The organism is Prauserella isguenensis, from assembly GCF_014191605.1.
GTDB classification, from domain to species: Bacteria; Actinomycetota; Actinomycetes; order Mycobacteriales; family Pseudonocardiaceae; genus Prauserella; species Prauserella isguenensis.
This window is the reverse complement of record NZ_JACHWU010000008.1, coordinates 57672-113028: the sequence shown is the minus strand read 5'-3', so window position 1 is coordinate 113028 and position 55357 is coordinate 57672. Positions and strand designations below refer to the sequence as shown.

Annotated in this window: 58 protein-coding genes and 4 tRNA genes (2 of these 62 only partly in view); 49 read left to right on the top strand and 13 right to left on the bottom strand. The window is 69.9% G+C overall.

Translation table 11 applies throughout. The features are described from left to right. Position 1 carries a 1-nt sliver of a DUF1707 domain-containing protein gene (locus tag FHS23_RS21450; RefSeq protein ID WP_183658974.1) on the bottom strand. The gene continues 500 nt to the left of window position 1, outside the view, so a 1-nt sliver of its 501-nt coding sequence is all that appears in the window; the start codon is cut by the window's left edge — 1 of its three bases falls inside, at position 1; its stop codon lies beyond the left edge, outside the window. 126 nt (positions 2-127) lie between these two features. Between FHS23_RS21450 and xerD the strand changes: the two genes are divergently transcribed. The 6 genes from xerD to FHS23_RS21420 all read left to right on the top strand — a co-directional run bounded on the left by xerD (position 128) and on the right by FHS23_RS21420 (position 5474). Further along, positions 128-1060 carry a site-specific tyrosine recombinase XerD gene (gene xerD, locus FHS23_RS21445; RefSeq protein ID WP_183658972.1) on the top strand — a complete coding sequence of 311 codons (933 nt, stop codon included), beginning with the start codon at positions 128-130 and terminating at the stop codon, positions 1058-1060. A gap of 219 nt (positions 1061-1279) precedes the next feature. Beyond that, on the top strand, positions 1280-2290 hold the full coding sequence (locus tag FHS23_RS21440; RefSeq protein WP_183658970.1) for a ParA family protein: 1011 nt from the start codon (positions 1280-1282) through the stop codon (positions 2288-2290). Then, a complete protein-coding gene (locus tag FHS23_RS21435) occupies positions 2287-2838 on the top strand; it encodes a cobyrinic acid a,c-diamide synthase (protein ID WP_183658968.1) in 552 nt (183 codons plus the stop codon). Before FHS23_RS21440 ends, FHS23_RS21435 begins: the two co-directional genes overlap by 4 nt. Further along, on the top strand, positions 2838-3887 hold the full coding sequence (locus FHS23_RS21430) for a segregation and condensation protein A (RefSeq protein ID WP_246382553.1): 1050 nt from the start codon (positions 2838-2840) through the stop codon (positions 3885-3887). The genes FHS23_RS21435 and FHS23_RS21430 overlap by 1 nt, the downstream gene beginning before the upstream one ends. After that, positions 3884-4744 carry an SMC-Scp complex subunit ScpB gene (scpB, locus tag FHS23_RS23850; RefSeq protein WP_343054156.1) on the top strand — a complete coding sequence of 287 codons (861 nt, stop codon included), beginning with the start codon at positions 3884-3886 and terminating at the stop codon, positions 4742-4744. Before FHS23_RS21430 ends, scpB begins: the two co-directional genes overlap by 4 nt. Next, positions 4734-5474: a pseudouridine synthase gene (locus FHS23_RS21420; protein WP_183658966.1), complete on the top strand. Its 741-nt coding sequence runs from the start codon at positions 4734-4736 to the stop codon at positions 5472-5474. Before scpB ends, FHS23_RS21420 begins: the two co-directional genes overlap by 11 nt. An 86-nt stretch (positions 5475-5560) precedes the next feature. Here the strand turns inward: FHS23_RS21420 and FHS23_RS21415 are convergent, their stop codons facing one another. The 3 genes from FHS23_RS21415 to FHS23_RS21405 all read right to left on the bottom strand — a co-directional run bounded on the left by FHS23_RS21415 (position 5561) and on the right by FHS23_RS21405 (position 7755). Next, complete coding sequence (locus FHS23_RS21415) at positions 5561-5989, bottom strand: organic hydroperoxide resistance protein (protein ID WP_183658964.1); 429 nt, start codon at positions 5987-5989, stop codon at positions 5561-5563. 95 nt (positions 5990-6084) lie between these two features. Then, complete coding sequence (locus tag FHS23_RS21410) at positions 6085-7263, bottom strand: cation:proton antiporter domain-containing protein (RefSeq protein WP_183658962.1); 1179 nt, start codon at positions 7261-7263, stop codon at positions 6085-6087. Between the two features lie 9 nt (positions 7264-7272). Beyond that, positions 7273-7755, bottom strand: coding sequence for a cation:proton antiporter regulatory subunit (locus FHS23_RS21405; protein WP_183658960.1), 483 nt, complete (start codon positions 7753-7755; stop codon positions 7273-7275). Between the two features lie 145 nt (positions 7756-7900). On the opposite strand from FHS23_RS21405, the gene mbhE reads away from it, so the two are divergent. The 11 genes from mbhE to FHS23_RS21350 all read left to right on the top strand — a co-directional run bounded on the left by mbhE (position 7901) and on the right by FHS23_RS21350 (position 18362). Then, positions 7901-10267, top strand: a complete 2367-nt coding sequence (mbhE, locus tag FHS23_RS21400; RefSeq protein ID WP_183658958.1) for a hydrogen gas-evolving membrane-bound hydrogenase subunit E — start codon at positions 7901-7903, stop codon at positions 10265-10267. Beyond that, positions 10264-10833 carry an MnhB domain-containing protein gene (locus tag FHS23_RS21395; protein ID WP_343054155.1) on the top strand — a complete coding sequence of 190 codons (570 nt, stop codon included), beginning with the start codon at positions 10264-10266 and terminating at the stop codon, positions 10831-10833. Before mbhE ends, FHS23_RS21395 begins: the two co-directional genes overlap by 4 nt. Positions 10834-10840: 7 nt before the next feature. After that, positions 10841-11314: a Na(+)/H(+) antiporter subunit C gene (locus FHS23_RS21390; RefSeq protein ID WP_183658956.1), complete on the top strand. Its 474-nt coding sequence runs from the start codon at positions 10841-10843 to the stop codon at positions 11312-11314. Further along, the gene (locus FHS23_RS21385) at positions 11311-12843 is read left to right on the top strand and encodes a Na+/H+ antiporter subunit D (RefSeq protein WP_183658954.1); all 1533 of its coding nucleotides are present in this window, start codon (positions 11311-11313) and stop codon (positions 12841-12843) included. The genes FHS23_RS21390 and FHS23_RS21385 overlap by 4 nt, the downstream gene beginning before the upstream one ends. Next, positions 12843-13583: a Na+/H+ antiporter subunit E gene (locus FHS23_RS21380; protein WP_183658952.1), complete on the top strand. Its 741-nt coding sequence runs from the start codon at positions 12843-12845 to the stop codon at positions 13581-13583. Before FHS23_RS21385 ends, FHS23_RS21380 begins: the two co-directional genes overlap by 1 nt. Further along, the gene (locus FHS23_RS21375) at positions 13580-13846 is read left to right on the top strand and encodes an MrpF/PhaF family protein (protein ID WP_183658950.1); all 267 of its coding nucleotides are present in this window, start codon (positions 13580-13582) and stop codon (positions 13844-13846) included. The genes FHS23_RS21380 and FHS23_RS21375 overlap by 4 nt, the downstream gene beginning before the upstream one ends. After that, a complete protein-coding gene (gene mnhG, locus FHS23_RS21370) occupies positions 13843-14184 on the top strand; it encodes a monovalent cation/H(+) antiporter subunit G (RefSeq protein ID WP_183658948.1) in 342 nt (113 codons plus the stop codon). The genes FHS23_RS21375 and mnhG overlap by 4 nt, the downstream gene beginning before the upstream one ends. Before the next feature lie 326 nt (positions 14185-14510). Next, positions 14511-15215 carry a (d)CMP kinase gene (gene cmk, locus FHS23_RS23430; RefSeq protein ID WP_183659017.1) on the top strand — a complete coding sequence of 235 codons (705 nt, stop codon included), beginning with the start codon at positions 14511-14513 and terminating at the stop codon, positions 15213-15215. Beyond that, positions 15212-15895, top strand: coding sequence for a lysophospholipid acyltransferase family protein (locus FHS23_RS21360; protein WP_425501162.1), 684 nt, complete (start codon positions 15212-15214; stop codon positions 15893-15895). Before cmk ends, FHS23_RS21360 begins: the two co-directional genes overlap by 4 nt. Positions 15896-15897: 2 nt before the next feature. Next, on the top strand, positions 15898-17343 hold the full coding sequence (gene der, locus FHS23_RS21355) for a ribosome biogenesis GTPase Der (protein WP_183658944.1): 1446 nt from the start codon (positions 15898-15900) through the stop codon (positions 17341-17343). Positions 17344-17459: 116 nt separating this feature from the next. Continuing rightward, complete coding sequence (locus tag FHS23_RS21350; RefSeq protein WP_183658942.1) at positions 17460-18362, top strand: proteasome assembly chaperone family protein; 903 nt, start codon at positions 17460-17462, stop codon at positions 18360-18362. 71 nt (positions 18363-18433) lie between these two features. Here the strand turns inward: FHS23_RS21350 and FHS23_RS21345 are convergent, their stop codons facing one another. Beyond that, complete coding sequence (locus FHS23_RS21345; protein ID WP_183658940.1) at positions 18434-19729, bottom strand: benzoate/H(+) symporter BenE family transporter; 1296 nt, start codon at positions 19727-19729, stop codon at positions 18434-18436. Between the two features lie 178 nt (positions 19730-19907). Continuing rightward, the gene (aztA, locus tag FHS23_RS21340) at positions 19908-20714 is read right to left on the bottom strand and encodes a zinc ABC transporter ATP-binding protein AztA (protein WP_183658938.1); all 807 of its coding nucleotides are present in this window, start codon (positions 20712-20714) and stop codon (positions 19908-19910) included. Between the two features lie 66 nt (positions 20715-20780). Here aztA and aztB point away from each other — a divergent pair, with 66 nt between their 5' ends. The 18 genes from aztB (at position 20781) to FHS23_RS21250 (ending at position 39436) form a co-directional block, all read left to right on the top strand. Continuing rightward, positions 20781-21647 carry a zinc ABC transporter permease AztB gene (gene aztB / locus FHS23_RS21335; RefSeq protein WP_183658936.1) on the top strand — a complete coding sequence of 289 codons (867 nt, stop codon included), beginning with the start codon at positions 20781-20783 and terminating at the stop codon, positions 21645-21647. 8 nt (positions 21648-21655) lie between these two features. Next, the gene (locus tag FHS23_RS21330; protein WP_221219908.1) at positions 21656-22828 is read left to right on the top strand and encodes a hypothetical protein; all 1173 of its coding nucleotides are present in this window, start codon (positions 21656-21658) and stop codon (positions 22826-22828) included. Next, positions 22825-23760, top strand: coding sequence for a zinc ABC transporter substrate-binding protein AztC (aztC, locus tag FHS23_RS21325; RefSeq protein WP_183658934.1), 936 nt, complete (start codon positions 22825-22827; stop codon positions 23758-23760). Before FHS23_RS21330 ends, aztC begins: the two co-directional genes overlap by 4 nt. A gap of 63 nt (positions 23761-23823) precedes the next feature. Next, the gene (gene aztD / locus FHS23_RS21320) at positions 23824-25017 is read left to right on the top strand and encodes a zinc metallochaperone AztD (protein ID WP_183658932.1); all 1194 of its coding nucleotides are present in this window, start codon (positions 23824-23826) and stop codon (positions 25015-25017) included. A gap of 173 nt (positions 25018-25190) precedes the next feature. Further along, positions 25191-27146 (top strand): molecular chaperone HtpG, encoded by a 1956-nt coding sequence (gene htpG / locus FHS23_RS21315; protein ID WP_183658931.1) that lies wholly within the window; start codon positions 25191-25193, stop codon positions 27144-27146. A 748-nt stretch (positions 27147-27894) separates the two neighbouring features. Beyond that, positions 27895-28716 carry an ABC transporter substrate-binding protein gene (locus FHS23_RS21310; RefSeq protein WP_183658929.1) on the top strand — a complete coding sequence of 274 codons (822 nt, stop codon included), beginning with the start codon at positions 27895-27897 and terminating at the stop codon, positions 28714-28716. 88 nt (positions 28717-28804) lie between these two features. After that, positions 28805-29755, top strand: coding sequence for an iron chelate uptake ABC transporter family permease subunit (locus FHS23_RS21305; protein WP_221219907.1), 951 nt, complete (start codon positions 28805-28807; stop codon positions 29753-29755). 1 nt (position 29756) lies between these two features. Further along, positions 29757-30824 carry a FecCD family ABC transporter permease gene (locus tag FHS23_RS21300; protein WP_183658925.1) on the top strand — a complete coding sequence of 356 codons (1068 nt, stop codon included), beginning with the start codon at positions 29757-29759 and terminating at the stop codon, positions 30822-30824. A gap of 66 nt (positions 30825-30890) precedes the next feature. Next, positions 30891-31685 (top strand): ATP-binding cassette domain-containing protein, encoded by a 795-nt coding sequence (locus FHS23_RS21295; RefSeq protein WP_183658923.1) that lies wholly within the window; start codon positions 30891-30893, stop codon positions 31683-31685. 16 nt (positions 31686-31701) lie between these two features. Continuing rightward, a complete protein-coding gene (locus FHS23_RS21290; protein ID WP_183658921.1) occupies positions 31702-31860 on the top strand; it encodes a hypothetical protein in 159 nt (52 codons plus the stop codon). 233 nt (positions 31861-32093) lie between these two features. Continuing rightward, complete coding sequence (locus FHS23_RS21285; protein ID WP_183658919.1) at positions 32094-32537, top strand: hypothetical protein; 444 nt, start codon at positions 32094-32096, stop codon at positions 32535-32537. Further along, the gene (locus FHS23_RS21280) at positions 32537-34132 is read left to right on the top strand and encodes a putative T7SS-secreted protein (protein ID WP_183658917.1); all 1596 of its coding nucleotides are present in this window, start codon (positions 32537-32539) and stop codon (positions 34130-34132) included. Before FHS23_RS21285 ends, FHS23_RS21280 begins: the two co-directional genes overlap by 1 nt. A 39-nt stretch (positions 34133-34171) precedes the next feature. Further along, complete coding sequence (locus FHS23_RS21275) at positions 34172-34702, top strand: hypothetical protein (protein WP_183658915.1); 531 nt, start codon at positions 34172-34174, stop codon at positions 34700-34702. Next, complete coding sequence (locus FHS23_RS21270; protein WP_183658913.1) at positions 34699-35199, top strand: YbaB/EbfC family nucleoid-associated protein; 501 nt, start codon at positions 34699-34701, stop codon at positions 35197-35199. Before FHS23_RS21275 ends, FHS23_RS21270 begins: the two co-directional genes overlap by 4 nt. Before the next feature lie 83 nt (positions 35200-35282). Beyond that, positions 35283-35993 carry a hypothetical protein gene (locus tag FHS23_RS21265; protein WP_183658911.1) on the top strand — a complete coding sequence of 237 codons (711 nt, stop codon included), beginning with the start codon at positions 35283-35285 and terminating at the stop codon, positions 35991-35993. Positions 35994-36169: 176 nt separating this feature from the next. After that, positions 36170-37180, top strand: a complete 1011-nt coding sequence (locus FHS23_RS21260; RefSeq protein WP_343054152.1) for a YdcF family protein — start codon at positions 36170-36172, stop codon at positions 37178-37180. A gap of 246 nt (positions 37181-37426) precedes the next feature. Then, complete coding sequence (gdhA, locus tag FHS23_RS21255) at positions 37427-38770, top strand: NADP-specific glutamate dehydrogenase (RefSeq protein WP_183658909.1); 1344 nt, start codon at positions 37427-37429, stop codon at positions 38768-38770. A 60-nt stretch (positions 38771-38830) separates the two neighbouring features. After that, a complete protein-coding gene (locus FHS23_RS21250; protein ID WP_183658907.1) occupies positions 38831-39436 on the top strand; it encodes a class I SAM-dependent methyltransferase in 606 nt (201 codons plus the stop codon). A gap of 203 nt (positions 39437-39639) precedes the next feature. Here the strand turns inward: FHS23_RS21250 and FHS23_RS21245 are convergent. The 4 genes from FHS23_RS21245 to FHS23_RS21230 form a co-directional block, all read right to left on the bottom strand. After that, a tRNA-Val gene (locus tag FHS23_RS21245) sits at positions 39640-39714 on the bottom strand. A gap of 1 nt (position 39715) precedes the next feature. Continuing rightward, positions 39716-39787: transfer RNA gene (locus tag FHS23_RS21240), tRNA-Cys, on the bottom strand. 54 nt (positions 39788-39841) lie between these two features. Continuing rightward, positions 39842-39914: transfer RNA gene (locus FHS23_RS21235), tRNA-Gly, on the bottom strand. Between the two features lie 153 nt (positions 39915-40067). Then, positions 40068-40493, bottom strand: a complete 426-nt coding sequence (locus FHS23_RS21230) for an SsgA family sporulation/cell division regulator (protein ID WP_183658905.1) — start codon at positions 40491-40493, stop codon at positions 40068-40070. 417 nt (positions 40494-40910) lie between these two features. Between FHS23_RS21230 and FHS23_RS21225 the strand changes: the two genes are divergently transcribed. From FHS23_RS21225 to FHS23_RS21210, 4 genes are all read left to right on the top strand, one after another. Then, positions 40911-40982 (top strand) — tRNA-Val (locus tag FHS23_RS21225). Between the two features lie 261 nt (positions 40983-41243). Next, complete coding sequence (locus tag FHS23_RS21220) at positions 41244-41846, top strand: malonic semialdehyde reductase (protein ID WP_183658903.1); 603 nt, start codon at positions 41244-41246, stop codon at positions 41844-41846. Between the two features lie 100 nt (positions 41847-41946). Then, on the top strand, positions 41947-43977 hold the full coding sequence (thrS, locus tag FHS23_RS21215) for a threonine--tRNA ligase (RefSeq protein WP_183658901.1): 2031 nt from the start codon (positions 41947-41949) through the stop codon (positions 43975-43977). Continuing rightward, positions 43967-44551 (top strand): HIT family protein, encoded by a 585-nt coding sequence (locus FHS23_RS21210; protein ID WP_425501161.1) that lies wholly within the window; start codon positions 43967-43969, stop codon positions 44549-44551. Before thrS ends, FHS23_RS21210 begins: the two co-directional genes overlap by 11 nt. A gap of 144 nt (positions 44552-44695) precedes the next feature. On the opposite strand, the gene FHS23_RS21205 is transcribed toward FHS23_RS21210, so the two are convergent. Beyond that, a complete protein-coding gene (locus FHS23_RS21205; protein ID WP_183658899.1) occupies positions 44696-45241 on the bottom strand; it encodes a YceI family protein in 546 nt (181 codons plus the stop codon). Positions 45242-45469: 228 nt separating this feature from the next. Here FHS23_RS21205 and FHS23_RS21200 point away from each other — a divergent pair, with 228 nt between their 5' ends. From FHS23_RS21200 to FHS23_RS21175, 6 genes are all read left to right on the top strand, one after another. Beyond that, positions 45470-46015 carry a MarR family winged helix-turn-helix transcriptional regulator gene (locus tag FHS23_RS21200; protein ID WP_183658897.1) on the top strand — a complete coding sequence of 182 codons (546 nt, stop codon included), beginning with the start codon at positions 45470-45472 and terminating at the stop codon, positions 46013-46015. Positions 46016-46229: 214 nt separating this feature from the next. Continuing rightward, complete coding sequence (gene pgsA / locus FHS23_RS21195) at positions 46230-46838, top strand: phosphatidylinositol phosphate synthase (protein ID WP_183658895.1); 609 nt, start codon at positions 46230-46232, stop codon at positions 46836-46838. Beyond that, positions 46835-47755 carry a phosphatidylinositol mannoside acyltransferase gene (locus FHS23_RS21190; RefSeq protein WP_183658893.1) on the top strand — a complete coding sequence of 307 codons (921 nt, stop codon included), beginning with the start codon at positions 46835-46837 and terminating at the stop codon, positions 47753-47755. The genes pgsA and FHS23_RS21190 overlap by 4 nt, the downstream gene beginning before the upstream one ends. 5 nt (positions 47756-47760) lie before the next feature. Beyond that, positions 47761-48903 carry a glycosyltransferase family 4 protein gene (locus FHS23_RS21185; protein ID WP_183658891.1) on the top strand — a complete coding sequence of 381 codons (1143 nt, stop codon included), beginning with the start codon at positions 47761-47763 and terminating at the stop codon, positions 48901-48903. After that, positions 48900-49430: an NUDIX hydrolase gene (locus FHS23_RS21180; protein WP_183658889.1), complete on the top strand. Its 531-nt coding sequence runs from the start codon at positions 48900-48902 to the stop codon at positions 49428-49430. The genes FHS23_RS21185 and FHS23_RS21180 overlap by 4 nt, the downstream gene beginning before the upstream one ends. Before the next feature lie 31 nt (positions 49431-49461). Next, entirely contained in the window at positions 49462-50055 is a 594-nt protein-coding gene (locus FHS23_RS21175) for an XdhC family protein (protein ID WP_183658887.1), read from the top strand. 26 nt (positions 50056-50081) lie between these two features. Here the strand turns inward: FHS23_RS21175 and FHS23_RS21170 are convergent, their stop codons facing one another. Next, positions 50082-52205 carry an elongation factor G-like protein EF-G2 gene (locus tag FHS23_RS21170; protein ID WP_183658885.1) on the bottom strand — a complete coding sequence of 708 codons (2124 nt, stop codon included), beginning with the start codon at positions 52203-52205 and terminating at the stop codon, positions 50082-50084. A 199-nt stretch (positions 52206-52404) separates the two neighbouring features. Between FHS23_RS21170 and pdxS the strand changes: the two genes are divergently transcribed. After that, positions 52405-53310 carry a pyridoxal 5'-phosphate synthase lyase subunit PdxS gene (gene pdxS / locus FHS23_RS21165; protein WP_183659009.1) on the top strand — a complete coding sequence of 302 codons (906 nt, stop codon included), beginning with the start codon at positions 52405-52407 and terminating at the stop codon, positions 53308-53310. Between the two features lie 51 nt (positions 53311-53361). On the opposite strand, the gene FHS23_RS21160 is transcribed toward pdxS, so the two are convergent. After that, positions 53362-53994, bottom strand: a complete 633-nt coding sequence (locus tag FHS23_RS21160; RefSeq protein ID WP_183658882.1) for a helix-turn-helix domain-containing protein — start codon at positions 53992-53994, stop codon at positions 53362-53364. A gap of 54 nt (positions 53995-54048) precedes the next feature. Here FHS23_RS21160 and FHS23_RS21155 point away from each other — a divergent pair, with 54 nt between their 5' ends. From FHS23_RS21155 to pdxT, 3 genes are all read left to right on the top strand, one after another. Beyond that, positions 54049-54798, top strand: a complete 750-nt coding sequence (locus FHS23_RS21155; protein ID WP_183658880.1) for an AzlC family ABC transporter permease — start codon at positions 54049-54051, stop codon at positions 54796-54798. Further along, positions 54795-55118, top strand: a complete 324-nt coding sequence (locus FHS23_RS21150; RefSeq protein WP_183658878.1) for an AzlD domain-containing protein — start codon at positions 54795-54797, stop codon at positions 55116-55118. The genes FHS23_RS21155 and FHS23_RS21150 overlap by 4 nt, the downstream gene beginning before the upstream one ends. A gap of 172 nt (positions 55119-55290) precedes the next feature. Further along, positions 55291-55357, top strand: the 5' portion of a protein-coding gene (gene pdxT, locus FHS23_RS21145) for a pyridoxal 5'-phosphate synthase glutaminase subunit PdxT (protein WP_183658876.1). 569 nt of this gene lie beyond the right edge of the window; only the first 67 of its 636 coding nucleotides appear in the window; its start codon is at positions 55291-55293; its stop codon lies beyond the right edge, outside the window.

Genomic DNA, 55357 nt, shown 5'->3' with positions numbered 1-55357 from the left:
TGGGCTCGACGGTACCGTTTCGACGCCGGTTCGGCGCTTTTCGCCGGCGCGCCTCGCCCACGCGAACCTGGGGGACAGGCCTGGTGAATACGCCTGCCGACGGGGTCGATCCGTCTAGAGTGTGCGCGTGACACGCTCGCGAGGCTCCGTCGAACACGTCGTGGCGACCTATCTCGACCACCTCGCGGTGGAGCGCGGCACGTCGAAGAACACGCTCGACGGGTACGCCCGTGACCTGCGCCGCTACGTCGAGTTCCTGCAGCGCAACGGCATCACCGACCCGGCGGCGGTGGAGCCCGCACACGTCGCCGAGTTCGGCGCAGTGCTGCGGGAGGGCGATGACGAGCACCGGCCGCTGGCGGCCTCGTCGGCGGCCCGGGCGCTGGTGGCGGTGCGCGGGCTGCACAAGTTCGCCAGTGCGGATGGCATCACCACCCACGACCCCGCCCGCGACGTGCATCCCCCGGCGCCCGCGCGGCGGTTGCCGAAGGCCCTGCCGGTCGACGACGTGCTGAGCCTGCTCGCCACTCCTGCGCCGGACGGGGAGCGCCCGTTGCGGGACCGTGCCCTGCTGGAGCTGCTGTACTCGACCGGCGCCCGAATCTCCGAAGCGGTCGGCCTCGACGTCGACGACATCGACACCGTCGAGCGCACCGTGCTGCTCGACGGCAAGGGCGGCAGACAGCGGCTCGTGCCGATCGGCAGGCCCGCACTCGACGCACTCGACGCCTATCTCGTCCGTGCGCGTCCGGTGCTGGCCAAGTCGGGGCGTGGCACGGCCGCGGTGTTCCTCAACGCGCGCGGCGGCAGGCTGTCGCGGCAGAGTGCGTGGCACGTGCTCAAGACCGCCGCGGAGCGGGCGGGCCTCAGCGCGACCGTCTCACCGCACACGCTCCGGCACTCGTTCGCCACCCACCTCATCGAAGGCGGCGCCGACGTGCGGGTGGTCCAGGAACTGCTCGGGCACGCCTCGGTGTCCACCACGCAGGTCTACACCCTCGTCACCGTGACCACGCTGCGCGAGGTGTACGCGACCGCGCACCCACGCGCACTCCGCTGACCGTGCCGGTGTCGCCGGCCGCCACCGGCGCCGTGGCACGCGGCGCCCGTGCCACGCGGCACATCCCGCCGCCACCATCGCCGCCTCGGCGTGTCCGGTCTCCACGGAACCGGGCCGGTCGGCGACAATCGGCTCGACGTGCGGCGAGCCTCTTTGCCGCTATGTCTACACCGCGAATAGGCTGACGGCGTTCTTGCCCCAAGGAGGAGCTTCCGCCCTATGTCGACCTCCCAGCAGCCGCGATCCCAGTCCGGCGACACGACCGCCGGGGGCAGCGGTGCGACCGCAGGCGCCACGTCCGAACCCGCGGCCGGCCCCGGTTACTCCGGTGCGGCCGCGGCCGACACGGCACCCGCCGCTGCCGGCGAGGACCGGACCGGTGGCGAGCAGGCCGAGGAGGTCAAGCTCGGCCCGACCGGCAGGCCGCTGCGGGAGATTCCCGAACCCCCGGAGCTGCACACGCACGGCCCGGCGACCGTGCTGGCGATGTGTAACCAAAAGGGTGGCGTGGGCAAGACCACGTCGACGATCAATCTCGGCGCCGCGCTCGCCGAGTACGGCAGGCGCGTGCTGCTCGTCGACTTCGACCCGCAGGGCGCCCTGTCGGTCGGTCTCGGTGTGCAGCCGCACGAGCTCGAGCAGAGCGTCTACAACGTGATCATGGAGCGGTCGCTGCCGGTCGACGGCGTCATCCGGAACACGAAGCTCGAGGGCATCGACCTGCTGCCGAGCAACATCGACCTGTCGGCGGCCGAGGTGCAGCTGGTCGCCGAGGTCGGGCGTGAGCACACGCTACTGAGGGTGCTGCATCCGGTGATGAAGCAGTACGACTATGTTCTTGTCGACTGCCAGCCGTCGCTGGGACTGCTCACCGTCAATGCGCTCACCGCGTCCGACGGCGTGATCATCCCGCTGGAGTGCGAGTTCTTCAGTCTGCGGGGCGTGGCGTTGCTGATCGACACCATCGATAAGGTGCGCGAACGGCTCAACCCCAAACTGGACATCACCGGCATTCTCGCCACGATGTTCGACCCGAGGACGTTGCATTCGAAGGAGGTCATGGCGCGCGTGGTGGAGGCATTCGGCGACACCGTGTTCGACACGGTGATCAACCGCACCGTGCGGTTCCCGGAGACCACTGTGGCCGGTGAACCGATCACCAAGTGGGCTCCTCGTTCGGCGGGTGCGGCGGCGTACCGGCAGCTGGCACGTGAGGTGATCGGCCGGTGAGCAGGCGAGCATCCCTGCCCGGGGCGTCCGAACTGTTCCGCCGCACCAGCAACCCCGTGTTCGGGGACGGCGCCGTGACACCTGCGGGCCCGCCCGCACCCGCGGCGGCTCCGGACGCGGAATCGGTGGAGGCGCCCGCGGCCGACGTCCCGGCCCGGGCGGCCGACGAGCCGCCCGCCGAGGCGGAGACGGCCGCGGACCGGACGGCCGGGGAACCGGAGCCCACCCGGAAGCGGACGGCCTCGACGACGGCCGCGAAGCCCGCGACGTCGGACTCGGGCGGACTGGCGAAGGCGGGCCGCCGCGGCTCGGGCAGGCAGAAGCACGACGCGAAGATCACGGTGTACCTGTCCGGCGACGAGCTGGTCGCGATGGAGCAGGCCCGGTTGGCCCTGCGTGCGTCGCACGACCTCGCGGTGGATCGCGGGCGCATCGTGCGCGAGGCCGTCGCCGTGCTGCTGGCCGACTTCGAGGCCGGCGGCGAGGACTCCGTCCTCGTCACGCGGCTGCGCGACGGCGACCTCGACGACCAGGAAGCCACGAACTGATGAACCACGGGGCGCAGCCCCAGCCGGACGCCGACGACACACCGACCGACGCGGCCACCCATGAACCCGTCCCTGCCGACGGCGCCGAGGCGCTCGCCGACGAGCCCCGGGACGCCACCTCGAGCGACCCCGTCGCGAACGAATCCGTCGCAAACGAATCCGGGGAGATCGCCGCGAGCGGCGCGGCCGGGGCGAGTGGGGACGGCGACGAGGGCGGTGCCGGCAGTGGCGAGTCGGCCGACGGTCCGCCTCGGTTCCAGGTGCGGCTGCAGAACTTCGAAGGGCCGTTCGACCTGCTGCTGCAGCTGATCTCGCAGCACCAGCTGGACGTCACCGAGGTCGCGTTGCACCGGGTGACCGACGATTTCATCGCCCACACCCGGTCGCTCGGCGAGGAGTGGAACCTCGACGAGACCACCGAGTTCCTCGTCGTCGCGGCGACGCTGCTCGACCTGAAGGCCGCGCGGCTGTTGCCGTCGGCGGAGGTCGAGGACGAGGACGACCTGGCACTGCTGGAGGCACGTGACCTGCTGTTCGCGCGGGTGTTGCAGTATCGCGCCTACAAGCAGGTCGCGGCGCTCTTCGGTGAGCTCGAGGCGGGTGCTCTCCGGCGGTACCCACGGTCGGTGAGCCTGGAGGAGCGCTACCTCGGCCTGCTGCCCGAGGTGATGCTCGGCGTCACCCCGGACCGGTTCGCCGACATCGCGCTCGGTGTGTTCCGGCCCAAACCCACGCCCGAGGTATCGCTCGACCACCTGCACATGGGCAGGGTGTCGGTGCGCGAACACGCGGCCGTGCTGCGCCTGCGGCTCGCCGAACAGGGGGCGGGCACGTTCCGTGACCTCGTCGCCGACTGCGAACACACCCTCGAGGTGGTCGCACGGTTCCTCGCACTGCTCGAGCTCTACCGGGAGAAGTCGGTGAACCTCGAACAGGAGGAGGCGCTCGGCGAGCTGCACGTGCGCTGGACGGGCGGTTCGCTCGAGGAGGCCACGGCCCGGGCCGAGGCCGACCGGGACGCCGACACGGACGACGAGGAGTACGGGTGAACGAGCCACACGACATCGATGCGCACGTCGGCCCCGGCCCCGGCGCCGATGCCGTCACCACGGACAGGGCCGTGACCGGCGGCCCCGAGTCGGACAGCGCCCCGACCGACGGTGGTGCGGTCGACAGCACCGGCGGGGAGGTTCCCGACCTCGCAGCCGCCGGTGGCCGCGACATCGCAGCCCGCGACATCGCAGCCGCCGTGGAGCACCCTGCAGGCCAGGACTCCGCAGACGGCGACGCACTCGGCGGGGGTTCGGCCGACGGTGAGGACACGAGCCTCACGGCGGTGGCGCAGGACCGGGTGCTGCCGGACGTGTCCGAGTACGACACGTTGGTGTCCGCGTTGGAGTCGATGCTGTTGGTGGTCGACGCGCCGGTCGGGGAGGAGACCCTGGCCGGCGCGCTGGAACAGCCCGTCGACCGGGTCACCGAGACGTTGCGCACGATGGCGGAGGACTACACCGACCGCGGCAGCGGGTTCGACCTGCGCCGATCGGCGGAAGGCTGGCGGTTCTACACGCGTGACACGTACGCCCCGTTCGTGGAGAAGCTGCTGCTCGACGGGCAGCGGTCGAAGCTCACGCGGGCGGCGCTCGAAACGCTCGCGGTCATCGCCTACCGGCAGCCGGTCACGCGCTCGAGGGTCGCGGCGGTACGCGGTGTGAACGTCGACGGCGTGATCCGTACGCTCGTACAGCGCGGTCTGATCGAGGAGAGCGGCGCCGACGGCGAGTCCGGCGGCACGCTCTACGTGACGACCGAGCTGTTCCTGGAGCGGTTGGGCCTGGAGTCGTTGAACGACCTGCCGCCCATCGCACCCTTGCTACCCGAGGTGGATTCGATCGATGACATCTAGCAACCCCGAAGGGGTTCGCCTGCAGAAAGTGCTCGCGCAGGCCGGCGTCGCGTCGCGGCGCGCGTCCGAGGAGCTGATCGCGCAGGGCCGGGTGAGCGTCGACGGCGAGGCCGTGCGGGAACTCGGCAAGCGGGTCGACCCGGACACCGCGGTGATCCACGTGGACGGCGAGCGGCTGATCGTGGACGACACGCTGGTCTACCTGGCGCTGAACAAGCCGAAGGGCGTGCACAGCACCATGTCCGACGAGGAGGGCAGGCCGTGCGTCGGTGACTACGTGCGCAACCGCAGGGAGCGGCTGTTCCACGTCGGCAGGCTCGACGCCGACACCGAGGGCCTGCTGCTGCTGACCAACGACGGCGACCTGGCGAACAAGCTGATGCACCCCTCGTTCCATGTGCCGAAGACGTATCTGGCCGAGGTCGACGGCTCCGTGCCGCGGGGTCTCGGGAAACGTCTGCGCAGCGGCGTCGAGCTCGAGGACGGTCGGGTGCGGGTCGACGAGTTCCGCGTCAAGGACGTCCAGGCCGGGCGGACGCTGGTCGAGCTCGTGCTGCACGAGGGCCGCAAGCACATCGTGCGCAGGCTGCTGCGGGAGGTGGGCCACCCGGTGCGCAAACTCGTTCGCACGTCGGTCGGCGGCGTGCAGCTCGGGCAGACCAAGCCCGGCGCGATCCGCAAGCTGAACCGCAAGGAGATCGGCTCGCTGTACAAGGCCGTCGGGTCGTGACCGCCGGCGTTCGGTGAGGACGACTCGGCGCGACCGCACCCCGAGGGGGCGGTGCTTCGGGGGAGGGCGCTCCGAGGGGCCGGGCCTCAGGCGACCGTGGCGTCGACGGTCACCGGGATGTTGCCGCGGGTGGCGTTCGAGTACGGGCACATCGCGTGGGCAGCCTCGGTCAGCTCGTCGGCCGTGGCCTGGTCGACGCCGGACAGTTCGACGTGCAGATCCGCGGCGAGGCCGAACCCGCCGCCTTCCTGCGATCGCAACTGCACCTCGGCGACCACGGCCGAGTCGCTGATCGTCGTTTTCCGCTCGGCGGCGACGGCCTTCAGCGCGGAGTGGAAGCAGGTGGCCCAGCCCGCCGCGAACAGCTGTTCCGGATTGGTGCCAGCGCCCGTGCCGCCCATCTCGGCCGGGACGGCGAGTGTGACGTCGAGAGTCTGGTCGTTGGTGGCGGCCCTGCCGCCGCGCCTGCCGTCGCCGGTGGAGGTCGCGATCGCGGTGTACACGGTGTCTGGCATGGAGTTCTCCTCGCTCGAGCGCGTCTGGACCGATCCGTACATCCACGACGGTAGCGGCGTGCGCGGTGTACGGCCGGGTGGCGTTCGGCGACCACTCAGACGCCGGACGTCGCCCGGCGCGGCTGCAGCCTCCGGGCCACGGGCTCGACCACGCGGGCGGCGGTCGGGCCGAGGATCGCCATCAGCAGCACGTACGCGGTCGCCAGGGCGGCGAGCTCGCCTTCGACGGCGCCGGCGCTCACCGCGAGGCCGGCGATGACGATCGAGAACTCGCCGCGCGCCACCAGGGCCGCACCGGCCCTCGCGCGTCCGAGCCTGCCGACCCCCGAACGCCGGGCCGCCCACCACCCGGTGCCGATCTTGGTCACCGTCGTCACCACGGCCAGCACGACGGCCCAGACCAGCACCGGCGGGATCGACGCGGGGTCGGTGTTCAGACCGAACACCACGAAGAACGCCGCCACGAACAGGTCGCGCAGCGGTTCCAGCAGGCGGGTGGCGTTCTCCGCGGTCGACCCCGAGATCGCGATGCCCAGCAGGAACGCACCCACCGCGGCCGAGACCTGCAGTGCCTGGGCCAGACCGGCCACCAGCAGCGCCGACCCGAACACGCGCAGCAGGAACACCTCGCGGTCGTCGCTGTCGACGATCGCGGAGACGAACCGCCCGTACTTGATGGCGATCACCAGCACGACCGAGATGACCAGGAGTGAGATGCCGACCGCGGTCAGCCCGCCCACGAGGCTCACACCGCCGAGGACCGCGGTGAGGATCGGCAGGTACAGCGCCATCGCCAGGTCCTCGAACACGAGGATCGACAACACGACCGGCGTCTCGCGGTTACCGAGCCTGCCCAGGTCGCCGAGGACCTTCGCGATGATGCCGGACGAGGATATGTAGGTGACGCCTCCCAGTACCACCGCTCCGATCGGCCCCCAGCCCAGCAGCAGCGCCACGACGGCACCCGGCGCGGCATTGGCCACGATGTCGACGACGCCGGCCGGCCAGGACCGCTTCATCCCGCCGACGAGTTCGGCCGCCGAGTACTCCAGCCCGAGCAGCAGGAGCAGCAGCACGACGCCGATCTCGCTGGCCAGGTGCGTGAACTGGCCGATGTCGCCCAGCCCGACCACGCCGCCCTCGCCGAAGAACAGCCCGCCGACCAGGTAGAGCGGAATCGGCGACATGCCGACGCGCTGCGCCACCCTGCCGAGCACGCCGAGTAGGAGGAAGACCGCGCCCAGCTCGATCAGGGCGAGTGTGGTGTGGTCCACGGCCGGCCGTCACCCGTGGTGGAGGATCTTCGTCGCCGCGTCGAGTCCCTCCGCCGTACCGACGGCCGCGACGAGGTCACCCGCCGTGAACACGAAGTCCGGAGCGGGGGACGCGTGGATCTGCCCGGCGCGCATCACCGCGACCACGGACACGCCGGTCCGGGTGCGGATCTCCGTGTCGGCCAGGGTCCTGCCGTCGTAGGGCGACGCGGTCTTGATCGTCAGCTGGCGGGTGCTGATGCCCGGCAGCTCCTTCTGCTCCTCGGTGAGTTGCGCGACCAGCTGCGGCGCGCCGAGCAGGTTGGCGAGCGCGCCCGCCTCGTCCGCGGTCAGCGACAGCGACGCCAGGCAGGCATCGAGGTCGTCCGACTTGGAGACGATGAGATCGGTCGTGCCGTCGCGGTGGCTGACCACCCCGACCCGGCGGCCGTTACCTGCGACGAATTCCTTCCGGACACCGATGCCCGGCAGTGGTGTGACTTCGACGTTCACCCGTCCACCGCACCCCCGGTGCCCGATGCGGCACCGGGCTCGGCGCAGGTTCCGCCCGACCGTCCATTCTGGCCGGTCGGGCGGAACGATCATCCAGTTCGTAGGATGTCGGTATTGCGGGCCGAGCGAAGGACGGTGAAGCCGGGTGCTAGTGGCGATCTTGGCGCATTTCGCACTCGCCGCGGTCCTGCCGCTGGTCGCACGCCGCTACGGTCGGGCGGCTTTCGTCGTCGGCGCCCTGGCCCCGGCGGCGACCCTGGTCTACGCGCTGGCCAGGGGCGGTGAGGCCGTCAGCGGTGCCCCGCCGTTGGAAACGCTGGCCTGGGCGCCTGTCATCGGCCTTGAGTTCACGGCGCGTTTCGACGAACTCGCACTACTGCTGATTCTGCTGGTCAGCGGCATCGGCGCGGTCGTTCTCTGCTACTACTCCCGGTACGCGAAGCCGGACGATCACCGCACGGCCGCACGGGACTCGGCGCTGCTGGTCACCTTCGCCGGCGCGATGCTCGGACTCGTCCTGGCCGACGACGTCATCTCGCTGTACCTGTTCTGGGAGCTCACCACGGTGTGCTCGTTCCTGCTCGTCGGCGGGGACGGGGTCGCGAAACGGCTGCGTACGTCTGCGACCCAGGCGCTGCTGGTCACGACGCTCGGCGGGCTGGCGATGCTGCTCGGGCTCATCCTCCTGGGTACGGCCGCGGGCACCATGCGGATCTCGGAGATCCTGGCCGACCCGCCCTCGGGCGGCATCGTCACCGCGGCGCTCCTGCTGGTCCTGCTCGGCGCGTTGACCAAGTCCGCGCAGGTTCCCTTCCACCCGTGGCTGCCCAGCGCGATGGTCGCGCCGACCCCGGTGAGTGCCTATCTGCACGCCGCCGCGATGGTGAAAGCAGGCGTCTACCTCGTCGCGCGGTTCTCGCCGGCGTTCGCCGATCATCCCGCGTGGTGGATCCCGATCGTCGTCTGCGGTTTGTGGACGATGCTGCTCGGTGGTTTCCGAGCGCTGCGCCAGTACGACCTCAAGACTCTGCTGGCCTACGGCACGATCAGTCAGCTCGGCTTTCTCATGGTCATGCTCGGCGCCGGCACCTGGATGTCGGCGCTCGCGGCGGGCACGCTGATACTCGCGCACGGCCTGTTCAAGTCCGCGTTGTTCCTCACCGTGGGGATCATCGACAAACGCGCGGGCACCCGCGACATCCGGGAACTGTCCGGTCTCGGCAGACAGTGGCGCGGGCTGACGACGCTGGCGACGTTCGCTCTCATGTCGATGGCGGGCCTGCCCCCGCTGCTCGGCTTCATCGGCAAGGAGGTCGCCCTCGAGGCGCTGTTCGAAGGCGGCACCGTCGACCGCCTCATCGGCGTCGGGGTCGCGGTCGGCTCCGTACTGACAGTCGTTTACAGCCTCCGCTTCCTCCGCGGCGCGTTCGGCACCAAACCCGACATGGCGCCCTCTGCGCCCGTGCCGTGTGGGCGCGTCATGACCGGCATGGTGGCCGTCCCCTCGCTCGCCGGGCTGGTGCTCGCACTCGCACCGAGCGTGATCGAGCCGGTGGAGACGGGCTATGCCGACCGCTACGGCAAGGATCCCGGGTACCACCTCGCGCTCTGGCACGGCATCACGCCGGCGTTGATGATCAGCGTGGGCATCATCGCCGCCGGTGTGGCCGTGCATCGCTACGCCGGTGTGCAGCGGCTGGGTGGCTACGTGCCCGGGCCGCTGCGTGCCCAGAGCTGGTACGGCAGGTCGGTCGAGGGCCTCGAGTCCCTGGCGCGGGGTGTCACCGGTCGGTTGCAGGTCGGCTCCCTGCCGGTGTACCTGGGCGTCATCCTCACCACGCTCGTCGTCGTTCCCGGCGCGGGACTGTTCTCGGGCGACATCGACTTCGGCGAGCTGCGGTTGTTCGACAACTGGCTTCAGGTGCCGCTCGCGCTGCTGGTGCTCGTCGCGGCCGCCACCTCCCTGCTCGCTCGCCGCCGGCTCACCGCGGTGCTGTTGGCGGGCGTGGTCGGTTACGGCATCGGCGCGTGGTTCGTCGTCGACGGCGGCGCCGACCTGGCGCTGGCGCAGTTCCTGGTCGAGACGCTCACGCTCGTCGTGTTCGTGTTCGTCATCCGCCGATTCCCGCCCCGCTTCATCGAGAACAAGGCGTACGTGGGCGGCCGGTGGGTCAAGGCGGTGATCGCGGGAGTCGCGGGCACGTTCGTGGCCGTGCTGGCGGTGCTCTACTCCGGCTACCGGGGAGGCATACCGGAGGCGAGTCGGCAGTACATCGAGCGTGCCGAGGACGAGACCGGGGCCACGAACGTGGTCAACGCGATCATTGTCGACTTCCGTGCGTTCGACACGATCGGCGAGATCACGGTGCTCGCGGTCGCGGCGACCGGCGTCGCCAGCCTCATTCTGGCGCGCTCACGCAGGCGCAACGGCACCGTTGGCCGCCCCGAGCCGACCGAGCAGGACGCTACCGACGACACCGGCACCACCGAGACGCCGGAGGTGAGGTCGTGACCGATCGCCCCGACGACCCGCGCGAGTCCGTGCCGTGGACGGAGTGGGACACGCCCCGCGAACGTTGGCTGATGACCGAGCAGGACGCCTACTCATGGCCACGGTCGCTGCTGCTCGAGGTCATTGCTCGAGTGCTGTTCCCGACGGTGCTCGTGTTCTCGGTTTATCTGTTGCTCGCCGGGCACAACAACGCAGGCGGCGGGTTCAGCGGCGGCCTGGTCGCCGCTCTGGCCTTCGTGCTCCGCTATGTCGCGGGAGGTAGCGCCGAGCTGGCGATGATGGTGCGTGTGCGCCCGCCCGTCGTCATCGGGAGCGGCCTGGCCATCGCGGTGCTCACCGCGCTTGCGCCGGTGGTGTTCGGTGACCCGGTACTCGCGTCGGGGATCTGGAAGCTCCAGCTTCCTGTCCTCGGTGAACTCAAGATCACCTCGAATCTGCTGCTCGACCTCGGTGTCTACCTGTTGATCATCGGAGTCGTGGTGGATCTGCTGCGCACCATCGGTGCGGGCACCGAGGTCGGCGGGCCCGGTGTGGACGACGAACAGCTCGAGGAGGAGAGGGGATGACGCGTCGATGACCATCAACATCACCATGGCCGTGACGCTCGCCGGCCTCTACTCCGTCGGCTTCTACCTGCTCATGCAGCGCTCGCTGATGCGCGTGATCCTGGGCATCGTGATCCTCGGCCACGGGGCGAACCTGTTCCTGCAGGTCGCGGGCGGTCCGCCCGGCGAGCCGACGTTCGTGGGCTCCGCAGTGCTGGAAGCGATGGTCGATCCGCTCCCACAGGCGCTCGCGCTGACCGCGATCGTGATCACGTTCGCGCTCACGACGTTCCTGCTCGCGCTCGCCTACCGGTCCTGGGCGTTGCTCGGCCACGACGAGGTACAGGACGACGTCGAGGACCGCCGCATCGCGAGAGCCGAACAGGCTGCCAGGAAGGTCGAGGACGAGGGGCCGGAGAGCGAGCGCGTCGCCGGTTTCGAAGCACCCGAGGCGCCCGAGAGCCGCCCCGGCGAGGACGACGAGGAGGCCCGGATCCGATGACCTTCCTCGTCGCGCTCCCCGTGCTGCTGCCGTTGTTGGCGGCGGCGCTGTCACTGGTCGCGGGCCGCTCGCCCCGGGTGCAACGGCTGTTGGGCGTCGTCGTGCTGACCGCCATCGCGGCGGTCGCCGCGACCCTGCTGCTGCGAGCCGACAGCGAAGGGCCGGTCGTGCTGCGACTCGGCGGATACGGCCCGCCGTTCGGGATCACGCTCGTCGCCGACCGGCTCGCCTCCCTGCTGTTGCTGGTGTCGGCCCTCGTGACGCTCGCCGTGCTGGTCTTCTCGATCGGTCAGCGCATCACCGACTTCGGGCGGAGGACGGCCTCGACGGCGTTCCACCCGATGTATCTCGTGCTGTGTGCGGGCGTATCGATGGCGTATCTGACCGGCGATCTGTTCAACCTGTTCGTCGCGTTCGAGATCATGCTCGGTGCGTCCTACGTGTTGATCACGCGGCGGGTCACTGCGGAACGGGTCCGGCCGAGCATGACGTACGTGATCGTCAGTCTCACCTCGTCACTGCTGTTCATCACGATGATCGCCCTGGTGTACACGGCGACGGGCACCGTCAACCTCGCCGCGATGCCGGAGAAGATCGCCGCCCTGCCCGCGGGCGTGCAGTCGAGCCTCGCGCTGTTCATCGTCATCGTGTTCGGCATCAAGGCGGCGCTCGTGCCGCTGCACTTCTGGCTGCCCGACAGCTATCCGACGGCGCCGGCACCGATCACCGCCGTGTTCGCGGCGCTGCTGACCAAGGTCGGCGTGTACGCGCTGATCCGGACCCAAACCCTCGTGTTCGTCCACGAGGACAGTTGGGCCGTGCTCCTCGGTGTCGCGCTCGTGACGATGATCATCGGCGCGCTGGGCGCGATCGCGCAGAACGACCTCAACCGGATGCTCTCGTTCCTGCTCGTCAGCCACATCGGATACATGCTGTTCGGCCTCGCGCTGTTCACCGTGATCGGGCTGGCAGGCGTGATCCTCTACGTCGTGCACCACATCACCGTGCAAGGCGCGTTGTTCCTGGTCAGCGGTCTTGTGACCCGGCACACGGGCACCGTCTCGTTGCAGGCGATGTCGGGGGTCGCGAGGGCGTACCCGTTGGTGGCCGTGTTGTTCGCGATCCCTGCGATGAGCCTGGCCGGCATTCCGCCGTTCTCGGGCTTCGTGGCCAAGATGGCGTTGCTGCAGGCCGGTGCCGAGGTGGGCACCGCGATGGCGATCGCGGTGACTGCCGGAGCCGTCGTGACGAGCCTGCTGACTCTCTACGCGGTCACGAAGATCTGGGTCGGCGCGTTCTGGGGACCGCCGACCGAACCGTTGGTCGACGACGATCCGAACGACGACGTGACCGTGGGAACGGGCTCGACGTCGTCGGCGATGGTCGGCGCGACGGGTGGTCTCGTACTGATCAGCGTGCTGATCGCGGTGTTCGCAGGCCCGCTCGCCGACATGAGCGAGCGGGCCGCCAACGACCTGCTGCACGACGAGGGCTACCGCTCGGCAGTACTCGGGGAGGGGAACGGCTGATGCCCAGGCGTAGGAGGCACGGAAACCGCATCGCGCCGTCGCTGATGATCTGGCTCGTCGTCGTATGGATGTTGCTGTGGGGAACATTCGACGTGGCGACGGCCGTGTACGGGCTCCTCGTCGCACTGATCGTCCTCGTGGTGTTCCCGTTGCCGTCGCACCGGTGGAACATCTTCCACAGGCCGTGGCGGCTGGTCATTCTGGCTGGGTATGTCATCGTCGATCTGGTCGGATCGGCGGTCCGCTTTTTCGTGGACACTCTTCGCGAGTCGGGGCGGGTGTCGGCGGCCATCATGGCGGTGCCGGTGCTCTCCGACGTCGACCACGTGATCGCCTCGGCCGCAAACGTCGTCTCGCTCGCACCGGGCACGTTCGTGCTGCAGATCGACCGTTCCCGCGGCATCTGGTACGTCTATACGACCGGTGTGCGCACCGCGGAGGACGCGCACAAGGCCTACGACAACGTGGTCGACATGCAGCACGTCGTCGTGTGGGCGTTCGGTGACGAGCAGGAGGCTCCCGCAGCACGAAGTCGGGCCGAGGAGGCGAAACGGGAGCGAGACCGTTCCCCGGTCTGCCGGCCTCAGCAGCCGTCTCCCGTCGCGGCGGTCGCCGCCTCGGAGGCCGAGTTCCGAAACGCCGAGTCCCGAAACGGTGAGTCCGACGGTGGCGGCGAGGCCGGTGCCGACGGCCCCGATGACGTCGCCGAGGTCGACGAGAACAGGCGGGAGGACCGATGAACGTCGTGTTTGCGGTCACGTTCGGTCTGCTCGGCGTGGCAGGCCTGCTGACGATGCTGCGCGTCGTGCGCGGGCCGCGCACGTTGGATCGCATCCTCGCGGTCGACGTGCTGGTGATCTTGATCGTCGCGGGGACGGCGGTGGGTATGGCGATGTCGTCGCGGGGTATCTACATCGCCCTCATCGTGGTGGTCGCGCTACTCGGCTTCGTCGGCACGATCTCGGTGGTGCGGCTCGTCGAGCGCAGGGAGGAGTACCGATGAGCGTGCGGGACTGGGTCAGCGCGGTCGGGCTGATCTCGGGTGCGTTGTTCTGCGTGATCGGCGCGTGGGGCATGGTGCGACTGCCGGACACGTTGAGCCGGCTTCAGGCGGCGACGAAGCCGCAGACACTCGGACTGCTGCTCATCCTCGCCGGCACGGCGGTGCGACTCGAGCCGCATTTCGCGGTCGGCCTCGTGCTGGCAGGGTTGTTCCAGGTCATCACAGCGCCGGCGTTGTCGCAGCTGTTCGGGCGCGCCGCCTACCGCACGGGCGGTGTCGACCGTTCCACACTGGTGGTGGACGAGCTGGCGCAACGCCTGCGTTCCGGACGGGAATGACCGCCAGGCAGAATGGGGCTGCAGCACGCAGGCGCGGACCGGTGCCCGTGGCACGGCCGTGCCACGGGCAGCACGTGAGCGCGAGGCGATCCCGTGGTGCACCGGCCCGTCGGGTGCGGGTCCGTCGTCTGTCGGCACGGCGCCCACGGCACGGCGCCCGCGGCAGATGCCGACAGCACGGCGACAGCAGCACGAGGACAGCAGCACGGCGGCGACACCGGGACGACGGCAGCGTGGTCGTGGGTGAACGTGTCCCGCGGACCGAAGCGGCTGCGGAAACACAGGCGAGTAGCGAGGAGCAGTCGGTGACGGGAGCCCTACGCGGTGTGGTCGCCCTCGACGGGCCGTCGGGGACGGGTAAGACCACGGTGGCGCGGAAACTGGCGGCCGAGCTCGGCGCCGGGTACCTGGACACGGGCGCGATGTACCGCGTGGTGACGCTGGCGGTCCTCGACGCGGGTGTCGACCCGCACGACGCCGACGCGGTCGTTGCGCTCGCCCGGTCGGTGCGGCTCGACGTGTCGACCGACCCCGCCAGTCCCGGCGTGCGGCTCGACGGCACGGACGTGGGCGAGGCGATCCGCACCCCGCGGGTCGACGCCGCCGTGTCGGCCGTGTCGGCCGTGTCGGATCTGCGGGACCTGCTGGTGCAGCGGCAGCGGGCACTCATCGAGGAGACGGCCCGGGACGGGGGCGGTGTCGTCGTCGACGGACGTGACATCGGCACCGTCGTGGCCCCGGACGCGCCGCTGAAGGTGTTCCTCACCGCCTCACCGGAGGTGCGTGCCGCGCGCCGCGGAGCCCAGGACACCGCTGCCGGCCGGGAGGCCGACCAGGCCACGGTGCTGGCGTCGGTCCAGCGGCGCGACCGGTTGGACTCGGGCCGGGCGGCGTCGCCGCTGCGGCCGGCCGAGGACGCGGTCGAGTTCGACACGTCGGAACTGTCGATCGACCAGGTGCTGGCGGCGCTGACCGAGCTGGCGGGCACCCGCGGACTGCTCGACGAGGGCGTGGCGGAGCCGTGCCGGTGACCGGACCCGCGGGCCCCACGGGATCCGGCGAGCTGCCGGACGGTGCCGTGCCATGGCTGCACGACCTGGGCCGCACGATCGCGCGGCACCTGTACCGCCCCGCGTACCGGCTGCGCGTCGCGGGGATGGAGCGCGTACCGCGGACAGGGGCCGTAGTGCTCGTCGCCAACCACAGCACGATGATCGAACCGCAGCTGCTGTTCGGCCTCGTGCCCCGGCGCTCGGTGTTCCTGGTCAAGGACGAGATGTTCGACGCCGCGGCGGGGCCGTGGCTGCGGCGGCTCGGTCAGGTCCCGGTGACCAGGGGAGCGCCCGACCGCACGGCGCTGACGACGGCGACCGGCGTGTTGTCGCGCGGAGGGCTCGTGGGAGTCTTTCCCGAGGGCACTCGCGGTGCGGGTGAGGTGACCTCGGCGCACCACGGTGCGGCGTGGCTGGTGCGCAACTCCGGCGCCACGGTGCAGCCGGTGGCGGTGCGGGGCACGCTCCGCCCACCGGAACTGCAGCGCAGGCGGCTGCGCCCCGCGGTGGACGTGGTCGCGGGGGAACCGTTCACACTGGAGGTCGGCCGCGGCCGCAGCGGGCTGGCCGACGCGACCGAGCACATCCGCGGGACGCTCGCCGATCTGGTCTCCCGTGTCGACGAGACCAGGCACAGCGACAGGGAAGAGAAACAGTAGCGATGACCGAAGCAGACGGCACGGCCTCCGGCGAGGTCGACGGCACCTGGTCCGACGAGGCCGAGTTCGCCCGCCTCGACGAGCTGGGCGCCCAGTCCGGGACCGGCGACGAGGAGGTCGTGGGCACGCAGCCTGTGCTGGCCGTGGTCGGCAGGCCGAACGTGGGCAAGTCGACGCTGGTCAACCGGATCCTGGGCCGCCGCGAGGCGGTCGTGCAGGACGTACCGGGTGTGACGCGCGACCGGGTGGCCTACGACGCCCTGTGGGGCGGCAGGCGGTTCACACTCGTCGACACCGGCGGCTGGGAACCGGACGCCGACGGGCTGCAGGGATCGGTGGCCGCGCAGGCCGACCTGGCGATGTCCACATCGGACGCGGTGCTGCTCGTGGTGGACGCGACCGTCGGGGCGACCGCCACCGACGAGGCAGTCGCGAAGGTGCTGCGCCGATCGAAGCGGCCGGTGATCCTCGCGGCGAACAAGGTCGACGACCAGCGGCTGATCGCCGAGACGGCGTCCCTGTGGTCGTTGGGCCTCGGCGAGCCGCACCCGGTGAGTGCGCTCCACGGCCGCAGCTCCGGCGACCTGCTCGACACGATCCTGGAGGTGCTGCCGGAGGCGCCGCGGGAGCGGCGAGCGCCGGTCGCCGGGCCGCGCCGGGTGGCCCTCGTCGGCAAGCCCAACGTCGGGAAGTCGAGCCTGCTCAACAAAATCACCGGCGAAGAGCGGTCCGTTGTGGACGATGTGGCGGGCACGACCGTCGACCCGGTCGACTCGCTCGTCGAACTCGACGGGCAGGACTGGCGGTTCGTGGACACTGCGGGCCTGCGCAAGCGGGTCCAGACGGCCAGCGGTATGGAGTACTACGCGTCGCTGCGGACGAAGACCGCGATCGACGCGGCCGAAGTGGTGATCGTGCTGCTGGATGCGAGCGAGCCACTGTCCGAACAGGACCTGCGGGTCATCACGATGGTCTCGGAGGCAGGCCGCGCGCTCGTGCTGGCGTTCAACAAGTGGGACCTGGTCGACGACGACCGCAGGCATCAGTTGGAGCGGGAGATCGACCGCGGGCTCGTGCGCGTGCCGTGGGCCGAACGGGTCAACGTGTCGGCGTTGACGGGGCGCGCGGTGCGCAAGCTCGCACCGGCGTTGCGGACCGCGCTCGAATCGTGGGACCAGCGGGTACCCACGGGGCAGCTGAACAGCTGGCTGTCCGACCTGGTCGCGGCGACGCCCCCGCCGGTACGGGGCGGCAAGCAGCCGAAGGTGCTCTTCGCGACCCAGGCGGGAATCCGGCCGCCTACTCTGGTGTTGTTCACAACGGGCTTCCTCGAGGCCGGCTACCGTCGGTTCGTCGAGCGCAAGTTCCGGGAGCGATTCGGGTTCCCCGGCTCACCGGTGCGGATCAACGTGCGGGTGAGGGAGAAGAAGCCGAGGAAGCAGCGGTAGCGACGGTGCCGCAGGGGCGCCGGCGACCACCCATCGCGGCTGGTGTGTGCCCCGTTTCCCGACGGCCGGGCAGCGTGGAGGCGCGGACGCGATGGGGCCGAGGAGGAGGTGGCGACATGACCGATGCGGACGAGTTGTACGTGGTCGATTCCGACGTTCCGGTGCTCGACGGTGCGGTCCTGCTGTACCACCTGGACGGTTACGTGGACGCGGGTAACGCGGGTGAGCTGCTCGCCGAGCACCTCACGGAGACGTTCGACGCCCCCGTGGTGGCGCGGTTCGACGTGGACCGGCTGATCGACTACCGGTCGCGGCGGCCCGCTATGACGTGGGACGGCGACGGCTGGGCCGACTACCAGGTGCCGGAGCTGACGGTGCGGTTGCTGCACGACGCCGACGAGACGCCGATGCTGCTGCTCACAGGGCCGGAACCGGACCGTGAGTGGGAGCTGTTCGCCGAGGCGGTCCGCAGGCTCGTGGAGCGGTGGAAGGTCCGGCTGAGCGTCCAGTTCCAGGGGATTCCGATGGCCGTGCCGCACACGAGGCCCCTCGGCGTGACGGCGCACGCGACGCGGACGGAGCTGGTGCGCCAGTTCAGCCCGACGTTCAACCGGGCTCAGGTCCCGGGCAGCGCGGAGGCGCTCGTCGAGTTCCGTCTGGGTCAGGCGGGTCACGACGCGGCGGGGTTCGCCGCGCACGTGCCGCACTACCTGTCGCAGTCGCGCTATCCGGCTGCGGCCTTGACGCTCGTCGACGCCGTGCAGAAGGTCTCGGGCCTGCAGCTGCCCGACGACGCGCTGCGTGAGGCGGCGCGACGCGCCGAGGTCGAGGTCAACCGTCAGGTCGAGGAATCGGACGAGGCGGCGAACGTGGTGCACTCGCTCGAGGAGCAGTACGACGCGTTCACCTCGTCGGAGGACAACCTGCTGGTGGGGGACACCGAGATGCCGACCGGTGACGACCTGGCCACCGAGTTCGAGCGGTTCCTCGCACAGCAACCCGGCACCGAGCAGGACTGACCGCAGGACGGCGGGCCCGGCGGCGCAGTCGCGTCCCCGGGTCCGCCGTCGCGTCGGTTCCGCGGCTCGACTCAGCCGGCCGGTTCGCCGGCTCGGCTCGCCCGGTCTGCGGTGAAGTCGGCCCGTTCCATGAGGGCCGACACGGCGAGCCCGGCCACCAGGCCCCAGAAGGCGGCGCTGATGTTGAGCGGCTCGACGTCGGAGACGGTGACGACGAAGGCGACGAGTGCGCCGAGGGTGAAGCGCCCGCCGAAAGCGCTGACGAACGCCCCCTGGAGTGCGCGGAGCATGGCGAGGCCACCGAGGACGGCGATGAACGCTTCCGGGGTCGCGAGCATGAGCTGCACGAACGCGGGCGCGAGCAGCCCGACGAGCATCGCGAGCACTCCGCACATCATGCCGGCGATGTAGTGGCGGTGGCGTTGTCCGGAGGCGGTGAGCAGGGCGTTCGTCGGTCCGGTGAGGCACGTCGACACGGCGCCCACGGCGGCGGCGGGCAGTGACCACAGGCCGCAGGCCACCGTGGCGACGTTGACCGGCGGTTCGTGACCCGCTTGTTTGAGCACGGCGATGCCCTGGCCGTTCTGCACCACCAGCACGGTGATGGCCAGCGGAACGACGAGTTCGAAGACCGCCTGCCAGGACCACTGCGGTGCCTGCAGCATCGGCTGGGCCAGCCATCCCGCGTCGCCCGCCGGGTCGAACCGGCCGGACAGTGCGACGGCCGCGACACCTGCGAGCAGCGCGCCGAGGATCGGCGGGATTCGTTTCCCGAGGCCGGTCACGACACTGAGCAGCAGGAACACGGCCACCATCGGAACGGCGACACTCGGGTCGACGCCGAACGCGCCGACGAGGTCGAGCCCGAACTGTAGGAAGACGCCCGCGACCATCGCCATGACGATCGGCATCGGCAGCGCCGACATCACGCGCCGTACCCAGCCGGTGAGCCCGACGACGAGGATCAGCGCCGCGGTGACGACGAACGCGCCGAGCACCTCGGCCCACGTGAGGCGACCGAGCGAATCGCCCACCACGACCGTGCCGGGGATGGTCCAGAAGAACGCGAGCGGCTGTCGGTAGAGCCACGACGCGAGCAGGGTCAGCAGACCGTTGAGGAAGAAGATGCCGAAGATCCACGACGACAGTTGCGCGGTCGACAGACCTCCGGACACCCCGACGGACATGATCACCGCGATCGGGCCGGTGGCGGCGAACACCATGCCGACCAGGCCGTTGGTGAAGTACGCGGCGCCGGAGTCGCGTCGCAGCGTGCGCAGGTCCGGCAGTGGGCGTGGCGGGCGTTCGAACCGGTGCGGGGGCGGGCAGGCGGGAACGGCCGTCGCGTCGCCGTCGGTCGTGGTCATGCGGCCCTCCTCGGTCGCGTACCCGTGGTCGTGCCCCGGCGGTCGGGAAGCGATCACCCTGTCGCCGTACGCATACTGAACACTGGGGCGCACAGCGTACACACCTTGTGGGAAGTGACACGAGGTGCAACCGGGGGAGACCCGCGCCTCACGGCCCCGGATTCCCCGCCGTGAGGAGCTATCGGCCGCGGTAGCGGTCCAGGCCCCAGGCGTGGTCGACGGTGTCGTGTGTGAGGACCTCCTCCGGTCTGCCCTCGGCGACGACGCGTCCGCCGGAGAGCAGGACGCAATGGTCGGCGCGATCGGCGTCGGCGAGGTCGTGCGTCACGTGCACGGCCGCGGTGCCGTCGTCGGCGGAGCGGCGTAATGCGGCCGCGATCGCGTCCCTGGCGGCGACGTCGAGGCCCGCGGTGGGTTCGTCCAGGAGGAGGACGGCCGAGTGCTGGACGAGTCCCTGCGCGACGAGTGCCCGCTGCCGCTGCCCGCCCGAGAGGGAGCTCAGCCGCCTGCGTGCGAGGTCGGCGATGCCGAGACGATCGAGTGCGTCGTCGACCAGCCGGTGATCGTCTCGGCGCAGCCTGCGCCACGGTCCGCGGTGCGCCCATCGGCCCATGCGCACGACCTCCCGCACCGTGATCGGGAGCTGGTCGGGGACACCCGAGTGCTGGACGACCAGCGCCGGCCTGCCCTTCGGCGGCAGCGTCACCCTTCCCGACGTGGTCCGGACCACTCCGGCGATCACCCCGATCATGGTCGACTTCCCGGCCCCGTTCGGCCCGACGATCGCCGTGACGGCGCCGCGCGGGATCAGTGCGCTCACGTTCTGCAGGACGTCCGCACCGTCGTAGCCGGCGGAGACGTCGTCGAGCATCACGCCGGCCGGACCGGAGGGCACCGCCGTGGGGCCGGCTCCGGGTGACGAGCCGGTGCGTTCGTCCGCGGCGTCGCCCGTCTCCTGCGCGGCCTGCGTCCTGGCCTGTGTCATGGCTCTCCTCGACCGTTCTGCCACCTGGATTGAAATGAAATTCGTTTTCAGTTTAGGCTACCGCGTGTGGAGTGGTTGATCACGCCGTTCGAGGTCTCGTTCGTTCAGCGGGCGCTGTGGGGAGGCGTACTCGTCTCGGCGATCTGCGCACTCGCCGGCACGTGGGTGGTCGTGCGCGGCATGGCGTTCCTCGGTGAGGCGATGGCGCACGGCATGCTGCCGGGAGTCGCCGTCGCCTCACTGGGGGGCGGGAACCTGATGCTCGGCGGGGCGCTGAGCGCCGCCGCGATGGCTTGCGGTGTCACGATGCTCGGCCGGTCCCGGAGGTTCGCTCAGGACACCGCGATCGGGCTGCTGTTCGTCGCCATGCTCGCGATCGGCGTGATCATCGTGTCGTACTCGGGATCGTTCGCCGTCGATCTCACGAGCATCCTGTTCGGCGACGTCCTCGCCGTGCGATCGCGCGACCTGCTGCAACTCGTCGCCGCGCTCGCGCTCGCCGCCGTCGTGTGCGCCGGCGGACACCGGGCGTTCGTCGCGCTGAGCGTGGACCGGCGCACGGCGACCGCGCTCGGTCTGCGGCCGCGGGTGGCACACGGAGCGTTGCTGCTGTTGCTGACGCTGGCCATCGTGTCCTCGTTGCACGTCGTCGGCACGTTGCTGGTGGTCGGGTTGCTCGTCGCCCCGCCGGCCGCGGCGATGTTCTGGGCCGATCGGATTCCGCTGGTCATGCTCGGCGCCGGGCTCATCGGCACCGCGGCGACGGCCGTCGGACTGCTCGTCTCGTGGCACGCCGGCACCGCCGCGGGAGCGACGATCGCGCTCGTCGCCGTGGCACTGTTCGGCCTCTCCGCGCTGCTCTCCCGGCTGCGCCCGCGCCACCGCGCGCCGCGCAGCACCCTCCCCGAATCAGTTCCGGAAAGGACACTGTGACATCACGTGTGAGAACGACAATGCGCGGCCCGCGCGCCGCGGCGGCGCTCACCACAGTCCTCTGTGGAGTGACGCTGGCCGGCTGCGGAGGTGAAGCGGGCCATACTGGGGCGCCCGCCACCAGTACACCCCACGGCTACGTCGAAGGCGCCGAGGAGGCCGCCGAACCCCAGTCGCGGCTCGTGGTCGCCGACGGCGACGGACGGGGGGTGCGGGTGCTGGATCTGCTCAGCGGTGACGTGACCGAGCTGCCGGGCGACGGTGCGGTCACCGGCGCCGTCACCGACGGCAGGTTCGCGTTCCTCTCGGGCGGGAACCGCACCCGCGTGATCGACAGCGGTGTGTGGACCGTCGAACACGGCGACCACAACCACTACTACCGCACCGATCCCGGCGGTGCCGGCGCCGTCGACGGCACCGTCACGGGCGCATGGTCCGACAGCGCACTCGTCGCGCTCGCCCGCGACGACGGCACGACAGTGCTGCTCGACCGAGAGGCACTCGAATCCGGCGAGGTCGACGAGCGTGACACCGTCGACGGCGTCGCGGTGCCCTACGAGCAGCACGTCGTCGTGGCCGGTGGTGACGGGATCGCCGTGCGGGAACGCGACGGCGGCAAGGTCTCCGACGTCGACGCCACCTGCGAGGACCCGGGCAACGCCGCCGTGACCAACCGCGGCGTCGTGTTCGGCTGTGCCGGCGGCGCGGTGCTCGTCGACTCCGACGACGGCGAGTTCACGGGCGAAGCGGTTCCGTACCCGGACGGCGGTCCCGACGCGGGCGCGTTCCGGCAGCGTCCCGGGGCCGAGACGCTCGGTGCGGTCGCGGCCCGCGACGGCGCCTGGCTGTTCGACGCCGCCGAGCCCGCGTGGACACTCGCGAAGACCGGACCCGCCGCGGCGGCGGCCGCCACGGGCCCGGACGGCCCGTTGCTGGTCCTCACCGAGGACGGTGTCCTGCACGCCCACGACGCGGAGACCGGCGAGGAGACCGCGACGACGCGGCTCCTGGACGGCGACGTGCCCGACGGGGTCACCATCACGGTCGACACCGACCGCGCCTACGTCAACGATCCCGCGGCGGCGACCGTGCACGAGGTGGACTACCGCGACGACCTGCGGGTCGCCAGGACGTTCGACACCGACGTCACGCCCTCGCTGCTCGTGGAAACAGGCCGATGAGGGCGCGGGGCGGAGGTCGGCTCGCGGCCGTGACGACGGCACTGCTGTCGGTGTGCGCGCTGGTGCTGACCGGCTGTTCCTCCGCGGGAGCCGGCAACGGCGGGATCGTGGTGACGACGAACATCCTCGGCGACGTCGCCCGCGAGATCGCCGGGGACGAGGCGGAGGTGACGGTGCTCATGAAGCCCGGTGCCGATCCGCATTCGTTCGCGATCTCGGCCAGGGAGTCGGCGGTCGTGGAACAGGCGGGCCTGCTCGTCCACAACGGGCTCGGCCTGGAAGAGGGGGTCCAGCGCAACGTCGACGCCGCGGTCGAGTCGGGCGTGCCGGACCTCGCAGTGGCCGAGCGCGTCGATCCGATCCGCTTCTCCGGTGGCGACTCGGACGGCGAGGCCGATCCGCACTTCTGGACGGATCCCCGCCGCATGCGTACCGCCGTCGAACGCATCACCGACCGTATCGTGTCCGATGTGGACGGAGTCGACGAGCAGGCGGTGCGCGCCAACGCGACGGCGTACCTGGCGAAGCTGGACGAGCTCGACGAGTGGATGACACGACGGTTCGACCGGATTCCCGACGACCACCGCACGCTGGTGACCAACCACCACGTGTTCGGCTACCTCGCGCAGCGGTACGGGTTCACCGTGCTCGGAGCGGTGATCCCCAGCGGTACGACGTTGGCCTCGCCCAGCGCCTCGGATCTCGAAGACCTGGCGGGCACGGTCCGGGAGGCCGGTGTTCCGGCGATCTTCGCGGACTCGACCCAGCCGGATCGGCTCGCGAACGTGCTGGCCGACCGGGCGGGCGTCGACGTGCAGGTGCGCTCGCTGTTCACCGAATCGCTCACCGGCCCCGACGGGGGCGCACCGACGTATCTGGCGATGATGCGCGCCAATACCGACGCCATCGTCGACGGCCTCACCGGCGCATGACCTCCCGCGCCGGGTCGGACCATGCCGCGGACCCGAATCCGGTTCCCACGAGAAGGAGAAGAGATGAGCAGTACGGCTCGGTTCAGGAGAGTCGCCGCGCTGTCGGCGGCGGCCGCGATGCTCGCGGTGAGTGCCTGCGCTGCGGACGACCAGGCGAGCGGGAGTGGAGGCGGGGGTGGTGAGCAGGGTGGTGGTGCCGACATCGCCGATCCCGTCGTCACCACCGACGACGGCGGCATCTACGTGCTGGACGGCACCACGCTCGAGGTGAAGGCCGACATTCCGCTGGAGGGCTTCAACCGGCTCAACCCCGCGGGCGACGACCGGCACGTGATGGTGTCCACATCGAAGGGCTTCCAGGTCCTCGACGCGGTAGGCGGGCAGCTGACCGACGTGACCTTCGACGGCGCGGAGCCGGGCCACGTCGTCCGGCACGCGGGCCGCACGGTGCTGTTCACCGACGGCACGGGGCAGGTGCGCAGCTTCGACCCGCACGATCTCGGCGACGGCGAACCCGAGACGACCGACTACAAGACCGAGGAACCGCACCACGGCGTGGCCGTCGAACTCGAGAACGGCGAGATGCTCGTGACGCTCGGCAACGAGGAGGAACGCAATGGCATCGCGATCCTCGACGAGAACCGGAAGGAGATCACGCGCAACGAGAACTGCCCCGGCGTGCACGGCGAGTCGGCCGCGCAGGGCGAGGCCATCGCGGTGGGCTGTGAGGACGGCGTGCTGATCTACCGGGACGGAAAGATCACGAAGGTCGACAGCCCGACCGAGTACGGCCGGATCGGCAACCAGTCCGGCTCGCCCGAGTCGCCGATCCTGCTGGGCGACTACAAGAAGGACGAGGACGCCGAACTGGAGCGGCCGAAGCAGATCTCGTTGGTCGACACCGAGAACGCCGAGCTGCAGCGGGTGGACCTGCCCGCCAGCTACACGTTCCGCTCGCTCGCGCGGGGCCCCGAGGGCGAGGCCCTGGTGCTCGGCACGGACGGCAAGATCCACGTCGTGGACCCGCAGAGCGGCGAACTGACCGAGTCCATCACGGTGCTCGACGAGGAGTGGTCCGAGCCGATCGAGTGGCAGCAGCCGCGGCCCGCCCTGTTCGTGCGCGACAACACCGCGTACGTGTCGGACCCGGAGAAGCAGCAGCTCCACGCCGTCGATCTGGAGTCGGGTGAGAAGACCGCGACCGCCGATCTCGAGGCCGCGCCGAACGAACTGAGCGGGGTCGTGCACGCGCACTGACGCCACGCAGTTCGCAGGCATCGGAGAACCCGCGCGCGTGCGGCCGGCGCCCCGCCGTCAAGGCCAGGGGCGTCGACCGCACGCGCCACCGTCGGTGGATGATGGGAGGGCGGCGCAGGCGCCGCCAACGTCACATCACGAGACATGTCGTCACCCAAGGGGGTCCATCGCCGATGGCGGAGAAGGCAGTGGAGTCGGAGCAGCAGGCCGAGACGCACGAGTTCCAGGCCGAGGCGCGGCAGCTGCTGCGACTGATGGTGCATTCGATCTATTCGGACAAGGACGTGTTCCTGCGGGAGCTGCTGTCCAACGCGTCGGACGCGCTGGACAAGGTGCGGCTCGAGTCGATGGTCGACAAGGACCTGGACGTCGACACCGACGACCTGCACATCCAGCTGGAACGCGATCCTGCCGCGCGGACACTGACCGTGCGCGACAACGGCATCGGCATGTCGCGCGACGAGGTGGTCGGCCTCATCGGCACGATCGCCCGGTCCGGCACGGCCGAGCTGCTGGAGAAGCTCAAGTCGGCCCAGGAGGCCCAGGGCAGCGACCTCATCGGGCAGTTCGGCGTCGGCTTCTACTCCGCGTTCATGGTCGCCGACAAGGTCACCGTCGTGACCCGCAAGGCGGGCGAGACCGTCGGCACCCGCTGGGAGTCCGAGGGCGAGGCGACGTACACGATCGCCGACGTGCCCGATGCCCCGCAGGGCACCGCCGTGACCCTGCACCTCAAGCCCGTCGACACCGACGACGGCATGCACGACTACACCGACACCGGCGTTCTGCGGCGGATCGTCACCCGCTACTCGGACTTCCTCGCGTGGCCGATCCGTATGGAGGTCGAGCGGGTCAAGCAGGGTGAGGACGGCGAGTCCGAGGAGACCGTCGTCGAGCCGGAGACGCTCAACTCGATGAAGGCGCTGTGGGCCCGTCCGCGCAGCGAGGTCACCGACGCCGAGTACAACGAGTTCTACAAGCACATCAGCCACGACTGGGCGGACCCGCTCGAGACGATGCGGCTGCAGGCCGAGGGCACGTTCGAGTACCAGGCACTGTTGTTCCTGCCCTCGCGTGCGCCGTTCGACCTGTTCACCCGCGAGGCGAAGCGCGGCGTGCAGCTCTACGTCAAGCGCGTGTTCATCATGGACGACTGCGAAGAGCTGATGCCCGAGTATCTGCGCTTCGTGAAGGGTGTCGTCGACGCGCAGGACCTGTCGCTGAACGTCTCGCGGGAGATCCTCCAGCAGGACCGCCAGATCCGCGCCATGCGGCGCAGGCTCGCCAAGAAGGTGCTGTCCACCGTGGCCGGTCTGGTCAAGTCGGAGGAGTCCGGGGACCGGGACAGGTACCGCACGTTCTGGAGCCAGTTCGGCACCTGCGTGAAGGAGGGACTGGTCACCGACCCGGACAGCAGGCAGGACATCCTCGAGATCGCCTCGTTCGACTCGACCCGTTCGGCCGACGAGCAGACCACCCTCGCCGAGTACGTCGCGCGTATGCCCGAGGGTCAGGAGCACATTTACTACCTGACCGGCCGTTCGCGCGAGATGGTGGAGAAGTCGCCCCACATGGAGGCCTTCACCAGCAAGGGCGTCGAGGTGCTGATCCTCACCGACCAGGTCGACGAGATGTGGGTCGACTCGGGGGCCGAGTTCCAGGGCAAGACGTTCCGGTCGATCGCCAAGGGTGAGGTGGACCTCGACGGGGACGGCGAGGCCGACGATTCGACCGACGAGGCGACGAAGGAGGAGTTCGCCGGGCTGGTGGAGTGGCTCCGCGAGACCCTGTCGGACGAGGTCAAGGACGTGCGGTTGTCGTCGCGGCTGACGACGTCGCCGGCCTGCATCGTCGGTGACGAGGGCGATCTGAGCCCCGAACTGGTCCGCATCTACCGCCAGTTGGGCCAGCCGCTGCCGGACGTCAAGCGCATCCTGGAGATCAACCCGGAGCATGCGCTCGTCGCCGGGCTGCGTGAGTCCCACGCGAAGAACGCCGACGACCCGTCGCTGCCCGACGTGGCACAGCTGCTGTACGGCACCACGCTGCTGGCCGAGGGTGAGGAGCTGCCGGACCCGCACGCGTTCGCCCAGCTACTCGCGGGCAGGCTGGCCGCCGGCCTCGGCTGAGCCGGCGAGGGCTCGGAGCCGAACACCGCGCGTACCAGCCGTAGGGGCGGGCCGGGGAACTCTGAACGCTTCCCGCGGTCGGAACTGATTGACAGTCCGACCGCTGGGAGCAGTTCAATCCCCGGCCCGCCCTTTCTCATGTTCCGATGTCCCGTCGAATGACGACGCGAAGCCAAGAGTCGGCGGAGCTGTACCGGCCGAACCATTGACCCGACGAGCCGGCTATGACATACGCGTGAGCGTCACAGATAAATTCTAACCACGGTTATATTTACGACTATAACCAAGGGTGCGTTGTCCTTGCTCGGGTCGTCTCGCCTGCGCGCCGTTCGTTCTTCATCGCGGTCCGGTGGTCACGTATCCGGTCCTTTTCGTCCTCGGATCGTTGATACTCCTACGTCGCTCGATCAGAGTTTCCGCAGCAGATCACGGGCGTCCTGGAGTTCGTATGCCACTGAACCGGCATCTCCTCCGGACGTGCGAGACCGGCCGTTCCGCTGCCGTGTCCGGCTCGTTACCGGATCCGGCGTACGGCGGCCTGTTTCGGTTGCCGGACAAGGGCGAGAGAACGCGTCCAGAATGGAGTGTGCTCGACATGATTTGTCGCGAGCGGCGATGGTTGAAACGTGGCACCGAAACGATTTTCGGAATGATTCTGAGTATCGTACTGCTCACTGCGTGCGCCACGGCCGGAGGCGAAGGGGGTGGAGACGCCGCGTCTGGGCCCACCCGCACAGTCGAACATGACATGGGTGAGGCCGAGGTCCCCACGCAGCCCCAGCGAATCGTCGCGCTCGAGCTTCCGTATATCGACATGCTTGCTTCCCTTCGGGTGAGCCCGGTCGGGCTGGTCGACGACGGCGACCCGGAGAACCTGATCCCTGAGGTGCGGAGCAGGATCGGCGAGTGGGAGTCGGTCGGTAGCCGGTCTGAGCCCAATCTGGAGCAGATCGCAAAGCTCGAACCCGACCTGATAATCGCCGACAACGACCGTCACGCGGCGATTTACGACGAACTGAGTGCGATCGCCCCGACGGTTGTGTTCACCGCCCGGTACGCCGGCTACGAGAAAACGCTGGATGTGGCTCGACAGGTCGGCGATGCCATCAACAAGACGGAGGAAATGAACGCGGAGATCGGACGTCTCGAAGGTCGGCTCGACGAGTTGTCGCGAGCCGACTCCGAAGGCGATGGCAGCCACTCACTGGCCGTCATTCCCCGCGAGCGCGGAACGGCGCAGGTTCTGGGAGAGGGGTCGTACGTGGCTGACATCCTCGATCGAGTGCGGGTTCCCTATGCACCAGAGGCGGCGGCGTATCCCGCGGACGCGGACTCTGCCTCGACGGGGTTGGAAGGGTTGGCAGAGATCGACCCCGCCGTGTTGTTCGTCATGACCGACGCGGAGACCACGATGAAGCCCTGGGAGTCATCGGAGGTGTGGCGGAAGCTCACCGCGGTGGAGAACGGGGACGTCCACGCGGTGAGTCGGGCCCTGTGGACCCGGTCGCGGGGGCTCGTCTCCATGGAACTGATCGCGGAGGAGGCGGTCGAGTTGTTCGACGGGCGGTAGTTGGTCGGACTGATCGAACTCAGGCGGACGGGTCATCTCCATGTTGCGGTCGAGGAGCACGCTCCTTTTCGGACTGCTGGTATGTGCGGTGTTTCTGGCTGCAGGCCTCGTCGTCAGCGTCAACTTCGGCGTGGCCGGTATCGGCGTGACGGACGTGGTTCGGGCGTTCGGCGACTACGACGGATCCCGAGATGACCTGATCATCCGCACCATTCGGGTTCCACGTGCACTCGCCGCGGCCCTGGTCGGAGCCTGCCTGGCGGTAGCAGGTGCCATTATGCAGGGAATTACGCGCAACCCATTGGCCGATCCGGGAATACTCGGAATCAACGCCGGGGCCGCCTTCGCCGTGGTGACGACGGTGTTCGTGTTCGGTGGAACGGCATCGTCGACGTTTGCACCGTTCGCATTCGTCGGGGCGGCGATCGCCGCCACGGTCGTGTACGGGATCGGCTCGATGGGCCGCGGGCGGATGAGGCCGATGCGGCTGGCCATCGGTGGGGCGGCAGTTGCGGCGCTCCTGTCGTCATTCACCACGGCGACCCTGGTACTCAGCGAGCAGACCATGGATACGATCCGGTTCTGGCTCGCCGGCTCGGTACTCGGGCGTGACCTGGAGCTGCTGCAGCAGATATCGCCCTATGTCCTTGTGGGGTTCGCACTCGCGTTGGCTCTGAGCCGCCAGGTCACTGCACTCATGCTCGGCGAGGAGGTGGCCAGTGGTCTGGGACAGAAGACCGGTCTCACGAAATCTCTCGCCGTGCTCTCGGTGGTCCTCCTGGCGGGCAGCGCAGTCGCCGTGGCGGGGCCGGTGGGCTTCATCGGGCTCGTGGTCCCACACGCGGTGCGCTTCTTCGTCGGTGTGGACTATCGCTGGATCCTGCCTTACTCTGCGATCATCGGAGGGATAGTGCTCCTCGGCGCCGACATCATCTCGCGTGTGGTCCTTCCGGTCCACGAAATCCCTGTCGGTGTGACCACCGCTGTCGTGGGTGCTCCGTTCTTCATCTACCTGGCGCGTAACAAGGTGTCGCAGTAATATGGCACGGCTCGCGCCCATCGCCTCCCGCCCGAAAGCCCGTGAGGCAACGCTTCGAGCCGGACCGGTCTCGCTGAGGCTGAACCTGCGCTCGGTCCTGATCATCTGCGTGCTCTCGTTGGCTGCGTTCGCCGGGCTGGTGGCAAATGTCGGGTACGGAGAGTATCCGGTGTCACCGGTCGAGGTCGTACGCACGCTTGTCGGGTTGGGGGATGACGGTGGCCACGCTTTTGTGGTCAACAGTCTGCGCCTGCCCCGTGCCCTGGTCGCCGTGGCTGTGGGAGCTGCGCTGGGGGTGAGCGGGGTGATACTGCAGGGACTCACGCGCAACGACCTCGCTGCGCCGGATATCGTCGGTATCAACGCCGGGGCATCGTTGGCGGCGGTGAGTCTGATCGTGGTCGCGCCGGCGGCCTCCATCGTCTATCTGCAACCAGCAGCACTGGCCGGTGCTTTTCTTGCGGCCGGGTTGCTGTACCTGTTGGCATGGCGGAGGAAGGGATCGCCATTACGGTTGGTGCTCGTCGGTATCGGGCTGAGCGCTGTCGCCGGCGCCGGCGCGACGCTCTTGATAGCCGTTGGTGAGATAGAACAGGCTTCGGTCGCCCTGGTCTGGCTCGCCGGCAGTGTCTACGGTCGGGGTTGGGACGATTTCTACTCGTTCACGCCGTGGTTGTTGGTGTTCTTTCCGTTGGCACTGTTGCTTTCCCGCCATCTCGCTGCGATGAATTTGGGCGACAACGTGGCGCGTGCTCTGGGGCTCCCTGTCGAAAAGGTGCGCGGGCTGCTGCTGCTGACGAGCGTCGGACTGGCCGGTACCGCCGTGGCGACGGCGGGAACGATCGGTTTCGTCGCGTTGATGGCCCCGCACATCGCTCGCCACCTGGTCGGCCCGGCCTACGGGGGCCTCATACCCGCGGCCGCGGCTACGGGAGCCACGATAGTCGTGGGTGCGGATTTCGTCGGACGAGCCCTGTTCGCTCCCGTGGAGCTGCCTGCCGGAATCGTCACCGCAGTTCTCGGCGCGCCCTTCTTCTTGTATCTGCTCTATCGGAACAGGAACGGATAGATCTCGCATGCCCGGACACGGAGAGAATGCTGGAGGATCAGTGATCCCGTCGGAGAGGCGAGAACTGTGAGTAAGCTCAGTACGGAGCGCATCACGTTCGCCTACGAGGACTCCACGGTGTTGGAGGACCTTTCCGTAGCCATGCCGGAGGGCCGGATCACGTCGATAATCGGCCCGAACGGCTGCGGGAAGTCCACTCTGCTGGGTTCGATGGCGCGTCTGCTGAAGCCACGCACGGGCAGCGTTCACCTCGATGGAGAGGTCATAGCCAACCTTGCGACACGTGAGGTTGCGAAGAGGTTGGGCGTACTGCCCCAAGGCCCACACGTTCCGGAGGGGTTGACCACCCGCGAACTGGTGTCGCAGGGCCGTTACCCGCACCAGAGCTTTCTCCGACAGTGGTCCAGATCCGACGAGCGGGCTGTCGCGCGCGCCCTGGAGATCACCGGCGTGGACGGGTTCGCCGACCGGGCGCTGGACACATTGTCCGGTGGCCAGCGCCAGCGCGCCTGGATCGCCATGGCTCTGGCGCAGCAGACCGACACCCTGTTGTTGGACGAGCCCACGACCTACCTCGATATGGCCCATCAGCTCGAGGTACTCGAACTACTGGCTCGCCTGAACCGGGAAGAGGGTCAGACTGCCGTCATGGTGCTGCACGACCTCAACAGTGCCGCGCGCTACTCGCACCAGATGATCGCGCTCTGCGAGGGTCGGGTCTATGCCGCCGGATCACCACATGAGGTCATGACCTCGCACATGCTCGGCGACGTCTTCGGCGTCAAGGCCGACATCTTCTACGACCCACGGAACGGCAGCCCCCAATGCCTGCCTTACGAGTTGCTGGGCCGTACCAGCTAGTTCTCGGGTGCGGGCGATGAGGGCGTTGAGGACAGGGCTTGCCTGCATCGTCGGGGACGAGGGTGACTCGAACCCCGAACTGGTCCGCATCTGCCGCAGGCCGCGCCGGCCGCTGCCGGATCCGCACGAACTCGTCCGGTTGCTCGCGGGCAGGCCGGCGGCCGTCCTCGGCTGAGCGCGGCCGCGCTCCCAACCGAGCACAGCCGAACACCGCACGTCGGGGACGGGCCGGGACATCCCGGCCCGTCCTTCGTGTGTGCGACGAGGGCGGTTCGCCCGAGTTGACGGAAATTCACCTCCGGCGGGAACCCGGCCCGACCGCGCCGCGTCAGCAGTTACGTACGAGCGGTGGTCCGGCGGCCGTGCGACTGCCGGCGACGCCGCCGAAAGGCGAAGGAGTTGGGGACCATGACAGGCTTCGATGCCGTTCCTGACGAACTGCGCGGGACCGCGGGACGGATCGGTGAGACCGCAGGGGGCGCGGCCGGTCTGATGTGGCAGGGCCCTAGCGGTGACTACGGGAACGACGCGGTGCAGCAGGCGTGGCAGCTCTACATCGAGAGCATGCGCAAGCATTTCGAGACATTGAAGGGCAAGGCCGAGGAACTGGGGGGCCAGCTCGGATCGGCCGCTGCCCAGTACCTCGAATCCGACGACGACACCCGGTCGTCGATGGACACGCTGGGCAACGCGTTCGAGAGCGCGGCGGGCGGTATGGCCGCAGGCGGGGCCGTGGGCGGCGCTGTCGGCGGTATCGCGGGCGGCCTCGGCGGCGCGCTCGGCGGCGCGGCCGCGGGTGGCATCACCGCCGTTCTCGACGGCGGTGCCGGTAGCGAGGGACAGGAGCGGTGATGGCGGAACTGGGGCAGACCGACGACCCGAAGGCGCTCATTCCGGGCGAACCCGAGGTGATCTCGTCCGACCTGGGGTCGTTGGTCGATCCGATCAACGTCGCCGACGAGATCGGTTCCACGCTCGGGACGATCGACCCGGCCGGCTGGGTCGGTGACGCGGCGACGACGTTCCGGTCGGTCTTCGCCGAAGAGCCGCCGAAGTGGGGGCAGGCCGCCGAGGCCGTCGGGCACGGCGGCGGACAGCTGGCGAACTACGCCGACATCCTGACCTGGGGGCAGGGCGAGGCGCAGCGTGCGATCGAGCTGTACCACCAGGCGAGGGCGGCCAGCCGGGCCGCGAAGGCACAGTACGACGCGCAGCGTGCGCTGGGCCCGATGGTGGGCGGCCCGATCGCACCGTTCGAGGACCCGGGCGGGCCCGCCATGGCGGAGGCACAGCAGATCCTCGACGCCGCGCGGAAGGCCGTTGCCGCGGAAGGCGGGGTCGTGGCCATGGCGCTCGGCATGACCCACGACGAGGAGGGCCGGTTCCAGCACGAGTTCGGCGAGCGGAAGTTCGGCGCCGACAACCGGCAGACGCAACGGCAGTTCAACCCGGAAACCGGCCGGTGGGAGGACGTCGACACCGGTGGCTGGCAGACGGACCAGAACGGCAACCGCAGCTACCAGAACACGGTCGGCGACGAACCGGCCGACAAGCTCATGCACGACGGCGCCAGAGAGTTGTTCGACAGCCTGGGCATCGACCTGCCCGGTCCCGGCATGCTCGGCATCGACCCGGTGCGCCACGAGGTCGGCGACGACGTCGAGGTCGCGGGCGGCGAGTTCGACGTGGGTGCCGAGTACGGCGACATGTCGGCGGGTGCCTCCGGTTCGGGGTCGGTGCTCGGCGCCGGCGCCGGTGCGTACGCCGAGGTCACCGAGGACGGCTTCGCCGCGGGCGCGAACGCCGAGGCCTACCTGGCGAAGGGCGAGGTGGAAGGCGAGTTCGACACCGGGATGGGCGTGTCGGGCAGCGGCAGCGCCAGCGGTTTCGTGGGCGGTGACGCGGGCGCCGAGGCGAGCGTCGACGCGCTCGGCGCACAGGCCAGTGCCGAGGCGTTCGTCGGTGCGAGAGGCGATGTCGAGGGCGAGCTGAACTTCGGCGACCACGCCGGCGTGTCGGCCAGCGGTGAGGCCATGGCGGGCGCCGAGGCGTCCGCCGACGCCAGCGTCGGTCTCACCGGTGCCGATGTCAGCGCCGAGGCGTTCGCCGGTGCCAAGGCCAGCGGTGACGTCGGCGGTGAGGTCGCCGGTGTCGGCGCCGGTGTCAACGGCGAGGCGTGGGCCGGTGTCGGTGCGTCCGCCGACGCCCAGTTCGGCATGGGGGACGACGGCAAGTTCCACATCGGGGCGTCCGCCGGTGCCGCACTCGGCGTCGGCGGCAAGGTCGGCTTCGACGTGTCGGTCGACCCGGGCGGTGTGGTCGACGCGGCGACGAGTGCCGGCGATGCCGTGAGCGACGCGGGCCAGGCCGTGGGTGACGCGGTCGGCGGCGCCAAGGACAGGGCAGGCGATGCGATCAGTAGCGTGGGCAATGCGCTCGGCTTCTGAGTGCGGTGACGGTCGGTCGACGAGGAAGAAGGCGTGAGCATGGCAACGACGATCCCGGTGCCGATCGAGTTCTCCCTGCCGGAGGGCTGGGTGTCGGTGTCGCCGGACGAGATCGGTACGCCGAACGCGGCGTTCGTGGCACTGCGGCCCGACACGGGCGGGGACGGCTTCACCGCGAACATCACGATCACCGGTGAGGTGCGCGGCGGTGACGTGCCACTGTCCGATGTGGCCGCCGAGGCTGCGGAGCGGCTGCGCCGTGGTGCGTACGAGGTGAAGGTGGGCAACACGCAGGCCACGGGCACCGCCGAGAACCCGGTGTACACCCAGCCGCTGCGGATCGACGCCGACGTGGCGGGCCGTCGCCGGTATCTGGTGCAGTACCAGGTGTTCATGGGATTCACCGACACCGCCGACCCGGCGCGGCGTGCGGTGATCCAGGTCGTGCTCAGCTCCACTCCGGAGACGTTTCAACCCGTGTTCGCCGATTTCGAGGAGTTCCTCGGCACCATCCGGCCCGAGCAGGGCGGTGCCGGCAGCGGGTCCGAGAACACGGGAGGTACCCCATGAACGAGACGGCCAAGCATCTGGTGCAGCGCATCCAGGCGGTCGACGACGCGGCGGCGGCGAACCGCACCCGTGCGGAGACCTACCGGGCCATGACCGAGCAGCTGTCCGAGGTCACCGGCACGGCCACCTCGCCGGACGGGGTGGTGACCGTGGAGGCCGGGCCGGACGGCACTGTCGAGAAGGTGACGTTCTCCGACGCGGTCCGCAGTGGAGTGGACCCGGCCGAGCTGTCCGCCAGGGTGCAGCACACGATCGCGCTCGCCCGGGTGGCCGCCACTCGGGCGCAAGCCGAGGTGGTGCAGCGCGGACTCGGTTCCAGCGACCTGCTGGACAAGGTGCTCGCCGAGGACAAGAAGCTGTTCGGCGACTCCGAGCCGGTCGATCCGGGGCCGGATCCGCTCGGGCACGGCTCGGCGCCGGCATGCGCGCGCGGCGGTCGCGAACAACTCAGCGACGACGAGGCCTTCGAGAGTTTCCGCGTGTTGCGCCGCAGCTGAAGCCGGGCGAAACCGGGTGGCCGGACAACCGGCGCACCCGGTTTCGTACGTCTGCCGACCGTTCGATGTGGAGGGTGTGACGGATGAGTGTGGGCGCGATCCTCGCGATCGTGTTCGGTGGCGTGCTGCTGCTTGCCGCGGGGGTGATCGCGCTGATCGTCCTGGTGCGGCGGGCGGGCAGGGCCCGCGCGGCCATGTCGGCACCGGAGGCGCGGGCGGCGGTGGAGTCCAGAGGCTGGACCTTCGCCGAGCGGGACGACTCGTACGTGCCGCTGTACGACCGGCAGTACGACCGCACGGGGTGGGCCGAGCCGTGGCACCGGCCGCCCCGCGCGACGGGCGCGACGGGCGTCATCAGCGGCACTCATCGTGGCAGGCCGTTCGTCGCGGCCACGTTCGAGACGGTGCACGACGGCGAGCATCGGCCGGAACGTGCGATCTGGGTCGCGGCTCCCGCGGCGCATCCCATGCTCAGCGCGACGCGGATCGTCGGGCCGCAGAACACCATCAATCGCACGATCGGTATGGGAGGACTGCAGCTCGGGGATGAGGAGTTCGACTGGAGCTTCGAGGTGCACTGCGACGACGAGACGTTCGCCCGCGCCGTGTTCGGCCCGGAACTGAAAGCACTGCTGCTGCACGACTCCCGTCCGTTCCGGGGTTTCGCGTTGCGCGGGGAGCATATCGACGTGTTCGACCCGGTCGGCGATCATCGCGATCCCAACGAGCTTGTCGCGGCCCTCGATCTGCGCTGCGACATGCTCGACCGGATTCCGGTCTGGTCCCGCGGCTGACAACCGCGCCGGGCGCCGCTGCGATGTCGTGTCGCGGGCGGGGCGCCACATCGCTCGCTGTGGTCTAATCCTGTACATGGTGGAGAGTCGGGACAGGTCCGACGGCGCGGACCGTTGATGACAGTCGCCGGGTGCGCGCGCCGTGTTCCGGCCGCAACGACGATGCGGGGGCTCCCGTGAGCGTGTCACCGATCGCGTTCGTCCCCGCCGCACTGTTCTTCACGGCATTCCTCGTCAGCTTCCTGCGCGACCGGCGCAAGCTGCGCAACGGGGTGTACCTGTTCCTCGCGCTGGCGTCCCTGGCCGTGGCGATGCTGCTGGTGGTGGGCACGGTCTCCGAGGACACGGCGCGGGTGCTGCTCATGATCGGCGTGCTGCTGATCCCGGTGTCCGTGCTGGCGTTCGGGGTCTTCCTGATCGCCAGTGGGGTCACGATGCTCCGCCGGGAGGGCCGGCGACCGGCGAACCTGGTCTCGCTGCTGGCGGGCATCGGCATTGTCGCTTACGTTCCGGCTGAGCTACTCGTCGCGCTGATCGACTGGAAGCCCCTCACGGTCACGGCCACGGCGATCACGGGCGTGCTGTTCTACGTGTCGTTCCTGTTCGTGTGCTTCCTGCTGTACTCGGTCGTCTACGGTCGGATCCGCTCCCGCCGTCCCGTCGACTACATCGTCGTGCTGGGCGCAGGCCTGCTGGACGGGCGGCGGGTGCCGCCGCTGCTGGCGAGTCGGCTCGGCCGCGGCCGCGAGGTGTTCGACGAGCAGCGCGCCCGCGGCGCGGATCCGATACTCGTCACCTCCGGCGGGCAGGGGCCGGACGAGGAGGTCCCGGAGGCCCACGCCATGCGCGACCATCTGGTATCCCACGGTGTCCCCTCCGACCGGGTGATGGTGGAGGACCGTTCCACGACGACGTGGGAGAACCTGATGTTCAGTGCCGAGCTCATGCGAGCGCGCACGAGCGACTACGGGTGTGTCGTGGTGACCAACAACTTCCACGTCCTGCGGGCCGCGCTGCTCGCGCGGAAGGCGAAGCTCGACGGACAGGTCGTCGGCGCACCGACGGCGTGGTACTTCTGGTCCAGCGCGGTCGTCCGGGAGTTCATCGCCGTCCTGGTGGCTCACCGGGTGTTCAACGGTGTGCTGTGCGGCGTGATCGTGCTGTCGCGGGTGCTGAGCGCACTGTAAGCGGCCGCCGGCGTGCACGCTCCGGTGCGGAACACGACATCCCGATCCACCTCGCTGCTCTGTCGCCAGCCACGCTGAGCCCGACCGGTGAGATCGTCGACGGGCGGCTGGGGCGGCGCTCCACGGCCGCGTCGCCGCGTGTGTCCTTCGTCATCTTGATCGGACCGCGCACGCGGTATGGAGTGGGACGGATCGCGTTCCGATCCGAGGTCACGCGGCGGCCGTATGTCGGTGGAAGGAGTCCAGATGGTGCTGCACGAGCGTCTCGAACCGGTCTACGCGAACGTGATGGAACGCAACCGCGGTGAAGACGAGTTCCACCAGGCCGTACGTGAGGTGCTGGAAAGCATCGGACCGGTCATCGACAAGCACCCTGAGTACGCCGAACAGAAGATCATCGAGCGGATCTGCGAGCCGGAGCGGCAAATCACCTTCCGGGTTCCCTGGGAGGACGACCGGGGCGAGGTCCAGATCAACCGTGGCTTTCGCGTGGAGTTCAACAGCGCGCTCGGGCCCTACAAGGGCGGGCTGCGTTTTCATCCCACGGTCTACCAGGGGACCGTCAAGTTTCTCGGCTTCGAGCAGATCTTCAAGAACGCGCTCACCGGGCTGCCGATCGGTGGCGGCAAGGGCGGTGCGGACTTCGATCCGAAGGGCCGCTCGGACGGCGAGGTCATGCGCTTCTGCCAGAGCTTCATGACCGAGTTGCACCGCCACCTCGGCGAGTACACGGACGTGCCCGCCGGGGACATCGGTGTGGGCGGCCGGGAGATCGGCTACCTGTTCGGTCAGTACAAGCGGATCACCAATCGGTACGAGTCGGGTGTCCTGACCGGCAAGCACCTCTCGTTCGGTGGTGCTCGGGTCCGCACGGAGGCTACCGGCTACGGCTGCGCGTTCTTCGTCCGCGAGATGCTGGCGGCACGCGGCCGCTCGTTCGACGGGATGCAGGTCGTGGTGTCGGGCTCGGGCAACGTCGCGTGCTACGCCATGGAGAAGGTTCACCAGCTCGGGGGCACCGTCGTCGCCTGTTCGGACTCGTCCGGCTACATCTACGACGAGGACGGGATCGATGTCGAGCTCGTCAAGCGGCTCAAAGAGGTCGAGCGGGAGCGGATCGGCGCCTACGTCGAACGCCGGCCGCGTGCGAAGTTCGTGGCGGGCCGGAGCGTGTGGGAGGTCCCGTGCCAGGTGGCGCTTCCCTCTGCGACGCAGAACGAGCTCGACGCGACCGACGCGGCCCAGCTGGTCGCGGGCGGTTGTATCGCGGTCGGCGAAGGCGCGAACATGCCGACCACCCCGGACGCGGTCCGGTTGTTCCACGAGGCCGGTGTCGCGTTCGGGCCGGGCAAGGCGGCGAACGCCGCAGGCGTGGCGACATCGGCGCTGGAGATGCAGCAGAACGCGTCCCGCGACAGCTGGACCTTCGAGTTCACCGAGAAGCGGCTCGAAGAGATCATGAAGGACATTCACGCCCGCTGCTACTCCACGGCCGAGCAGTATGGGATGCCCGGCAACTATGTCGCCGGCGCCAACATCAACGGTTTCACCAACGTCGCGGACGCGATGCTCCGACTGGGCCTCATCTGAGACGGAGCGGCATGGACAATGGAGGTCATGCCTAGGTGGTGGGGTGAGTGGATGTCGAGAATGGATCACGACGGCGCGACGGCTGCGCGCCGCCGGCGAGAGCGGCGCCCCTTCGCCGGTGAGTTCGTCCGCCACCCGATACGTGCCGGTGCCGTCACGGAGACGGCCACGGACTGTGTGGGCGGGTTCCTCGACGAGGTCCGGCTGGCGGACGCCCGCACGGTGGTCGAGCTCGGTGCGGGGTCCGGCGCGATCACCACGAAACTCTCGACGCGGTTGCCGGCGTCGTCGCGGCTGCTGGCCGTGGAGGTCAGCCCGGCGTTGACGGATCGGCTCCGGACCCGCTGTCCCGAGGTGGACGTCGCGTGTGCGTCGGCGTTCGACCTGCCGGACCTGGTGCGTGAGCGTGGCCTCCCGCCGGTGGATCTCGTCGTGTGTTCGGTGCCCTGGACGGTGATGGGGGAGCAGCGGGATCGCTTCCTGGGTGCCGTGCGCGCGACGCTGAGCGATGGCGGAGCGTTCAGCACGTTGCTGGTGGCGCACCGTGCGCGGCAAGACGGTGTGGCGGCGAGCTGGGTCGGCCGGCACTTCGCGGAGGTCAGGGCGGGACGCGTCCTGTGGGGGAATCTGCCCCCGTTGCGCGGACTGCACGCCGACGCCGGCTGACACGGGACGCTCGGTCTGCCGCCCTCGAGGCAGGACTCTGGGGCGGCAGACACCCGGTGGGAGACCCAGCGGGGCACTCAGCCATCACAAGGCGGCCCCGGCAAGCGCCGACGACAGCGGCCATAGATGACAGCGGCGGCCATGACAACGGCCATGACAAAGTAAAGCCCCCCATCCCGGTTGCCCGGGATGGGGGGCTGAGCTGGTGCGCGATACTGGGATCGAACCAGTGACCTCTACCGTGTCAAGGTAGCGCTCTCCCGCTGAGCTAATCGCGCGAGGCGGCGGCGGGAATCGAACCCGCGTACAGGGCTTTGCAGGCCCTTGCCTGAACCACTCGGCCACGCCGCCGCGGTTGTGAATCAGGCTCGCACCCGATTCAACTGCGGGTAGCCGCCGCAGTCGAGCGGACGACGGGACTCGAACCCGCGACCCTCACCTTGGCAAGGTGATGCGCTACCAGCTGCGCTACGTCCGCATTTTCCCGGCTGGAAGATGACTCTCCGTAGAGGGCCGGCTCCCTGGGGTTTCCCCCGCCGCCGTGGTGTGTGAAGAACTGTACTGGACGCCCACACGGCCGTTTGCACGGGGGGTCACCTTCCGTCGCCGTCGGGCCGTGCAGGCGTCGTGATCAGCCAAGATCGTTGGGGATCAGCCGCGTGAGCGCCTCGTCGACGTCGACCCACAGGTGTTCGTTGCCCGGCAGCACCACGTCGTAGGTTCGGTCGAGGAAGTCGGCGAGCTCCTCTGCCGAGGCCTCGAACATCGCGTGCCCGGACGGCGACGTCAGTTCGATCAGCACGGACTCGGGGTCCTCGGTCGACGGTCGGATGTGGACGTCACCGTCGCCCGCGTCGGCGAGCAGTCCGTCGGCGATGAGGTCACGCGCGAAGACCCACTCGACCCAGCCGGCGCGTCCCGTACGGAAGGCGGCGACGACGGCGTACGGATCGCTCGTGTCGTAGCGCAGCTCCACCTTCACCGGAACGGGAGGCGTTTTCGGTGCCAGCAGGTCGAAGACCGCGTTGGACCGGAGCGTCACGTGATCGTTTCGCATGGTCGTACCCTTCTGCTCCCTTCCCGGCCGGTTCGGCCGAGGCTTACCGGTGAGACGCAGCCGAAGCCCGATTCGCTCGCCGTAATCGCCGAGACCACTCGGACGAGTTAAGCCGTGTTGTGCCCGTCACTTCCGGTCGAACCCCGGCCGCGCTCCGGCGGCCGTACGGCACGTGTGTGGCACACGCCCCGTCCATACTGGCGGGTTTACTTCGTCGGCGATAGGACTCGACTCGCCCGTGTTGTCCACGACATACCCGGTCAGTGCCGGGCAACCGTCGGATGCGGCCCTCGTATCCAGCCGCTTCTACGGAGTGTTTCCGCATGTATGCGCACCGTGCGGACGAAAGGACCACCCGTTTGTCGGTCCTCGAACGGCGTCCGCTAGAGTTGTTCGCACAACAGCACAGAGCACCCGGCGCGATTAGCTCAGCGGGAGAGCGCTTCGTTCACACCGAAGAGGTCACTGGTTCGATCCCAGTATCGCGCACTCGATCGAAGGCGCATTCCGCTCGTCGGGATGCGCCTTCGCCGTGTCCGGGGGCGGTGCGTCGTGCGGCCTGCCGCTCGCCGGTTTCCCTTGGTTGTTGCACGTTCAACCATGCGCTCGCCGGTTTTCCTCCGTCGACCGATCGTGACGCGCGGCATAGCCGCCTCGGGAAGTGGTCAAGGGTTCAACTATGTTGTCGTGGGTGGAACGGCGCAGTCAGGTGTCGTTCCACCGCCCGACGACGAAATGGGAGACCCCGCGATGACGACCACGCCGGCGCTCGAGCTGTCCGACGACGCGCAGAACCTGCTGTTCCGCGACGCCCGTACCGCCAACACCTTCAGCTCCGAGCCCGTCACCGACGAGCAGCTGCGCGCGATCTACGACCTCGTGAAGTGGGCACCGACGTCCATGAACAACCAGCCGCTCCGCGCTCTCGTCGTCCGCAGCGACGAGGGCAGGCAGCGACTGCTCAAGCACATGTCCGAGGGCAACCGCCCCAAGACGGAGGCCGCCCCGGTTACCGTCGTGCTCGCCGCTGACGCGGACTTCCACGAGAACCTGCCTGCGGTGTTCCCGCACGCGCCGGGCGTGAAGGACCTGTTCGCCGACCCCGGCAAGCGCGAGCCGGTGGCCACGCTCAACGCCTCGCTGCAGGTGGGATACTTCATCCTCGGCGTCCGTGCCGCCGGGCTGGCCGCAGGCCCCATGACCGGCTTCGACGGCGCGGGGGTGGATGCCGAGTTCTTCGCCGACAAGCCGTGGAAGTCGCTCGTTGTGGTGAACATCGGCAGGCCCGGTGAGAACGCCTGGCAGGAGCGGCTGCCGCGGCTCGACTTCGAGCAGGTCGTCGCCGAGGCCTGAGGCTCACGCCGACCCGGCGGGCGGCGAACCGGCGGCCGGGGCCCGGTGGCTAGCATTGACACGGCAAGTACCTGTGTTAATGCGTCTCAAGGAGTTCACCGTGTCCCAGCCGTCGTTCGCCGCCTCCGAAGCCACCGAACGCGTGGTGGTGCCGGCGGGCACTACGGCGGGTTCCGCGGTGCGTGAGGCGGGCCTGCCGAGCAAGGGTGCCGACGCCGTGGTCGTCGTCCGTGACACCGACGGCGCGCTGCGCGACCTGGCCTGGGCGCCCGACGCGGACGCCGAGGTCGAGCCGGTCGCCGCCAACACCGAGGACGGCCGCAGTGTGATCCGTCATTCGGCCGCTCACGTGCTCGCCCAGGCCGTGCAGCAGCAGTTCCCCGACGCCAAGCTCGGCATCGGCCCGCCGGTCAAGGACGGCTTCTACTACGACTTCGCCGTCGACACCCCGTTTACGCCCGAGGACCTGCAGGCGCTCGAGAAGCGCATGAAGCAGATCATCAAGGGCTCGCAGCAGTTCTCCCGCCGCGTCGTCGACTCGGTCGACGACGCGAAGGCCGAGCTCGCCGACGAGCCGTTCAAGCTGGAGCTCGTCGACCTCAAGTCCGATGTGGATACCGATGAGGTGATGGAGGTCGGCGGCGGCGAGCTGACGATCTACGACAACCTGGACCCGCGGAGCAAGGAACGCGTCTGGGGCGACCTGTGCCGCGGGCCGCACGTGCCCACGACGAAGTTCATCCCCGCGTTCAAGCTCACCCGCAGCGCTGCCGCGTACTGGCGCGGTGATGAGAACAACCGGCAGCTGCAGCGCATCTACGGCACCGCATGGGAATCGGCCGAGGCGCAGGACGAGTACCTCGAGCGCATGGCCGAGGCCGAACGGCGCGATCACCGCAAGCTGGGCGCCGAGCTCGACCTGTTCTCGTTCCCCGAGGAGATCGGCTCCGGCCTGCCGGTGTTCCACCCTAAGGGCGGCATCATCCGGCGGGAGCTGGAGAATTACTCGCGCCGTCGTCACGAGGAGGCGGGCTACGAGTTCGTCAACACCCCGCACATCACCAAGGGTGAGCTGTTCGAGACCTCGGGGCACCTGCCGTACTACGCGGACACGATGTTCCCGCCGTTGAAGTTCGACGACGAGGACTATTACCTCAAGGCGATGAACTGCCCCATGCACAACCTCGTCTTCCGCTCCCGTGGACGCTCGTACCGCGAGTTGCCGCTGCGGTTGTTCGAGTTCGGCACGGTGTACCGCTACGAGAAGTCGGGTGTCGTGCACGGCCTGACGCGTGTGCGCGGGTTGACGATGGACGATTCGCACATCTACTGCACCAAGGAGCAGATGCCCGGCGAACTGCGTTCGCTGCTGCGGTTCGTGCTGGATCTGCTCGCCGACTACGGCCTTTCGGACTTCTACCTCGAACTGTCCACGCGCGGCGACTCGGACAAGTTCATCGGTGAGGACTGGGAATGGGAGGAGGCCACCGAGACGCTGCGGGAGGCCGCCGAGGAGTCCGGCCTCGAGCTGGTTCCCGACCCCGGTGGCGCCGCGTTCTACGGACCGAAGATCTCGGTTCAGGCCAAGGACGCGATCGGGCGCACCTGGCAGATGTCGACCATCCAGCTGGACTTCAACCAGAACAAGCGGTTCGGGCTCGAATACACCGCACCGGACGGCAGCAGGCAGCGGCCGATCATGATCCACCGCGCGCTGTTCGGGTCGATCGAGCGGTTCTTCGGTGTGCTCACCGAGCACTACGCCGGTGCGTTCCCGGCATGGCTGTCGCCGGTGCAGGTGATGGGGATCCCGATCGCCGACGAGCACGTCGAACATCTGCGCGGTGTCGAGAAGGCGTTGCGCGCCAAGGGGATCCGCGTCGAGACCGACACCAGCGACGACCGGATGCAGAAGAAGATCCGCACCCACACCACGCAGAAGGTGCCGTTCCTGCTGCTTGCGGGCGGCAAGGACGTCGACGCGGGTGCGGTGTCGTTCCGATTCCGCGACGGCAGCCAGATCAACGGCGTTCCGGTGGACCGTGCGGTGCAGGCGATCGGCGACTGGATCGCCCGGCGTGAGAACACCTCCCCGACGGCCGAGGCACTGGAGGCTCTTGTTGGCCGGTGACGCGGCCGGCGGGCGCGGCGCGGGTGCCGGCGGTGCCGCGGAACCCGCGCTCGAAGGCCAGGACGGTGTCGGGGTCCGGGACGAACTGCAACGTCTCTGGACCCCGCACCGGATGGCCTACATCCAGGGCGAGAACAAACCGTCGGGCGACGAGGCCGATGGCTGCCCGTTCTGCCGGATCACAGGCGCCGACGACGAGGAGGCGCTGATCCTCGCGCGCGGCTCGGTCGTGTACGCGGTGCTCAACCTGTACCCGTACAACCCCGGGCACCTGATGGTCGTGCCGTACCGGCACGTGGCCGACTACACCGAACTCACCGCCGACGAGACGCGCGAACTCGCGGAGTTCACCCAGCGCGCCATGACGGTCATCCGGAACGTCTCGGCCGCCCACGGGTTCAACATCGGCATGAACCAGGGCGTGATCGCGGGCGCCGGTATCGCCGCGCACCTGCACCAGCACGTCGTGCCGCGGTGGGGCGGCGACTCCAACTTCATGCCGGTCGTCGGCCAGACGAAGGTGTTGCCGCAACTGCTGGGTCAGACTCGGCAGCTGCTCGCCGACGCCTGGTGAGGCTGCCGCGCACCCTCGCACCGCGGCGGCACGCCCGAACGCAGGACACGCGAAGGGCCCGCCTGCTCGGGGACATCGAGCAGGCGGGCCCTTCGCTCACCGGGGGCCGGCGTTGTTCCTGTTCGGCGCCGGCCGGACTCGGGCTCAGTTGTCGAGGACGGCCTCGATGTCGAGCTCGATCTTCACCTTGTCGGCGACGACGGCGCTCGGGAACTGCGACGCGACGTCGAAGTCGGTGCGGTTGATCTCGGTCTTCGCTTCGACGCCGACGACCTTGCTGCCCTCGGCCATGCCGTCACCGAAACCGCCGAGCTCGGCCTCGAGCGACACCGGCTTGGTCACGCCGTGCAGCGTCAGCTCGCCGTCGATGACGTAGCCGTCGCCGGTGGCGCGAATGCCGGTGGAGCGGAACGACAGCGTGGGGAAGCGCTCGACGTCGAGGAACTCGTCGCCCTTGACGTGCGCATCGCGCTGGTCGTTCTTCGTGTGGATGCTGTCGGCGTGAACCGTGGCCTCGACCGAGGAGTCGGTGACGTCCTCGCCGGTCACGATCTTGCCCTCGAAGTTGGTGAACTGGCCGCGCACCTTGGACACGCCGAGGTGCCGGGTGATGAACGTGACCTCGGAGTGCACGGGGTCGATGGTCCAGGTGCCCTTGAGGTACCCGGGGATCTGCGTCGCTGCGGTCATGGTGTGTCCTCCACACGCGTGTTGTGTTCTCGTCTGCCTGTGGCGCCCTGTCCGGGGTGGCCGCCCGTGTCGTACGGGGGCGCCTCGGAGCAGGTCGCTCGCGCCCTTCCGGCTCCCTCGATACCTCGGATCCGTCGCTGCGGCCCGGGAGGGGAGCCCTTTGTTGAGCGCTCAACTATGACTGTAACGCATGTTGGTTGAGCGTTCAACCGGGGTATGATGGCTCGTATGGACGAACCGCGATGGCTGAGTGACGACGAGCAGCGCGTGTGGCGCGCCTTCCGGGAGGCCGTCGGCATGCTCAACGCGCACACGGAGACGCAGCTCCAGCGTGACGCCGGCATGCCGCAGGCCTACTACGAAGTGCTGGTCGAACTCTCGGAATCGCCGGATCAGGTGATGCGGATGAGCGATCTGGCCATCGCCACGGGGTCGTCCCGCAGCCGCCTCTCGCACGCCGTCGCGAAGCTGGAGGCGAAAGGCTGGGTCCGCCGCGAGGCGTGCCCGACCGACAAGCGCGGTGCGTTCGCTCATCTGACGCCCGCGGGGTTCGACGCCATCAAGGCCGCGGCGCCCGGGCACGTCGAGGCGGTCCGGGCCGCGGTGTTCGACCAGCTGACGCCGGACCAGGTGCGCATGCTCGGCGAGATCAGCGAGACGATCCGGGCCGGGCTCACGCCGCAGTGTCCCGAGGTCGAACGCCGGCTCGCCGCCGAGGACGAGGACGCGCAGGCCGATGCCGGTGACGGGGGCGACACCGGCCGGGCGGCGTAGGTCCGGACCAGCACCGCTGCGCACGCCGCGGCAGCCGCTCCGGGCATCCGTTCCGGCGGTCGGTGCGGGAAGTCGATAGGGTTTGGGCGGATGCGCCGACCGGTCGGTGGTCACTCGACCACGTGACATCCGGTGGCCGCCCCGGACCGATCAGCCCCGCACGACCAGCCCCGACCGACGTCCCCGGACCGACCTGCACGCCTCGTAGGACCAGATGCTGAATATCTTCGCGCGCGCCTCGGTATCACGCGTCACCGACCCGATCGGTGCCGCGCTGGTACGGGCCGGGCTCACGCCCAACGCCATGACGCTCATCGGCACGGCCGGTGCGCTCGGCAGTGCGCTGGTGTTCTTCCCTGCCGGGATGCTGCTGTGGGGCACGTTCACGGTGTGGGGCTTCGTCATGCTCGACCTGCTGGACGGCGCGATGGCGCGGGCGCGGGGCAGCACGCCGTTCGGGGCGGTGCTGGACGCGACGTGCGACCGGCTCGTCGACGGTGCCCTGTTCGGCGCGATCGCGTGGTGGGCGATGGCCACCGGCAACGAGCGCATCGCCGTCGCCGCGCTGATCTCGCTGGTCCTCGCGCAGGTGATCTCCTACGTCAAGGCGCGCGCCGAGGCGTCCGGGTTCACCTCGGCCGACGGCGGGCTCGTCGAACGTGCCGAACGGCTGATCATCGCGCTCGTCGGCACCGGCCTGCAGGGACTGGGCGTGCCGGTCGCCGTCGAGGTGTCGCAGTGGCTGCTGGCGGTGCTGTCGGTGATCACCCTGGTCCAGCGGATCGTCGGGGTGGCGCGTTCGGCCGCGGAGGGACACTCGTGACGGGACTCGCCGGACGACTCGCCGACGCGGGATTCGCCACGGGGTGGCGCCTGGTGCCGAAACTGCCGCGGACGCTGGCCGGCGTCGCCTTCTGGGGCGTGGCGGACCTCGCCGCACGCCGCGGCGGCGGCAGCGTCCGGCAACTGCGGGCCAACCTTCGGCGCGTCGTCCCGCAGGCCGGCGAGACCGAACTGGACGACCTGACGCGCCGCGCGATGCACTCCTACGCGCGGTACTGGCACGAGGCGTTCCGCCTTCCGTCGACCGATCCCACGGCGGTGCTGGCCGACGTGGACATCAGCGGGACCGAATACCTCGAGGCCGCGTTGGCCGAGGGCAACGGTGCGGTCGTCGCCCTGCCCCACACCGGCAACTGGGACGTCGCAGGCCTGTGGGCGGTGCGGAACGTCGGCGAACTCACCACGGTCGCCGAACGCCTCGAACCGGAATCGCTGTACCGCCGGTTCGTCGAGTACCGGGAATCGCTGGGCTTCGAGGTCATCCCCGCGGACGGCAGCGTGTCGTTCCGGCTGCTGCTGCAGCGGCTGCGTGAGAACCGCGTCGTGTGCCTCGTCGGCGACCGCGACCTGACCGACACGGGTACCCCGGTGACCTTCTTCGGTGAGCAGGCCCGGTTCCCTGCGGGGCCTGCGCGGCTCGCCGCGAGCACCGGCGCGGCATTGCTGCCCGTCGGGTCCTGGTACACCGACGACGGCTGGGGCCTGCGCATCCACCCGCGCATCCGCGTCGCCAATCGGGCCGAGGCGCCCGCCGCGACGCAGGCGCTCGCCGACGTCTTCGCAGGCGACATCGCCGCCCACCCCACCGACTGGCACATGCTGCAGCCGTTCTGGCCCGCCGACCGCGACGGCTCCGACGGCACCGCGGGCGGCGAAGCCGCTGCGGACGCGGGGTGACCGGCATGCGGATCGGGATCGTCTGCCCCTACTCTTTCGACGTGCCCGGCGGGGTGCAGGGGCACGTGGTCGACCTCGCCAAAGCGCTCCGCTCCCGCGGTCACACGGTGTCGGTGCTGGCGCCCGCCGACGAGGACGCCGACCTGCCCGAATTCGTCCACCCGGCAGGCCGGTCGCTGGCCATCCCGTACAACGGCTCGGTGGCGCGGTTGCAGTTCGGCCCTGTGTCGTACGCCCGGGTGAGGCGGTGGTTGCGGGACAACCGGTTCGACGTGCTGCACCTGCACGAGCCAGCCGCGCCGAGCCTGTCGCTACTGGCGTTGAAGGTCGCCGACGGCCCGATCGTGGCGACGTTCCACACCTCGACGCCGCGCTCGCGCACCCTGTCGGCGTTCCAGCCCGTGCTGCGGCCGCTGCTGGAGAAGATCACCGCCCGCATCGCCGTGTCGGCGCTCGCCCGCCGGGTACAGGTCGAACACCTCGGCGGCGACGCCGTGGAGATTCCCAACGGTGTCGACGTGCCTGCGTTCGCCGAGGCCGGCCCGCTCGACGGCTATCCCCGCACCGGCGGCACCGTCGGCTTCGTGGGCCGCTACACCGAACCCCGTAAGGGGATGGGCGTGCTGCTGGAGGCGCTGCGGGGCGTCGTCGCCGACCTGCCCGACGTGCGGCTGCTCGTCGCGGGCAGGGGAGAGGCCGACACGCTGCGCAGACAGGCGGGCCCGGAACTGGAAGACCGCCTGGAACTGCTCGGCCAGGTCGACGACGAGACCAAGGCGCGTGCCCTCCGCAGCGTCGACGTCTACTGCGCGCCCAACACCGGTGGCGAGAGCTTCGGAATGATCCTCACCGAGGCGATGGCCGCGGGCGCTCCGGTGGTGGCGAGCGACCTCGACTCGTTCCGCCGGGTCCTCGACGACGGCCGCGCCGGGGTACTGACACCCACCGGGGACGCCACGGCACTCGGCCGGACGCTGCGCCGGCTGCTGGCCGACCCCGCAGAGCGGGCCCGACTGTCGGTCGCGGCGACCGAGCGGGCCGCGCTGTACGACTGGCGCACCGTCGTCACGCAGGTTCAACGTGTCTACGAGACGGCCATCACCGCCGATCCGCGTAAGGTCGGCACCGACCGGGACGTGGGCGCATGACCGTCTTCCTGGTGGTGGCGGCGCTCGCCGTGCTCGTGGTCGCCGTCGGGCTGTTCCTGCTGGCGACGGCGAACCGCCTCGACAGGCTGCACGTGCGTATGGACGCGGGCTGGGGCGCGCTCGATGCGGCGCTCGCCCGGCGTGCGGTCGTCGCGAGGACCATGGCGGCGTCGGCGCCGGCGGAAGCGCTCGCGCGGGTCGACCCCGACGCCCTCGTCGCCGCGGCGTCCACCGCCGAACGCGCTCCGCGGGCCGACCGCGAGCCGGCCGAGAACGAACTCACCCGGCTGCTCGGCCTGCTCGACCGCGTGGCGCTGCCGGGTCGACTGGCCGACGAACTGGCCGATGCGGAGTACCGCATGGTCATCGCGCGTCGCGTCTACAACGACGCCGTGCGCGACACGCTCACCCTGCGGAGACGGCGCAAGGTCCGCTACTTCAAGCTGGCGGGAACGGCGCCGCAGCCGGAGTACTTCGACATCGCCGAACCGGAGCCGGTGGCCACGCCGCGCGCGCAGGATTCCTGACGACGCGCCCACAACTGTCACACTGGTGGGTATGGCAACGACACCGGAAGCGCCGGACACGCCCGAGAGAGCTGAGACGTCGGAGAACCCCGACACGGCGGAGCGCGGAGCCGACGCCTCCGCCGACGCCGACGCCGACGCGTGCGACGTCGCCCACGGCAGACGGGACGCGGCCCGGGACACCCGCACCCTGATCGCCGTGTTCGCCACGCCGGTGGCCGACTACCTGCTCCGTTACGCCGCGGACGCCGGGTTCCGGGCCCTGCTCGTCGAACCCGACGCGAAACGGGTCGCGGACGCACCCACGCAGGTCCCGGACCTGTCGGATGCGCCCGGCACGGCCGACATCGTCGTCACCGACCACCACCGCGACGAACTCGGCCCGGTGTTGCGGGACGCGCTCGCCCAGCCCGCGCGGTGGGTCGGCGTCATGGGCAACCCCCGGCACGAGGGCCCGCACCGTGCCGCACTGCGGGAGCTCGGTGTGAGCGAGGACGACATCGCCCGCGTGCACCGGCCCATCGGGCTGAACATCGGATCCCGCACCCCGCCGGAGATCGCCGTCGCGACTCTCGCCGGTCTGCTCGCCGATCGCAACGAGCGCGCCGGCGGCTTCTCCTTCTGACACTCCTCGTGCGGCAGCGAACACCGTCACCGCATCGCGACGGTGTGATCGGGCGCCGGGTCGTAGCGCGCGTGGTGCCGGCTGAAGGTCGCCGTCCCGGAGGTGATGGACCGCAGGTCGACCGCGTAGCGGAGCAGTTCGGTGGCGGGCACCTCGGCGCGTACCACCGTGATGCCTCCTCCGGGCGCTTCGGTGCCGAGCACCCGGCCGCGGCGGGACGAGAGGTCGCCCAGGACCGCACCGAGGTGGCCGTCCGGTAGGCGAACCTCGATCTCGTCGAGCGGTTCGAGCGTCGTGAGACCCGCCGTGGCGGCGTCCTTCACGGCGAGCGAGCCCGCGGTCTGGAACGCGGCGTCGGAGGAGTCGACACTGTGAGCCTTGCCGTCGACGAGCGTGACGCGCACGTCGACGATCGGACGACCGTCGGTGATGCCCGCCGCGAGCTGCGCCCGGACTCCTTTCTCGACACTCGGGATGAACTGGTGCGGCACGGCACCGCCGACGACCCGGTCGGCGAACTCGACGCCGGTGCCACGGGGGAGCGGTTCGACCTCGATGTCGCACACGGCGTACTGGCCGTGCCCGCCGGACTGTTTGACGTGCTTGCCGTGGCCGGTCGCCGCGCCGGTGAAGGTCTCCCGCAGCGGGATGCGCACCGGTTCGGTGGTCACGTCGGCGCCGCCGTCGCACAGCCGCGCCAGCACGACGTCGGCGTGCGCCTCGCCGGTGCACCACACGACGAGCTGGCCGGTCTCGGCGTTGCGTTCCAGCCGCAGTGTCGGATCGGCCGCGACGAGCCTGCCGAGGTTGCGGGCCAGCGCGTCCTCGTCGCTGCGGACTGCGGCGACGATCGCCATCGGCAGCTGCGGTTCCGGCATCTCCCACGGCGCGATGAGCAACGGATCGTCCGGTGTGGACAGTGTGTCGCCGGTTTCGGCCGAGGAGATCTTGGTGAGCGCGCAGATGTCGCCCGCCACCGCGTACGGGACCTCGCGCAGGCCCGAGCCGAACGGGCTGTAGAGGTGGGCGGGCCGTTCGTCCTCGTCGTGGTCGGCGTGGCCGCGGTCGGCCAGGCCGTGGCCCGAGACGTGGATCGGGCGGTCGGGCCGCAGCCTGCCGGAGAACACCCGGGCCAGCGACACCCGGCCGACGAACGAGTCGACCGTGGTGCGGATGACCTCCGCGGCGAGCGGACCGTCCGGGTCGGGGGCGAGGCGCGGGTGCGGGATTCCTTCCGGCGAGGCGGCGAGCGGGACGGCGCGTTCCAGCGGTGACGGACACGCGGCCGCGATGCCGTCGAGTACCTCGGCGAGTCCGAGCCCCGTCTCGGCGCACACCGGGATCACGGGGTGGAAGGCGGCTCGGGACACGGCGGTCTCGAGGTCGGCGATGAGGGTCTCCTCGGCGATGTCCTCACCGGCCAGGTAGCGGTCCATCAGGGACTCGTCTTCGCTCTCGGAGATGATTCCCTCGATGAGCTCGTCCCGTGCCGTGGCGAGGCGGTCGAGGTCGGCCGGATCGGGATCCCCGACGACGGGCGGGTGTCCGTTCGCGTAGTCGTAGCGACGTCCGGTGATCAGGCCGACGAGCGCCGTGCCGTCGCGGGCGGGCAGGTAGAGCGGCAGGACCCCGTCGCCGAACGCCTCCGCGCAGGCGGCGATCTCGCCGTCGACGTCCGCCCTGGCGTGGTCGAGGCGGGAAACGAGGACCCCGCGGGGCATGCCGATCCGGGCGCACTCCTGCCACAGCGCGACGGTCGCGGCGTCCACCCCGTGGCCGGCCGAGACGACGAACAGGGCGGCGTCGGCCGCGCGCAGCCCGGCACGCAGTTCGCCCACGAAATCGGCGTATCCGGGGGTGTCGATGAGATTGATCTTCACCTCTCCGTGTGTGGCCGTGCGGTGCAGCAGCGGCGCTACCGCGAGCCCCACGGAACGCTGTTGGCGGAGGGCCACCGGGTCGTGGTCGAAGACGGACCCCGCGTCGCCGGACGACGCGCGGCCGCGCGATCCCGCCACGGCGAAGAGCGCTTCGGCGAGCGTCGTCTTGCCCGCGCCGGACGGCCCGACCAGCGCGACGTTGCGCAGCCGGGCCGGGTCGTCCACCGCTACGGCGCCCGCATCGCCTCCTTTGCTCTGCTTCTCGGTCATCACGGCCTCCTCGCGGCTTGCCGGCACCTGTGTGCTCGATCACACACCCCTCGGGAGCTGACGGCAAGGCGAGGTGGCTGACCGACTCGAGTGGCCTTCCGAGAATGGTGCGGACTGGCCACTTTGAAGGGTCCACATGCGGCCTAGGCTGAGGGTGTTCCACCCGATCAGACGAAAGGTTTCCCTCGTGTCGACGTCGATGTCCGCCTCCCAGCCGCCCGCCACCGAGACCGGCACCGCCCGCGTGAAGCGCGGGATGGCGGAGATGCTCAAAGGTGGCGTGATCATGGACGTGGTCACGCCGGAACAGGCGAAGATCGCCGAGGACGCGGGCGCCGTCGCGGTGATGGCGCTCGAACGCGTGCCCGCCGACATCCGCGCCCAGGGCGGTGTCGCGCGGATGAGCGACCCGGACCTCATCGGCGGCATCGTCGACGCCGTGTCGATCCCGGTGATGGCCAAAGCGAGGATCGGTCACTTCGTCGAGGCTCGGGTGCTGCAGTCGCTGGGCGTGGACTACGTCGACGAGTCGGAGGTGCTCACACCCGCGGACTACGCCAACCACATCGACAAGTGGGCGTTCACCGTGCCGTTCGTGTGCGGCGCGACCGACCTCGGCGAGGCGTTGCGGCGTATCACCGAGGGCGCGGCCATGATCCGGTCCAAGGGCGAGGCGGGCACCGGTGACGTGTCCAACGCGACCACGCACATGCGGCAGATCCGTGCCGAACTGCGCAAACTCGCGGCGCTGCCGGAGGACGAACTGTACGTCGCCGCGAAGGAGTGGCGGGCGCCCTACGAGCTGGTGCGGGAGGTCGCGGCGACCGGGAAGCTGCCGGTCGTGCTGTTCACCGCAGGCGGCATCGCGACCCCCGCCGACGCCGCGATGATGATGCAGCTCGGCGCCGAGGGTGTGTTCGTCGGCTCGGGCATCTTCAAGTCGGGCGATCCGGCGAAGCGGGCCGAGGCGATCGTCAAGGCCACCACCTTCCACGACGACCCGGACATGCTCGCGAAGGTCTCGCGCGGACTCGGAGACGCGATGGTCGGCATCAACGTCGACGACGTCCCCGAACCGCACCGTCTCGCCGAACGCGGCTGGTGAGTGCGGAGCCGCTCCGCCGTACAGTGCGGGCGTGAACCGTCGGGTGCGTGTTCAGGTGTGCTCGGAGACGAGGACGGCGGTGGTGCCGGGGTCGAGTGCTTCGAACACGTGCGGGAGGTCGCCGGGATAGGCGATGTAGTCACCGGGTGCGAGTTCGGCGGGGTCGTCGCTCGGTCCCACGAGGGCGCGCCCTGTGCTCAGGACGACGTGTTCGACGACCCCGGGCATGTGCGGGTCCGATTCACGCGCCGGGCCGGGTTCGGCGGTGATCAGGTACAGGTCGCGGCGCGCGTTCGGGGGGCAGGTGGACAGCACCGTCGCCAGGTAGTCCGCGCGGTCGGCGGCGAACCGCGGGCCCTCACCCGCGCGCACGAGCTGTACCTGCGGCCGCGCGGGCTGGACGAGCAGCGCGAACGGAACGTCGAGCGCCACGCTCAGCGCCCAGAGCGTTTCGACGCTCGGGTTGCCCGCGGCGGATTCGAGCTGCGACAGCGTGGATTTCGCGACGCCTGCGCGACGTGCCAGTTCGGTCAGTGACAGACCGGCCTTCTGCCGTTCCCGCCGGAGTGCCGCGGCGATGTGCGCCAGCGGCCCCGCCGCCTCGGGTGCTGTTCCGTCCGCTGCGTCCACGGGGGGCTCCGGCGCGGGCTGCGTGGGGTCGGTCTCCGTCAATGTTCGCTCCATCGGTCCGACTGTTCGCCTTGACGAACGCACCCGAGGTGTTCACCATGTCAGGTGATGCGTTCGATGTGGCGAACACTAACAATCCGGCTCGGTCCCGGCCTACTGCGCGACATCGCGCTCGTCTGTGCCGCCGACGGGCTCGTCGGCGCCTCCTTCGGGGCGATCACGGTCGGGTCGGGGTTGCCGCTGTGGCTGCCGATGCTCATGTCCGTCGTCGTGTTCGCCGGCGCGGCGCAGTTCATGTTCGTCGGCCTGATCGCCTCGGGCGGCAATCCGATCGCGGCCGTGCTCGCCGGACTGCTGGTCAACGCGCGGCACCTGCCGTTCGGGTTCGCGATCGGCGACGTGTTCGGGCGCGGACTCGCGCGGCGGGCGGTCGGCGCTCACCTGATGATCGACGAGACGGTCGCCTTCGCCCTGGCCCAGCGGGACGTCGACCGTCGCCGCACGGCGTTCTGGGTCTGCGGCATCGGGCTCTTCGCCTGCTGGAACGTCGGGGTCGTGGCGGGCGCTTTCGGCGGCACCGTCATCTCCGACACCGACGCCTTCGGACTCGACGCCGCCTTCCCCGCCGTACTGCTCGCCCTGGTTCTGCCGTCCCTGAAGGACCGCTCGACGCGACTCGCCGTCGTTGTGGGCGTGGTCGTCGCCCTCGCCACGTCACCGCTGCTGCCCGCGGGCGTGCCCGTACTGCTGGCCCTCGCGGGCGTGCTCGTCACCCTCGGCGGAACCCCGGACGAACCACGCGACGGTGCCCGCGATCGTTCTGCCGCGCCCCGGTCCCACTCGGAGGACGCCACATGATCAGCCCGCTCGTACTCGTCGTCGCCACCGTCGTTCTGGGCGCAGGCACGTTCGCGTTCCGCGTCGCCGGCCCCGCACTGCGCAGCCGTGTCACGCTGTCGGACCGCGCCGAACACCTCATGGCGACGGCCGCCGTCGTGCTGCTCGCGGCGCTCGTCGCGACGTCGGCGCTGCTCGAGGACGGCGGCTTCGCGGGCGTGGCCCGGCCGGCCGGAGTGGCGATGGGTGGACTGCTGGCGTGGCGGAAAGCGCCGTTCGTGGTCGTCGTCCTCGCCGCTGCGGCCACCGCCGCGGGACTCCGGCTGCTCGGCGTGCCGTAGGCGCACCCGCCCACACTCGCCGGGCGGTGGCGCCGGAGTGAGTACCCTGGACGGACCAACCCGAGCGGCCGACCGCCGGCGCTGTCCGCGTGCCGGGTCCGCAGGCCACCGGCTCCGCGACGCTCCCGGAGCGGCGCTCGCGGGAACGACGAGCCCGGAGGAACGATCTCGCGTGAACGCCCGCCCGACAATCGGCGTGTTAGCCCTGCAGGGCGACGTGCGTGAGCACGCCGCCGCGC

Coding starts and splice junctions, on each gene's coding strand:
- FHS23_RS21265 (WP_183658911.1), top strand. CDS start 35,283: ATGAGTGTGGGCGCGATCCTCGCGATCGTGTTCGGTGGCGTGCTGCTG.
- FHS23_RS21310 (WP_183658929.1), top strand. CDS start 27,895: ATGGGTGAGGCCGAGGTCCCCACGCAGCCCCAGCGAATCGTCGCGCTC.
- FHS23_RS21350 (WP_183658942.1), top strand. CDS start 17,460: ATGACCGATGCGGACGAGTTGTACGTGGTCGATTCCGACGTTCCGGTG.
- FHS23_RS21420 (WP_183658966.1), top strand. CDS start 4,734: ATGACATCTAGCAACCCCGAAGGGGTTCGCCTGCAGAAAGTGCTCGCG.
- pdxS (WP_183659009.1), top strand. CDS start 52,405: ATGTCCGCCTCCCAGCCGCCCGCCACCGAGACCGGCACCGCCCGCGTG.
- FHS23_RS21250 (WP_183658907.1), top strand. CDS start 38,831: ATGGATCACGACGGCGCGACGGCTGCGCGCCGCCGGCGAGAGCGGCGC.
- FHS23_RS21185 (WP_183658891.1), top strand. CDS start 47,761: ATGCGGATCGGGATCGTCTGCCCCTACTCTTTCGACGTGCCCGGCGGG.
- FHS23_RS21220 (WP_183658903.1), top strand. CDS start 41,244: ATGACGACCACGCCGGCGCTCGAGCTGTCCGACGACGCGCAGAACCTG.
- FHS23_RS21160 (WP_183658882.1), bottom strand. CDS start 53,994: ATGGAGCGAACATTGACGGAGACCGACCCCACGCAGCCCGCGCCGGAG.
- FHS23_RS21175 (WP_183658887.1), top strand. CDS start 49,462: ATGGCAACGACACCGGAAGCGCCGGACACGCCCGAGAGAGCTGAGACG.
- FHS23_RS21180 (WP_183658889.1), top strand. CDS start 48,900: ATGACCGTCTTCCTGGTGGTGGCGGCGCTCGCCGTGCTCGTGGTCGCC.
- gdhA (WP_183658909.1), top strand. CDS start 37,427: ATGGTGCTGCACGAGCGTCTCGAACCGGTCTACGCGAACGTGATGGAA.
- FHS23_RS21170 (WP_183658885.1), bottom strand. CDS start 52,205: ATGACCGAGAAGCAGAGCAAAGGAGGCGATGCGGGCGCCGTAGCGGTG.
- FHS23_RS21440 (WP_183658970.1), top strand. CDS start 1,280: ATGTCGACCTCCCAGCAGCCGCGATCCCAGTCCGGCGACACGACCGCC.
- FHS23_RS21390 (WP_183658956.1), top strand. CDS start 10,841: ATGACCATCAACATCACCATGGCCGTGACGCTCGCCGGCCTCTACTCC.
- FHS23_RS21380 (WP_183658952.1), top strand. CDS start 12,843: ATGCCCAGGCGTAGGAGGCACGGAAACCGCATCGCGCCGTCGCTGATG.
- FHS23_RS21230 (WP_183658905.1), bottom strand. CDS start 40,493: ATGCGAAACGATCACGTGACGCTCCGGTCCAACGCGGTCTTCGACCTG.
- FHS23_RS21280 (WP_183658917.1), top strand. CDS start 32,537: ATGGCGGAACTGGGGCAGACCGACGACCCGAAGGCGCTCATTCCGGGC.
- FHS23_RS21205 (WP_183658899.1), bottom strand. CDS start 45,241: ATGACCGCAGCGACGCAGATCCCCGGGTACCTCAAGGGCACCTGGACC.
- aztC (WP_183658934.1), top strand. CDS start 22,825: ATGAGGGCGCGGGGCGGAGGTCGGCTCGCGGCCGTGACGACGGCACTG.
- FHS23_RS21275 (WP_183658915.1), top strand. CDS start 34,172: ATGGCAACGACGATCCCGGTGCCGATCGAGTTCTCCCTGCCGGAGGGC.
- FHS23_RS21285 (WP_183658919.1), top strand. CDS start 32,094: ATGACAGGCTTCGATGCCGTTCCTGACGAACTGCGCGGGACCGCGGGA.
- FHS23_RS21345 (WP_183658940.1), bottom strand. CDS start 19,729: ATGACCACGACCGACGGCGACGCGACGGCCGTTCCCGCCTGCCCGCCC.
- FHS23_RS21290 (WP_183658921.1), top strand. CDS start 31,702: ATGAGGGCGTTGAGGACAGGGCTTGCCTGCATCGTCGGGGACGAGGGT.
- der (WP_183658944.1), top strand. CDS start 15,898: ATGACCGAAGCAGACGGCACGGCCTCCGGCGAGGTCGACGGCACCTGG.
- aztA (WP_183658938.1), bottom strand. CDS start 20,714: ATGACACAGGCCAGGACGCAGGCCGCGCAGGAGACGGGCGACGCCGCG.
- FHS23_RS21300 (WP_183658925.1), top strand. CDS start 29,757: ATGGCACGGCTCGCGCCCATCGCCTCCCGCCCGAAAGCCCGTGAGGCA.
- FHS23_RS21375 (WP_183658950.1), top strand. CDS start 13,580: ATGAACGTCGTGTTTGCGGTCACGTTCGGTCTGCTCGGCGTGGCAGGC.
- FHS23_RS21200 (WP_183658897.1), top strand. CDS start 45,470: ATGGACGAACCGCGATGGCTGAGTGACGACGAGCAGCGCGTGTGGCGC.
- aztD (WP_183658932.1), top strand. CDS start 23,824: ATGAGCAGTACGGCTCGGTTCAGGAGAGTCGCCGCGCTGTCGGCGGCG.
- FHS23_RS21385 (WP_183658954.1), top strand. CDS start 11,311: ATGACCTTCCTCGTCGCGCTCCCCGTGCTGCTGCCGTTGTTGGCGGCG.
- FHS23_RS21415 (WP_183658964.1), bottom strand. CDS start 5,989: ATGCCAGACACCGTGTACACCGCGATCGCGACCTCCACCGGCGACGGC.
- pgsA (WP_183658895.1), top strand. CDS start 46,230: ATGCTGAATATCTTCGCGCGCGCCTCGGTATCACGCGTCACCGACCCG.
- FHS23_RS21155 (WP_183658880.1), top strand. CDS start 54,049: ATGCGTTCGATGTGGCGAACACTAACAATCCGGCTCGGTCCCGGCCTA.
- FHS23_RS21270 (WP_183658913.1), top strand. CDS start 34,699: ATGAACGAGACGGCCAAGCATCTGGTGCAGCGCATCCAGGCGGTCGAC.
- FHS23_RS21430 (WP_246382553.1), top strand. CDS start 2,838: ATGAACCACGGGGCGCAGCCCCAGCCGGACGCCGACGACACACCGACC.
- htpG (WP_183658931.1), top strand. CDS start 25,191: ATGGCGGAGAAGGCAGTGGAGTCGGAGCAGCAGGCCGAGACGCACGAG.
- FHS23_RS21150 (WP_183658878.1), top strand. CDS start 54,795: ATGATCAGCCCGCTCGTACTCGTCGTCGCCACCGTCGTTCTGGGCGCA.
- mnhG (WP_183658948.1), top strand. CDS start 13,843: ATGAGCGTGCGGGACTGGGTCAGCGCGGTCGGGCTGATCTCGGGTGCG.